At 44.5% G+C, this 57,671-nt stretch carries 54 protein-coding genes (2 of these 54 running past the window's edge); 13 read left to right on the top strand and 41 right to left on the bottom strand.

Annotation, left to right across the window (positions count from 1 at the left end; translation table 11 throughout):
* A protein-coding gene (locus KXD37_RS09280; RefSeq protein ID WP_095712950.1) for a 2-hydroxyacid dehydrogenase crosses the window boundary here: on the top strand, positions 1-553 show its 3' portion. The gene continues 425 nt to the left of window position 1, outside the view; the window shows 553 of its 978 coding nt (coding positions 426-978); its start codon lies off the left edge, out of view; the stop codon is at positions 551-553.
* Between the two features lie 37 nt (positions 554-590).
* Here the strand turns inward: KXD37_RS09280 and KXD37_RS09275 are convergent, their stop codons facing one another.
* The 4 genes from KXD37_RS09275 to KXD37_RS09260 form a co-directional block, all read right to left on the bottom strand.
* A complete protein-coding gene (locus KXD37_RS09275) occupies positions 591-2,531 on the bottom strand; it encodes an ABC transporter permease (RefSeq protein ID WP_106019612.1) in 1,941 nt (646 codons plus the stop codon).
* Entirely contained in the window at positions 2,506-3,285 is a 780-nt protein-coding gene (gene psdA, locus KXD37_RS09270) for a lantibiotic ABC transporter ATP-binding protein PsdA (RefSeq protein ID WP_024122961.1), read from the bottom strand. Before psdA ends, KXD37_RS09275 begins: the two co-directional genes overlap by 26 nt.
* Positions 3,286-3,369: 84 nt before the next feature.
* Positions 3,370-4,440 carry a HAMP domain-containing histidine kinase gene (locus tag KXD37_RS09265; RefSeq protein WP_188323329.1) on the bottom strand — a complete coding sequence of 357 codons (1,071 nt, stop codon included), beginning with the start codon at positions 4,438-4,440 and terminating at the stop codon, positions 3,370-3,372.
* The gene (locus KXD37_RS09260; protein ID WP_106019614.1) at positions 4,434-5,147 is read right to left on the bottom strand and encodes a response regulator transcription factor; all 714 of its coding nucleotides are present in this window, start codon (positions 5,145-5,147) and stop codon (positions 4,434-4,436) included. Before KXD37_RS09260 ends, KXD37_RS09265 begins: the two co-directional genes overlap by 7 nt.
* A 148-nt stretch (positions 5,148-5,295) precedes the next feature.
* Here KXD37_RS09260 and KXD37_RS09255 point away from each other — a divergent pair, with 148 nt between their 5' ends.
* The gene (locus KXD37_RS09255; protein WP_010331995.1) at positions 5,296-5,505 is read left to right on the top strand and encodes a hypothetical protein; all 210 of its coding nucleotides are present in this window, start codon (positions 5,296-5,298) and stop codon (positions 5,503-5,505) included.
* A gap of 35 nt (positions 5,506-5,540) precedes the next feature.
* Here KXD37_RS09255 and KXD37_RS09250 read toward each other — a convergent pair whose 3' ends face one another.
* From KXD37_RS09250 to KXD37_RS09150, 21 genes are all read right to left on the bottom strand, one after another.
* Positions 5,541-6,296 carry an arylamine N-acetyltransferase family protein gene (locus KXD37_RS09250; protein WP_106019615.1) on the bottom strand — a complete coding sequence of 252 codons (756 nt, stop codon included), beginning with the start codon at positions 6,294-6,296 and terminating at the stop codon, positions 5,541-5,543.
* Positions 6,297-6,306: 10 nt separating this feature from the next.
* Positions 6,307-6,564 carry an HPr family phosphocarrier protein gene (locus KXD37_RS09245; RefSeq protein ID WP_024122965.1) on the bottom strand — a complete coding sequence of 86 codons (258 nt, stop codon included), beginning with the start codon at positions 6,562-6,564 and terminating at the stop codon, positions 6,307-6,309.
* A 23-nt stretch (positions 6,565-6,587) separates the two neighbouring features.
* A complete protein-coding gene (gene whiA / locus KXD37_RS09240) occupies positions 6,588-7,538 on the bottom strand; it encodes a DNA-binding protein WhiA (RefSeq protein WP_024122966.1) in 951 nt (316 codons plus the stop codon).
* A 22-nt stretch (positions 7,539-7,560) separates the two neighbouring features.
* Positions 7,561-8,514: a gluconeogenesis morphogenetic factor gene (mgfK, locus tag KXD37_RS09235; protein WP_024122967.1), complete on the bottom strand. Its 954-nt coding sequence runs from the start codon at positions 8,512-8,514 to the stop codon at positions 7,561-7,563.
* A 1-nt stretch (position 8,515) separates the two neighbouring features.
* Positions 8,516-9,403 (bottom strand): RNase adapter RapZ, encoded by an 888-nt coding sequence (rapZ, locus tag KXD37_RS09230; protein WP_059334990.1) that lies wholly within the window; start codon positions 9,401-9,403, stop codon positions 8,516-8,518.
* A 24-nt stretch (positions 9,404-9,427) separates the two neighbouring features.
* Positions 9,428-9,904: an 8-oxo-dGTP diphosphatase gene (locus KXD37_RS09225; protein ID WP_263463491.1), complete on the bottom strand. Its 477-nt coding sequence runs from the start codon at positions 9,902-9,904 to the stop codon at positions 9,428-9,430.
* A gap of 318 nt (positions 9,905-10,222) precedes the next feature.
* Positions 10,223-11,173 carry a thioredoxin-disulfide reductase gene (gene trxB / locus KXD37_RS09220; RefSeq protein ID WP_024122970.1) on the bottom strand — a complete coding sequence of 317 codons (951 nt, stop codon included), beginning with the start codon at positions 11,171-11,173 and terminating at the stop codon, positions 10,223-10,225.
* Between the two features lie 218 nt (positions 11,174-11,391).
* Positions 11,392-12,804 (bottom strand): peptidoglycan DL-endopeptidase CwlO, encoded by a 1,413-nt coding sequence (gene cwlO / locus KXD37_RS09215; protein WP_101859896.1) that lies wholly within the window; start codon positions 12,802-12,804, stop codon positions 11,392-11,394.
* Between the two features lie 380 nt (positions 12,805-13,184).
* On the bottom strand, positions 13,185-14,639 hold the full coding sequence (locus tag KXD37_RS09210) for a tetratricopeptide repeat protein (protein WP_106019616.1): 1,455 nt from the start codon (positions 14,637-14,639) through the stop codon (positions 13,185-13,187).
* A 127-nt stretch (positions 14,640-14,766) separates the two neighbouring features.
* Complete coding sequence (locus KXD37_RS09205) at positions 14,767-16,530, bottom strand: ABC transporter ATP-binding protein (protein WP_188323330.1); 1,764 nt, start codon at positions 16,528-16,530, stop codon at positions 14,767-14,769.
* A gap of 178 nt (positions 16,531-16,708) precedes the next feature.
* Positions 16,709-17,068, bottom strand: coding sequence for a hypothetical protein (locus KXD37_RS09200; protein ID WP_106019618.1), 360 nt, complete (start codon positions 17,066-17,068; stop codon positions 16,709-16,711).
* 14 nt (positions 17,069-17,082) lie between these two features.
* Positions 17,083-18,993 carry a DUF6792 domain-containing protein gene (locus KXD37_RS09195; RefSeq protein ID WP_106019619.1) on the bottom strand — a complete coding sequence of 637 codons (1,911 nt, stop codon included), beginning with the start codon at positions 18,991-18,993 and terminating at the stop codon, positions 17,083-17,085.
* A gap of 1 nt (position 18,994) precedes the next feature.
* Complete coding sequence (locus KXD37_RS09190; protein WP_106019620.1) at positions 18,995-19,723, bottom strand: lipoprotein YvcA; 729 nt, start codon at positions 19,721-19,723, stop codon at positions 18,995-18,997.
* A 250-nt stretch (positions 19,724-19,973) separates the two neighbouring features.
* A complete protein-coding gene (hisIE, locus tag KXD37_RS09185) occupies positions 19,974-20,594 on the bottom strand; it encodes a bifunctional phosphoribosyl-AMP cyclohydrolase/phosphoribosyl-ATP diphosphatase HisIE (protein ID WP_106019621.1) in 621 nt (206 codons plus the stop codon).
* On the bottom strand, positions 20,591-21,349 hold the full coding sequence (gene hisF / locus KXD37_RS09180; protein WP_188323332.1) for an imidazole glycerol phosphate synthase subunit HisF: 759 nt from the start codon (positions 21,347-21,349) through the stop codon (positions 20,591-20,593). The genes hisIE and hisF overlap by 4 nt, the downstream gene beginning before the upstream one ends.
* Positions 21,346-22,083, bottom strand: a complete 738-nt coding sequence (gene hisA, locus KXD37_RS09175; protein WP_263463490.1) for a 1-(5-phosphoribosyl)-5-[(5-phosphoribosylamino)methylideneamino]imidazole-4-carboxamide isomerase — start codon at positions 22,081-22,083, stop codon at positions 21,346-21,348. Before hisA ends, hisF begins: the two co-directional genes overlap by 4 nt.
* Entirely contained in the window at positions 22,080-22,718 is a 639-nt protein-coding gene (hisH, locus tag KXD37_RS09170; protein WP_127696445.1) for an imidazole glycerol phosphate synthase subunit HisH, read from the bottom strand. The genes hisA and hisH overlap by 4 nt, the downstream gene beginning before the upstream one ends.
* Positions 22,719-23,303, bottom strand: coding sequence for an imidazoleglycerol-phosphate dehydratase HisB (gene hisB, locus KXD37_RS09165; protein ID WP_106019624.1), 585 nt, complete (start codon positions 23,301-23,303; stop codon positions 22,719-22,721).
* Positions 23,300-24,583 (bottom strand): histidinol dehydrogenase, encoded by a 1,284-nt coding sequence (gene hisD / locus KXD37_RS09160; protein WP_255002048.1) that lies wholly within the window; start codon positions 24,581-24,583, stop codon positions 23,300-23,302. Before hisD ends, hisB begins: the two co-directional genes overlap by 4 nt.
* Positions 24,580-25,221, bottom strand: a complete 642-nt coding sequence (gene hisG / locus KXD37_RS09155; RefSeq protein ID WP_024122983.1) for an ATP phosphoribosyltransferase — start codon at positions 25,219-25,221, stop codon at positions 24,580-24,582. The genes hisD and hisG overlap by 4 nt, the downstream gene beginning before the upstream one ends.
* Positions 25,214-26,389, bottom strand: coding sequence for an ATP phosphoribosyltransferase regulatory subunit (locus tag KXD37_RS09150; protein ID WP_024122984.1), 1,176 nt, complete (start codon positions 26,387-26,389; stop codon positions 25,214-25,216). Before KXD37_RS09150 ends, hisG begins: the two co-directional genes overlap by 8 nt.
* A 247-nt stretch (positions 26,390-26,636) precedes the next feature.
* Between KXD37_RS09150 and KXD37_RS09145 the strand changes: the two genes are divergently transcribed.
* Both KXD37_RS09145 and pelC read left to right on the top strand, forming a co-directional pair.
* Entirely contained in the window at positions 26,637-27,383 is a 747-nt protein-coding gene (locus tag KXD37_RS09145; RefSeq protein ID WP_010332017.1) for a C39 family peptidase, read from the top strand.
* A gap of 249 nt (positions 27,384-27,632) precedes the next feature.
* Positions 27,633-28,298 (top strand): pectate/pectin lyase PelC, encoded by a 666-nt coding sequence (gene pelC / locus KXD37_RS09140; protein ID WP_010332018.1) that lies wholly within the window; start codon positions 27,633-27,635, stop codon positions 28,296-28,298.
* Between the two features lie 20 nt (positions 28,299-28,318).
* Here the strand turns inward: pelC and hprF are convergent, their stop codons facing one another.
* The 5 genes from hprF to hprK are packed head-to-tail and all read right to left on the bottom strand — an operon-like array spanning position 28,319 to position 32,208.
* Positions 28,319-28,840, bottom strand: coding sequence for a heptaprenylglyceryl phosphate O-acetyltransferase (gene hprF, locus KXD37_RS09135; RefSeq protein WP_095712936.1), 522 nt, complete (start codon positions 28,838-28,840; stop codon positions 28,319-28,321).
* 3 nt (positions 28,841-28,843) lie between these two features.
* Positions 28,844-29,494, bottom strand: a complete 651-nt coding sequence (gene ppaX, locus KXD37_RS09130; protein ID WP_024122986.1) for a pyrophosphatase PpaX — start codon at positions 29,492-29,494, stop codon at positions 28,844-28,846.
* The gene (locus tag KXD37_RS09125) at positions 29,491-30,429 is read right to left on the bottom strand and encodes a nucleoside recognition domain-containing protein (RefSeq protein WP_095712934.1); all 939 of its coding nucleotides are present in this window, start codon (positions 30,427-30,429) and stop codon (positions 29,491-29,493) included. The genes ppaX and KXD37_RS09125 overlap by 4 nt, the downstream gene beginning before the upstream one ends.
* A 23-nt stretch (positions 30,430-30,452) precedes the next feature.
* Complete coding sequence (lgt, locus tag KXD37_RS09120) at positions 30,453-31,262, bottom strand: prolipoprotein diacylglyceryl transferase (protein WP_044159380.1); 810 nt, start codon at positions 31,260-31,262, stop codon at positions 30,453-30,455.
* 13 nt (positions 31,263-31,275) lie between these two features.
* Positions 31,276-32,208, bottom strand: coding sequence for an HPr(Ser) kinase/phosphatase (hprK, locus tag KXD37_RS09115; RefSeq protein ID WP_010332023.1), 933 nt, complete (start codon positions 32,206-32,208; stop codon positions 31,276-31,278).
* 182 nt (positions 32,209-32,390) lie between these two features.
* Between hprK and nagA the strand changes: the two genes are divergently transcribed.
* Genes nagA through KXD37_RS09100 form a run of 3 tightly spaced genes read left to right on the top strand, consistent with a single transcriptional unit; the run spans position 32,391 to position 35,051 of the window.
* Positions 32,391-33,581 (top strand): N-acetylglucosamine-6-phosphate deacetylase, encoded by a 1,191-nt coding sequence (nagA, locus tag KXD37_RS09110; protein ID WP_255002050.1) that lies wholly within the window; start codon positions 32,391-32,393, stop codon positions 33,579-33,581.
* Complete coding sequence (nagB, locus tag KXD37_RS09105; protein WP_103671272.1) at positions 33,578-34,306, top strand: glucosamine-6-phosphate deaminase; 729 nt, start codon at positions 33,578-33,580, stop codon at positions 34,304-34,306. Before nagA ends, nagB begins: the two co-directional genes overlap by 4 nt.
* 13 nt (positions 34,307-34,319) lie before the next feature.
* Positions 34,320-35,051 carry a GntR family transcriptional regulator gene (locus KXD37_RS09100; protein ID WP_101859884.1) on the top strand — a complete coding sequence of 244 codons (732 nt, stop codon included), beginning with the start codon at positions 34,320-34,322 and terminating at the stop codon, positions 35,049-35,051.
* 19 nt (positions 35,052-35,070) lie between these two features.
* Here the strand turns inward: KXD37_RS09100 and KXD37_RS09095 are convergent, their stop codons facing one another.
* Positions 35,071-38,946, bottom strand: coding sequence for a metallophosphoesterase (locus KXD37_RS09095; RefSeq protein WP_263463489.1), 3,876 nt, complete (start codon positions 38,944-38,946; stop codon positions 35,071-35,073).
* Positions 38,947-39,520: 574 nt separating this feature from the next.
* Between KXD37_RS09095 and KXD37_RS09085 the strand changes: the two genes are divergently transcribed.
* The gene (locus KXD37_RS09085; protein ID WP_188323337.1) at positions 39,521-40,030 is read left to right on the top strand and encodes a MarR family transcriptional regulator; all 510 of its coding nucleotides are present in this window, start codon (positions 39,521-39,523) and stop codon (positions 40,028-40,030) included.
* A 16-nt stretch (positions 40,031-40,046) separates the two neighbouring features.
* Positions 40,047-41,261: an MFS transporter gene (locus KXD37_RS09080; protein WP_106019628.1), complete on the top strand. Its 1,215-nt coding sequence runs from the start codon at positions 40,047-40,049 to the stop codon at positions 41,259-41,261.
* Between the two features lie 26 nt (positions 41,262-41,287).
* Here the strand turns inward: KXD37_RS09080 and KXD37_RS09075 are convergent, their stop codons facing one another.
* Genes KXD37_RS09075 through KXD37_RS09060 form a run of 4 tightly spaced genes read right to left on the bottom strand, consistent with a single transcriptional unit; the run spans position 41,288 to position 43,298 of the window.
* The gene (locus KXD37_RS09075; protein WP_010332033.1) at positions 41,288-41,647 is read right to left on the bottom strand and encodes a phage holin family protein; all 360 of its coding nucleotides are present in this window, start codon (positions 41,645-41,647) and stop codon (positions 41,288-41,290) included.
* 1 nt (position 41,648) lies between these two features.
* A complete protein-coding gene (locus KXD37_RS09070; protein ID WP_024122997.1) occupies positions 41,649-41,846 on the bottom strand; it encodes a PspC domain-containing protein in 198 nt (65 codons plus the stop codon).
* A gap of 4 nt (positions 41,847-41,850) precedes the next feature.
* The gene (locus tag KXD37_RS09065; protein WP_263463488.1) at positions 41,851-42,948 is read right to left on the bottom strand and encodes a DUF4097 family beta strand repeat-containing protein; all 1,098 of its coding nucleotides are present in this window, start codon (positions 42,946-42,948) and stop codon (positions 41,851-41,853) included.
* Between the two features lie 23 nt (positions 42,949-42,971).
* Positions 42,972-43,298: a hypothetical protein gene (locus KXD37_RS09060; protein ID WP_188323338.1), complete on the bottom strand. Its 327-nt coding sequence runs from the start codon at positions 43,296-43,298 to the stop codon at positions 42,972-42,974.
* A gap of 218 nt (positions 43,299-43,516) precedes the next feature.
* Between KXD37_RS09060 and KXD37_RS09055 the strand changes: the two genes are divergently transcribed.
* Complete coding sequence (locus tag KXD37_RS09055; protein WP_024123000.1) at positions 43,517-43,747, top strand: hypothetical protein; 231 nt, start codon at positions 43,517-43,519, stop codon at positions 43,745-43,747.
* Between the two features lie 43 nt (positions 43,748-43,790).
* Here KXD37_RS09055 and uvrA read toward each other — a convergent pair whose 3' ends face one another.
* The 3 genes from uvrA to KXD37_RS09040 form a co-directional block, all read right to left on the bottom strand.
* Positions 43,791-46,664, bottom strand: a complete 2,874-nt coding sequence (gene uvrA / locus KXD37_RS09050; protein ID WP_151174547.1) for an excinuclease ABC subunit UvrA — start codon at positions 46,662-46,664, stop codon at positions 43,791-43,793.
* 7 nt (positions 46,665-46,671) lie between these two features.
* Positions 46,672-48,657, bottom strand: a complete 1,986-nt coding sequence (uvrB, locus tag KXD37_RS09045) for an excinuclease ABC subunit UvrB (protein WP_010332039.1) — start codon at positions 48,655-48,657, stop codon at positions 46,672-46,674.
* Positions 48,658-48,839: 182 nt separating this feature from the next.
* Positions 48,840-49,070 carry a CsbA family protein gene (locus tag KXD37_RS09040; RefSeq protein WP_003228053.1) on the bottom strand — a complete coding sequence of 77 codons (231 nt, stop codon included), beginning with the start codon at positions 49,068-49,070 and terminating at the stop codon, positions 48,840-48,842.
* Between the two features lie 626 nt (positions 49,071-49,696).
* On the opposite strand from KXD37_RS09040, the gene KXD37_RS09035 reads away from it, so the two are divergent.
* The 3 genes from KXD37_RS09035 to KXD37_RS09025 all read left to right on the top strand — a co-directional run bounded on the left by KXD37_RS09035 (position 49,697) and on the right by KXD37_RS09025 (position 54,202).
* Complete coding sequence (locus KXD37_RS09035; protein ID WP_127696439.1) at positions 49,697-52,192, top strand: PEP/pyruvate-binding domain-containing protein; 2,496 nt, start codon at positions 49,697-49,699, stop codon at positions 52,190-52,192.
* 76 nt (positions 52,193-52,268) lie between these two features.
* Positions 52,269-52,838 carry a TetR/AcrR family transcriptional regulator gene (locus tag KXD37_RS09030; RefSeq protein ID WP_127696438.1) on the top strand — a complete coding sequence of 190 codons (570 nt, stop codon included), beginning with the start codon at positions 52,269-52,271 and terminating at the stop codon, positions 52,836-52,838.
* A 29-nt stretch (positions 52,839-52,867) separates the two neighbouring features.
* A complete protein-coding gene (locus tag KXD37_RS09025; RefSeq protein WP_106019631.1) occupies positions 52,868-54,202 on the top strand; it encodes an MFS transporter in 1,335 nt (444 codons plus the stop codon).
* Positions 54,203-54,250: 48 nt separating this feature from the next.
* Here KXD37_RS09025 and KXD37_RS09020 read toward each other — a convergent pair whose 3' ends face one another.
* From KXD37_RS09020 to KXD37_RS09010, 3 genes are all read right to left on the bottom strand, one after another.
* Positions 54,251-55,447, bottom strand: coding sequence for a S1C family serine protease (locus KXD37_RS09020; RefSeq protein WP_101859875.1), 1,197 nt, complete (start codon positions 55,445-55,447; stop codon positions 54,251-54,253).
* A gap of 78 nt (positions 55,448-55,525) precedes the next feature.
* Positions 55,526-55,834 (bottom strand): swarming motility protein SwrAA, encoded by a 309-nt coding sequence (locus KXD37_RS09015; protein WP_038954294.1) that lies wholly within the window; start codon positions 55,832-55,834, stop codon positions 55,526-55,528.
* Between the two features lie 428 nt (positions 55,835-56,262).
* Positions 56,263-57,671 carry the 3' portion of a S41 family peptidase gene (locus KXD37_RS09010; protein WP_101864698.1) on the bottom strand. Its footprint extends 34 nt past the window's final position, so 1,409 of the gene's 1,443 nt are visible here — the last part of the coding sequence; its start codon lies beyond the right edge, outside the window — the gene reads right to left on this strand; its stop codon occupies positions 56,263-56,265.

Raw genomic sequence — 57,671 nt, 5'->3', positions numbered from 1 at the left:
CGGCATTGACGTCCATCATCAAACATTAGGCATTATCGGCATGGGCAGAATCGGCGAGCAAGCGGCCAGACGCGCCAAATTCGGTTTCGATATGGACGTGCTTTATCATAACCGCCATCGCAAACAAGAAACTGAAGAAAGCATCGGCGTCAAATACGCTGAGCTTGACACACTGCTGGAGCAATCAGATTTTGTTCTGCTGATTACTCCGCTGACTGACGAAACGTATCACATGATCGGGGAACGTGAATTTAAACTGATGAAGGATTCCGCAATTTTCGTCAATATTTCCCGGGGAAAGACGGTTGATGAAAAAGCCCTCATCCGCGCTCTTCAAGAAGGCTGGATTCGCGGTGCCGGTTTAGACGTGTACGAAGAAGAACCTGTTGCAAAAGACAACCCGCTCTTGCAGCTCGATAATGTCACCCTACTGCCGCATATTGGCTCAGCAACAGCTAAAGTGCGTTTCAATATGTGTAAACAGGCCGCTGAAAACATGATCGCAGCTATCAAAGGGGAAACACCGAAAAATCTGACAAGAGAATTTCAGTAAATCTAAAAATCCGGTCTGATGAAGACCGGATTTCATATTACATATGCTGGAGAACAGCACGCTTATAAATATGACGAGTGACGATATAATAAACAGCCTGAAACACAAAATAAATGAAGATGACAATCACGGCCTCAAGAAATAAGTTAGCATTCAGCATGTTGCTTAACGCCACATACGCAAAACCGGCGTGAATCGTGCCCGCGATAAACGGGATGAAGAACAAAAATCCAATTTGTCTTCCAAGGATGGAGTGAATCTCTTTGTCCGTAATCCCCATTCTCTTTAATGCTAACACTTGCACTCTCGTATCTTCTATTTCAGTAAACATCCGCAAATACAGCATGCTTCCTTGAACGATAAAAAACAGCACGCTGACAAACAGACCGATAAACAGCATTAATGCGACTCCCTGCTTCACAACTTGAAAACTCGGAGCACGCGTTTGAAAATCAGATGTATGTTCTTTCGGCACCATGTTTTCAAGCTTCTCAGAGACGTCCACCGTCTCCTGCCAATGCTCAAGCTCGTAGCCTACCACTCTCGTCTGATCCTTCAGCGGCACCTCCTGTGTCAGGCTGTCAAAGCTTTTTTCGCTGACAACCAATAAACGGCTGACTCCTCCGACTGACATCAATATCCCTTTGTTTTGCTGCTTTTTCATGACATAGGAAAGTGATTTTCCTGACTTCATATGAAACGCTGCTTTTTCCCCTTCCCCGAACGTATCTTTCACCATCATTTGAAACGGAACATTGATAAACGCTTCATTTTCTTGTAAATGAATAACGGGAAAACCTTTTTCCTTTGCGACTTGATTATAGATTTTCTCTGAGATCAGCAAGGCCTCTGCTTCCGCTTTCCTGTTTCCATACGGCAAGTCTGATTGAAATGTAACAGGAATACCTGTGGCATTCACCTTATATTTAATCTCAGCATCTGCTCTTTTCAATGTATTCTCAGCCGTCTCAGGCTTCATAACCTGAAAACGGGAAGCGTCTTTTTCCACCCAGGCAACAGATTGAGGAATGCTTTGCTCCTCCTGCCTTTCTAAATCAGCATAAAACATATAGATCACACCTGTAGCGGTTAAAATGACTGCTGTAATCACAGAGGTTAAAAACAGCATGCGTGCGTGATCTTTCAGCCTGAATATCATGTTGGAACGCACAATGATATTGGTTCCTTTGTAAAAGCTGTGTTTCTTTCTGTACAGCATGCGGAAAAACGCAACACTGCTTTGTGTAAAAAAGAAATACGTGCCGATTAACACTAAAATCAAAATCGGAAAGACACGAAACATCATGTCGATCGCATTGGCTGTGGCAGACAGATAATAACCGCCAGCCAGACAAAGCAAAGACAGCACAGTGAGCCATTTTGAATAGGCCGGTAAATTTTTAGGTTTTTGAGCTGATTTAATCAAATCTATGATTTCGAGCTTGCGAATCTGCCCCAGCGATAAAATAAGCAGGACTTGAAACAATATGAGAAAACCGACCGCCGTCAGCACAAATGCTTTCGGTACAATCGCAAACGAGATCGGCACCTTCACACTGAGCATCCACGTCATGACCATAAAAAACAGTTTTGAAAATAACAGCCCCGTGCCGATACCGGCCGCAATCGCCGCAAGAGAAATCAGCGACTGCTCATAATAAATCATCTTTCGGAGCTGCTGCTTTGATGTCCCGAACAGCGAAAACAAGCCAAACTCTTTCTTTCTCGCTTGTAAAAATGCTGAATTTGAATAAGAAATAAAGAATATACAAAACACGATAATGACGATAAGAGCCGCGCTCAAACACGTTTTCACAAGGCTTCCGCCATACACATTGTCTTCCGTCACATCCGGGTGAAAAATAAAAGATGTGAAGACGAAAAAGACCGAGACGGCAAACACACAGCTTAAAAAGTAAGCAACATATCTTTGCAGATTCCCAATAATGTTCTTACGGGCGATGGTTCTCAAATTCATGAAAATCGCCTCCCAACACACTCAGGGTATCCAGGATACTTTGATAAAACACCTGCTGATTCGTTCCCCTGCGGATCTCTGAAAAAAATCTTCCGTCTTTAATAAAGACGATCCGTTTACAGAAGCTTGCCGCTGTGGCATCATGCGTAACCAATAGTATCGTTGCTTCCTTTTCTTCATTTAGCTGAGCCAGCGTGTTCATGACCTGTTTTGCAGATTTTGAATCAAGGTTGCCTGTCGGTTCATCTGCCAATATCAGAGCCGGATTATGAATAATGGCTCTTGCACAGGCCGCACGCTGCTGCTGGCCTCCGGACACTTCGTATGTACGGTGGTCCAGAATATGTTTGATTTGCAATGTATCTGCCAGTTCATCTAAGCGGTTTTCCATTTCACTCAGCTTTACCTTGTCCAACGCGAGCGGAAGCAGGATGTTTTCCCGAATCGTCAGCGTATCAAGCAGATTAAAGTCTTGGAAGACAAAGCCCAGCTCTCTTCTGCGAAACAGAGCCATCTCTTGATCCTTTAACGTTTTCGGCTGAATGCCGTTGATCATCATCTCGCCCTGGGTCGGCTTATCAATGGTGGCCAGCAAATTCAGGAGCGTGGTTTTTCCGCTTCCTGACGGCCCCATGATGCCGACAAATTCTCCTTTATTTACACTGAGGTCAAAATCGCTAAGTGCCTGATATGACATCGTTCCTTTATTTGAATAATATGTTTTTGACAGCTTCGTTGTTTGCAGCACGTTCATGCCTCTGATCCTCCTTTTTTCTTTATTATAAAAAGGAAGTCAGCAGCCTCCCATCGAACTTTCTTTCAATCTCGCTTTCGAACCTTACAATGCTGTCACATTCGCCAGGGTGTCACTTGAAAAGACGATTGTCATCACGGTGCCCGCTCCCTCTTTTGATTGCGCGTACAGTTTATGGCCCAGCTGGCTGCACACCTCTTTCGCCAAATATAGGCCCATTCCTGTCGCCTGCGTCATGCTTCGCCCGTTTTCACCAGTAAAAAACGGATCAAAAATCCGGGGAAGATCCTGCGCCGGAATGCCGATACCGTCATCTGCAACTGATAAACGCGTTTCATGGCCTTGCGTTTCAATCCGGATGGTAATATGGTCCCCAACGCCTTGCTTTGAATATTTCAGGGCATTAAAAAGGATTTGCTCCACAACAAAGGAAAGCCACTTTTGGTCACTGGAAACCTGAACGGCGTTTGGCGGCACATGTAATTTCGGAAAAAGCCGCCGTTTAATAAACTGCCGTTTTTCCTGATTGATCAATGAGCGGACAAGCTCTGTCAAATCAAAGGTTTCTGGTTTAACATCAAAAGCGAACTCCTCCAGCCGGGCTGTTTGCAGCATCATATCCAGCCCGTGGCGAAACCGTTCATTTTCGTCTTCCAGTTCCTCTAAAAATGTCTGAAAGGAAGAAGCGGTCCCGTTCTTTCCTTCCTGAATCATTAAGGAGATGACGGATACGGGTGTTTTCATATGGTGAATCCATTGATTCGTAAATGTATAATGCTGTTTTTGTTTATTGATATATTGTGAGAGCTTTCCGGCATATTGATCACCAAGCGCGTTAATCATTTTTGTCCAGAGGGCTTGCTCTCTTGTTCTTGGCTTGCGGGCTTCAAGTGACCGCCCTATGTCACTTGAAGCGGGTGCCTGGTCGGCCAGTTTTTTCAAAAATGCCAGAAAGGACACTTGCCGGATGTAATCGGCAGTAAAACCAGCCGCCAAAAGGACACCAGGCAGAACCCATATGTACATCATATTTTCTGCAGAAGGCTCGGCACCGCTCTCTATAATGCTTAAATAGGCAATAAACATAGCGGCACCTATGCTTAATAAGGAAAAAAGAATAATGGCTAATCGGTCGATGATATAAGTCTTTAACACTCCCGCTCATCCTTCCGATTGACTTCAAATACATAGCCCTGTCCCCTGATGGTTGCAATGGCATCTTTCAATCCGGCATTCTCCAGCTTTCTCCGCAGCCGATTGACATTGACCGTTAATGTATTATCATCAACAAAATCAACGTCGTCCCATAATGCCTCCAGCAATTCATCACGCGAGACAATTTTTTTGTGCTCTCTTATGAAAATCGAAAGCAGCTGAAATTCTTTTTGTGAAAACGAGATGCGGCTGTTCTTCCACTCCGCTTCATATTGGTCTGGATATATCGTTAGACCGCCAAGCTCCACCAGTCTTGATTCCTGGGACAAAGAAGGAGAATACTCACCATAGGTCCTGCGCAGCACGCTTTTGATTTTGGCCATGACGACTTCTAAGTGAAACGGCTTTGTGATATAGTCATCGCCCCCGTTCTCAATCGCCATCACCTGATTCAGTTCATCAGTCCGCGCCGAGATAAAAATAATCGGAGCATTTGAAACCGTTCGGATTTGCCTGCACCAATAAAACCCGTCAAAAAAAGGAAGATTAATATCGAGCAGCACAAGATCCGGTTTCATTTCCGCAAATTCTTCCTTTATGTTATTCAGCTTTTCAGCTATTTTTATATGATATCCGTATTTCTGAAGATGGCCGCCCAGCAATGAAGCAATCCGTTCATCATCTTCCACGAGTAAGATCCGATACACGTTTATCCCCCTTATATGTCTAGCGCGTTGATTTTTCTAGAAGATTCCAAAATTCATTATAGCATGTGGGGGATAGTAAATCGGTCTTTTTCTATTCGTTATGGTAGAATGAAAAAAGGGGAAAATTTCTTAATAAGTAGGTGTCATTATGAAGATAATCATGCTACTTGTAACCATTACGTCAACTCTTTCAGCATGCCAGCCGAACTATACCGGGGAATACATAGAAATTGGAGATTCACTGACTGAATACGAAAAAGAGTGCTTTAAAGAGAATCACATTCCTTATCAATATGAAAAAGGGAAACTGTATATCCCGGAAGATGCATTTGATGTAGTAATCAATACTTGTTCATAAGAAAAAGCTTGCAGTATGTCTGCAAGCTTTTCACATTACAAAAAATAAGTGTTTAATTTCTCTTCAAACTCTGAAGGGGCGATGTCACTTTTTTGGCCTTCTCCGCCGTTTTCATGAATCGTAAAATGGCGGTCTGACATGACCATCCGCCCGTTCGGTGTCAACTTTGAGGCGAGCAGTGATTTGTTAAAAGGAGATTTTTCATGAGAATGAATCAGGTCCTTCATGTCATCTAAATCACCGGGATCCCTCTCTTCAAGGGTAAAGGCATAACCGATTTTCCAGCCTTCTCCTTTGTCCATCAACAGAAGATGGGTGCCCATTTCCGTCGCTTTTTCCTTGATTCGGAATGCTCCCACAGGAGATTGTACCGTTTCTCCGGAAAGCGGTATCGGCTCCAGCGCCAGGTTGATGCCAAAACCAATATCAACGATGTAATCTCCCTTTTCTGCCGACAGCCATACAGCAGCATGGGTTCCTTCTAATGCCCACTCTTCTTGCTTTCCTGCATAAACTGTTCCGCGAATGAGCTTCACATGAAAACCGGCATCGCGTAAGACATAGTAAAGAAAACCATTCAGGTCGTAGCATAGTCCCCCATGCTGCTCTTTGATCAGACGGCGCCAAAGCTCCTCTTTGGTTACCTTATAATTCTCTTTTGCAAGAACTGCCCGGTTTTCAAAAGGGTATCGGTACGCCATCGCTTTTAGAAAAAGGGGAAGATCGTCGAAGCTGACATGATCCTTCTTCCAGCCGATTTTCTTAAAACAGTCTTTCAGAAAATCATTCATTTTGTATCACCTAAACTTCCTCTTGAACATACGCCGAAAGCTTTTCCAGCGCCTCTTGTTCATCTTCTCCCTCGGCAATCAATGTGACTTCTGTGCCTGTGCTTACTGCAAGGCTCATCAGTCCCATGATGCTTTTCGCATTTACTTTTTTCCCATCCTTCTCAAGAAACACATCTGACGTAAACCGGTTTGCTTCTTGTACAAACAAAGCAGCAGGACGCGCCTGCAGTCCTGTCTTTAATCGAACTTCCACTTTCTGCTGAACCATAAGATCTCCCCTTTTCTTTACGGTTATTTTAAAGTGACGGTTTGCCCTGTCCGCAGCTGTTCTGCGATTTCGTCAAGTTTTCTCAGCCTGTGATTGATCCCTGATTTGCTGATTTTTCCGCTCGCTACCATTTCCCCCAGCTCTTTCAGCGTCACTTCCTGGTAATCAATCCGCAGCTGCGCGATTTCCCGAAGTTTTTCAGGAAGCGCCTCCAAGCCGATTCTTTCATCGATGTATTTAATATTTTCTACCTGTCTGAGCGAAGCCCCGATGGTTTTGTTTAAGTTGGCTGTTTCACAATTGACAAGGCGATTAACCGAATTTCTCATGTCTCTGACGATTCTGACATCCTCAAAACGCAGCAGCGAATTATGTGCGCCGATTACGTTCAGAAATTCAGTAATCTTTTCTGCCTCTTTTAAGTAAGTGATATAGCCTTTTTTCCGTTCGAGCGTTTTGCTGTTTAAATGAAACTCATTTAACAGGTCGCATAATGAATCGTTATGCTCTTTATAGAGAGAAAAAATTTCTAAATGATACGAGGAGGTTTCCGGATTATTGACTGAACCTCCCGCCAAAAATGCCCCTCTCATGTAAGAACGCTTGCAGCATCTCTTTTTGACAAGCTCTTTTGAAATATTTCGCTCAAACACAAAATTCTCGCCGAGTATTTTTAAATCCTCTAAGATGAACTTTGCATTCTCTGAAAAACGCACAATATAGACGTTATTCTTTTTCAGCCGCATTTTCTTTCTGACCAGCAGCTCAACCGACACATCATATTGTCTTTTCAGCAATGTATAGATGCGGCGGGCAATCGCTGCATTTTCAGTTTGAACATCAAGTACGAGATGGCGGTTAGCAAATGATAAAGATCCATTCATTCGGATAAGTGCAGACAGCTCTGCCTTAATGCAGCAGTCCTTCACTTCCAGGTTCGTTAATTCTTTTTTTGTTTCCGATGCAAATGACATATAGCCACCTCATTTCAAGGCTTCATTCTTTCAGTAAATCGACAAGAAGAGAAGCCACTTTATGTGTATCGTGACGAATTACGTCATTTTTATGTGTTACGATTTGATCTCTGATAACTTCAAGCCCCATCGCTTTCAGCTCTTCGATATCAAAATCAACAGGACGCGCCGATTCTACTGCGTACTTACGTTTTATTTCGTCAGGAATGTCTTCACTGTTAACCAGTATGGTATCGATAAAGCCGCAGCCCATATGCTGATTGAGCGCTTTCACATGATCGGCAGCGGTATAATGCAGCGTTTCTCCGGGCTGTGTCATCACGTTGCAGATATACACTTTTTTCGCCGGCGCCTTGATCACTTCTTCTCCAATTTTTGGGACGAGCAAATTAGGAAGAATACTGGTATAAAGGCTTCCCGGTCCGATAATAATCAGATCCGCTTCTCTGATTACTTCTATCGTTTCCGGCAGCGGATCAATGTTTTCAGGCGTCAGAAAAACGCGCTTAATACGCTGGCCGTACTCCGGAATAGTGGACTCGCCTGAGACAACGCGGCCGTCCTCCATTTCGGCATGCAGAACAACACTGGCATTGGCTGCCGGCAACACCTTTCCTCTTACATTCAGCACCTTGCTCATTTCTGTGACAGCGTGAAAAAAATCACCGGTTATATTCGTCATCGCTGCCAAAATTAAATTTCCGAGTGAATGACCCGTTAAGTCGTTCCCTTTATTAAAACGGTGCTGAAAGAGATCTTCAACTAGCGGCTCCACATCGGATAAAGCGGCAAGTACATTTCTGATGTCTCCTGGTGGCGGGATTTGCAGTTCGTTCCGCAGCCGCCCCGAGCTACCTCCGTCATCAGCAACTGTGACAATCGCCGTAATATCAACGGGTTTATGCTTTAAGCCCCGAAGCAATACAGAAAGGCCTGTGCCGCCGCCAAAGATTGCGATTTTCGGTTTTTGTCCCATCTTATTTCCGGCTTCTCTTTTCAATGTCCCGGTGAGTAACATGAGTATAGTAATCCTTTTTGAAATAGTCAGCTAAATACTCGGCAAGTGTCACAGAGCGGTGCTGGCCCCCTGTGCAGCCGATCGCAATGACGAGCTGGCTCTTTCCTTCTCTTTTGTAGGACGGCAGCATGAAGCTGAGTAAATCGATTAATTTTTCATTGAACTTTTGTGTTTCATTCCACTTCATGACGTAAGAGGATACCTCTTCATCTTTTCCGGTCAGCGGCCTCATGCTTTCGATATAATATGGATTCGGCAAAAATCTGACATCAAAGACGAGATCGGCATCAATCGGAATACCGTATTTAAAACCAAATGACATGACATTTACCGTAAATGTCTCTCCTTGGTTTGTCGCAAAATGCTTTACAATTTTCTCGCGCAGATCGCGCGGCTTCATGTCTGATGTATCATAAATCATTTGAGAGCGGCCTTTTAATTCCTCAAGCAGCTCACGTTCCAGCGCGATGCCTTCGAGCGGAAGACCAGTCACTGCCAGCGGATGCGAACGTCTCGTTTCTTTATATCTTGTCACGAGAATCGAATCCTTCGCGTCTAAAAATAAAATTCGCGGTGTAATCCACGGATTTTCCGCCATTTCATCCAGCGCCTCAATCAGCCGGTCAAAAAATTCACGGCCGCGCAAATCCATAACAAGCGCGACCTTGCTCATTTTCGAATTTGATTCCTTCATCAGCTCTAAAAATTTCGGAAGCAATGAAGGCGGCAGATTATCGACGCAGAAATAGCCGAGATCCTCAAAGCTTTGAATCGCAACGGTTTTTCCCGCGCCCGACATGCCGGTTATAATGACAAGCTGAATATCATGTGATTCACTAACACTCATCTTTCTCCCCCCTGACTTGTCTTTCTATTTGATGTGCTGCGGATCTAAACGATAACTGAGCAGCTCAAACTCCGGTGTATACGTAAATGTGCCGTGCAGCAGCCCTTGTCCCTTCATCATAAAGTCGAGGATATGGCCGTCTCCCGGGGCCATAGGCAGGTTTTGAATATCCTTCACATTGTGCCACTGCAAAATGCCTTCCTCTGATTCAGACACGTTCTCTCCCGTATAGGAATCAGCGACAAACGTAAACATCATCCACTCGGACACAATGTGGTCACCGGCCTTAATAATAAAGGTAAAAACGCCTTTTAGCTGGGGATTTATGATATAGATACCAGTCTCTTCTCTGAATTCTCTGATGACGGAATCCCTGACTGATTCTCCGCTCTCCATCTTGCCTCCCGGCGCAACCCACCAGCCGCGTCTTGGCTTTTGAAGAAGAAGAACTTTGTCATCCGCCTTGAGAACACAATTTGTCACTCTTTGCAAGTACGTCACCTAACCTTCTCGTCCTGTCATCGTCTCTTTATTATACCGTTTCAAGATGCCTCTCACAATGAAGAGACATTGACAATCTTTTCTTCTATTTTACAGCATATTCTTTCCCGCGTTCAGATGATTTTATTGTGAAAGGAAATTGTCTTTTATTTTTGGACAAAAAAAGGACACGGATAACTGGAGAATCCGTGCCAAAAGTGTATTCATTATAAAAAGGGGGTCAATTACTTTATTAATCATAACCGATAAGTTTTACACAACTGTTACAGCGGAATTAAAACCCAGTAACGTTATGTGAAACTCGTATGACAGCCCTTTTTATTTTAAGGTTTTCAGCGTTTCCTGGAGCTCTTCGACATAATGCTGGACGCTTTGTGCCGCAATACTTCCGTCACCTGTAGCCGTTACGATTTGGCGCAATGATTTTTCGCGAATGTCTCCGGCTGCGAAAATCCCTTCAACCTTTGTTTCCATTCGGTCGTTGGTTTCGATGTAGCCTTCTTCATTTGTGATGCCAAGGTTTTCAAACGGTTTAGACAGAGGAAGCATACCGATATAAATGAATACGCCGTCTGTTGTGAATTCACTTTCTTCACCAGTTACCGTATCTACAAGCGTCACTTTGCCGACTTTGCCGTTTTCCTCATGAATTTCCTTCACGGTTTTATTCCATAAGAAATCTACTTTTTCATTATCAAACGCTCTCGCTTGGAGAATGCTTTGCGCACGGAGTTTGTCACGTCTGTGTACAATCGTTACTTTTGAAGCGAAACGTGTTAAGTACACGCCTTCTTCAACCGCTGAGTCTCCTCCGCCGATAACAACCAGCTCTTTGCCTTTAAAGAAAGCGCCGTCACATACTGCACAATACGAAACACCGCGGCCGCCCAATTCTTTTTCGCCAGGCACGCCGATTTTTTTATACTCTGCACCTGCGGCGATGATAACAGCACGTGCTTTATATTCTTTTGAACCGGCTTTCACAACTTTGTACTCTTTGCCGTCCACAATTTCTTTAATATCGCCATAAGCGTATTCCGCGCCGAATTTCTTCGCGTGTTCAAACATTTTGTTGGAAAGCTCAGGTCCGAGGATGCTTTCGAAACCAGGATAGTTCTCCACATCTTCCGTGTTTGCCATTTGGCCGCCCGGAATTCCTCTTTCAATCATTAATGTCGATAAGTTTGCTCTAGATGTGTATACAGCGGCCGTCATCCCAGCGGGACCCGCGCCGATAATAATCACGTCATATATTTTTTCTTCTGACACACTCATTCACTCCTTAAAACGTCTTTTCGAGTTGGGCTCTTCCTTATATGATAAGAATCCCCATCAAACGTATTCCTTACCCATATCCTATAAAATCTCATGGTGATACGCCATTTTTTTGCTCATTTTTTTCGAAACGCGATTAAATGTATTTCAAAAGGGTATGTATATTAATAAAGAAAGAGCCTTCTGTCCATAGAAGGCCCTTGTCTTATTTATTATTGAACAACACGTCTTACAACGCCTTTAAATGCTTTTTTCCAGTACACGTTGTTCATAGAGTCAACAGATACACCATGAGATGTATTGTCGTTAAGGAACGTACCGTTTCCTAAGTAGATTCCAACGTGACCATTTGTTTTGTATGTGTCAAAGAAAACTAAGTCTCCGCGTTTCATGTCTGACGCGCTTACAGCTTGTCCTCTTCCAACTAAAGTATCAGTCGTTGTTCCGCCGACAGGTCCAAGGTTGACACCTGCAGAAGCGTAAGCCCAGCGAACGAATGATGAGCAGTCAAAAATACGGTTGTTGATATCAGACTGAGAGCGTCCGCCGCCAAACTTGTACGGGGATTGTCCGACAATGCTTGAACCAACGCTGATCGCGCCTTCAATTCCGCCTGAGTTGCTGATGACAGTGCCGCCTGAGTTATTGCTTGAGCTGCTGCTCTTCTTAGAAGATGAGCCGTTAGACGAACTGTTAGATGAACCTTTAGAAGAGTTGTCTGAAGAATCATCATCAGATGAGCTTGCTTTTGCTGTTTCAGTTGTAGCCGTTTGGCTGTCATCTGTTTGTGTTTCATCAGATGCTTTTTGTGCTTCTTCCTGCTTTTTGATCAGGGCAGCCGCAGCTTCTTGTTGTTTTTTGATACGCGCTTGTTCTTCTTCAGTATCTGCTTTTTGGTTTGCAAGGTCAGCTGCTTCTGATTTTAATTCGGAAATCGCGTCAGCTGTTTTCTTCTGGCTGTCCTTTGCTTCGTCGAAAAGCTTGTCTTTTTCATCAAGCTGTTTATCAAGATCTTTTTGCATTGTTTCTAATTTAGCCAGTGCAGCTTGTACTTCTTTCAGCTTATCATTCAGATCTGCTTCAGAGTCTTCAAGCTTCGCTTTATCCTGCTCTTGCTGTTTGATTAAATCTTTGTCTGCATCCACAATAGATGAAACCGCAGTTGCACGTGAGATAAAATCACCAAAGCTCGTTGATCCTAAAAGTACATCTATGTATCCTTGAGATCCGCCGCTTTCCTGTAAAGAACGAACGCGTTTTTTCAGGATTTCGTTGCGTTTTTCGATGCGTGCTTCTGTTTCTTTAATCTCTTTTTTCAGTTTTTTGATTTCTTCTTTTGTTTTATCGTTTTCTTCTTTTTTATCATCGATTTTGTTGCTTGTATCGAGCGCCTTAGCGTTAATGTCTTTCAGTTCTTTTTCAATCTTTGATTGGTTTTCCTGAAGCTCAGTTAATTCTTTTTCCTTCGCTTCAATGCTGGAAGCAACCTCAGATTGCTTGCTTTCAATTTTTTGTTTCTTTTCATCTAATGTTTCCGCCGATGCAGTTTTACTTGTAAATGGGATCAAAAAACTGCTTGTCCCGATGACGGAAGCCAAACCAAGTGTCAATAAACTCTTTCTCACTTTTTATATCCTCCCTTTTACTGTGAACCTGTTCTCATTTGGAATTGTATTTTGAACATCAAGTTTCGTTCCTCATACTCTACGAGGAATGATGATTGTTTATGGTTAATTATTCTGTGCATCTCTTAATCTGGGTGTATAGCGTTTATTTCACATCATATGTAAAAAACACTAATTCCTTATGTACGAGAATCATTATACCATCAAGTTTCGACAAATTAGCGATAAATTTTATTACATTTGTGTTTCAAACAGATGTCAGGTTGCACATCATTTGTCATTTTTCTTAAATTGATAAAAACCTGTCGATATTACTTTCTTAATATACTTCTTAGAATAAAAAGAGAGTTGATTCTGCGAATCAACTCTCAATCAATATACTATTCTAAAATATCATCAATATATTTCATATATTTCGTCAAAGTAGCCGGAGAGATGCCAAATTGGGCTGCTGTTTCTTTTTTGGTGTCATGTTTGCCATGGGCTTCTTTCCAAATATAGTAGATAGCCGCAGCCCATCCGCTCACATTTTTCAGCGGCCCCGCTGCGCGGATTTGCTGTATCACATGGAATACCCAGCAGCTCATGACTTCTGTTTTCATCTCATCTTGTTCTGCTTCTTCCAGCAATTTAACCGTTTGATAAGCGAAAAGCGCATCCTCTGACACATCTGCTGCTGCGGAATCTCCGTTCAAGAGCAGCTTAACAAAATGGTTTTCAAAAGGAGCGGTGATGCGCTTCGAGCGTATCACGGCTTCAAGATGCTCCGTTTCACCCTTGGTGCTGCTGATATAATAGGCCGCCAATCGCTGTTCTACTGACGAAGGAAGTACTTCCCGCCGCTCAATCCACGGAGCCGGACGGTCTGCTCCTGGATATTGCGACTCGACTTTTCTCCATACCGTTTCGGCAAATTCTTTATGGCCCGTAAAGTAAGCAGAGCACGAGAGCCAGTAGTAGAATGTGTCGTCTCCTTCAAAACCGCTTTTATATAGTGATCTGAGCCATTTGTACCCAATATCATACCGGCCGACAAGCGACAGAGTGGCACCCAGTTTATAGCGCTGTTCAAATAACATCGGATATACATTTGAAAGCTGATCACTCAGCTCTGCCACCTTTTCATCTTCTCTTTCATAATAGTAGAAAACGAGAAGATTACATAATGCGTGAAGATTTCCTTCATTATGATTCAGCACTTGATAAGCCGTTTGTTTCGCTTTCACAACATTGCCGGAATAAAAGTGGGCAAGGGCGAGATTATTATAAGCGGACCAAAGCTCAGGATATTCGTGTGTGATTTCCTCAAGGGCCGCAACAGCTTCAGCAAGCTGACCGCTTTCAAGCAAGGACTTCGCCCGGTCCTGTTTGATGAGCAATTCATCCTGATCATATAAAGAATCCTCAGGCCCGCCGTCTCCTAAATCAAGCAGTTCAAGCAGACTATCATTCTCTTCGGAAAATTCACCGTCCGGATCAGCGTCTGAATAAGCAGCAGCTTCTTTATAAGCTTCCTGAAAGAGTCCCAGATGGGCAAAGTTATTTGCTTTAAAATAATGACATTCCGGCATTTCCGTCTCCAGATTCGCCAAAATATAATCAAGCAGATCGTTTGATTCCTGGTATTGCCCCATCTCTGAATAAATGACCGCAAGCTGCGAAAGCATCTCTGAATCCTTCGGCTCCAAATGAACCGCGCGCTGGATCAGTTTGCTTGCCCGCTTCAGATTGCGTTCTTTATACGCTTTCAAACCTTTATGAAAAAAATAATGTCCATCTTGAAGCAGCTGGACAATTTGTGCGTGATTTTTATGTTCAGAAGTGTGTTTTCCCACAACTACCCTCCGTTTTATACAATATTACCGTCAGTAGTATACCATAAATCGTAAGCCCCTCAATAGTTCAAAAGGAAGGATTGGGAAAATCCCTCCTCTTTTTTTTACTGGCTGAATCGACCAGAATTTACCCGGCTTTGTTTTCTAAATCCGCATTCATTTTAAGCTGCTGTTCAGCAAAATCTCTGTAAAGGTCATGGGAAGCCATTAATTCATGGTGCGTGCCGCGTCCCGTAATTTCCCCTTTTTCAACAAATAATAGCTGATCAGCATCTACAACAGTCGATAAGCGGTGAGCGATAACAATAGTTGTCCGGCCTTCCATCAGCACCTCAAGTGCCTGCTGCACTGATTTTTCAGATTGGCTGTCGAGGCTGGAAGTGGCTTCATCAAGCATCAGGATGCTCGGATCACGGAGAAGCGCCCTGGCAATCGCAATTCTTTGTCTCTGTCCGCCCGACAGCATAATGCCGCGTTCACCCACTTCAGTATCAAGCTGATTCGGCAGCTCCTGTATAAAATTAAGAGCGTATGCCATCTCCGCTGCTTTTTCGATTTCGGCATCCGTTACCTCACGTTCCAGCCCATAACAAATATTGTCTCTGATCGTTCCCGACATTAACGGACTTTCCTGTGACACGTAGCCGATATGCTGACGCCACGATTCGAGCGAATACGTATCCACCGGCTCGTCTCCCAGCCGAATGGTCCCTTCAGTCGGAGAATAGAAACGCTCAAGCAGCTTAAACAGCGTGGTTTTCCCGCCGCCGCTCGGCCCAACAATTGCTGTTACTTTTCCCGCTTCAATCACGGCGCTGATATCCTTCAAGATCAGCTGCTCAGGCTTATAGCCAAAGGACACTTGATCAAGCCGGATAGGCAGATGCGCGTTGTCAATTTGGTTTCCTGTGACGGTATCTTCCTCTTCCTCTGCCAATATCTCAATCATCCGTTCCGTTGCACCGATTGATTTTTGCAGCTGTGTGAAGAACGTTGTAATCTGGCCCATCGGCATTATGATTTGAAACAAATATAAAATAAAAGCCACGAGTGCTCCGGCAGTCAATTCGCCTGATGACACCTGCATACCGCCGTATCCAATAACAGCCACGAGTGCGGCCATTAATACGAGAGAAATAAGCGGCCCAACAAGCGATTGCACCTTCGCTTCACGAACCCCCAGCTGGAATAATGAAGAAATCCCCAGCTTTCCGCGTTTGTATTCGACTTCCTCTGCATTTGAAGCCTTCACAAGCCTGATTTCCGGAAGTATTTGATTGAGCAACCCTGTAAAACGTGCGGTTTCATCTTGAGTTTCCCGAGAAATGGAGAACATCTTCTGGCCGATTGGCACTAAAATCAGCGCCGCTAATGGGACAACTACTAAAACAAGCAGCGTCAGCTTCCAGTTCATAATGAATAAGATGGTGAGTGATCCAATGACCGAAATGATGCCTGTTATAAATCCGCTGATATGGCTGGTGATCAGCTCTTTTACCACCATCGTATCATTCGTGACCCGGCTGACAGTCTCACCGGAAGCGTTAGTATCGAAATAAGATACAGGAAGCTTAATTAATTTCTTCCATAATAAATCCCTTAACCCAGAGATGATTTTTTGCCCGCTATAGTTTAGCGCGTATGTAGCGTAGGCGCTTAAAGCGGCCTGAATAAGAAAAACGAGCGCGATCAGCCCGATTTGCGTGCCGGACAGCGCTGACATGGAAAAACCGTCGACAAGCTGCTTCGTTAATAAAGGAATCAGCAGGCTGACCAGTGTTGTCACAATACTGAGAATCAGCGCAAAAGCGAGCTTTCCATAGGATGGGTTTGTCTGTTTCACTAATGCAAAAAAGGCTTTGAATTTTCTTTTAGGTAGCTGTGTTGACATAGTATTTTTCCTCCTGTTTCAATCCCTTTACGCGGTCAGCAAGGTTGAACGGAATATAATAGGATTATTTTTACTCTTTCTAAATCATAACAATGGAGAGAGACTTTTTCAGTATATTTTTCTTGTACACTGAAAATAAAAATCCCCTATTCATGACTCGAATAGGAGACGTTTCATATTATAGATCCTTTTCAGGCTTCTTTTTTCGATACGTTAAGGTAACCTCTTGCTGTCTCAGGTCTTCAATGATCATCTTGAACCGGTCAACCTTTGCAGTATGCTCTTCTTTTATCGTTTGAAGTGCAGTTTTCTGCTTTTCGCTTTTCGATTCAAGCTCTTCTTTTATTTTTTTGACAATCATTCCTTTTTGCCCTTTGATTTCTTCTTTTAATGCAGACTCAAATTTTTTAGTCAGGCTGAGAATGTCGTTGATGGGTTTATTGAGACTGCTTGCTTTCCCCTTCATTTCGTCATGGGTTAGAAACATATAGGTGGTTGATACAACTTCTGTTTCACTTTCTGAAAATAAGGAAGTCACTCTGTCTATTCCTCCTAAGGCTGAAAATCGAATAGCTGTGAGATCATTTCTTCTTTTTCAAATAGCTTTTCGATGCTCTCGCGGATATTTTTGATAAAATTCTTTTTTTCCGATGTCTGTTTTTTTAGTTCTGCAACAATTCCGTCATTAGCAGGGAGAGCACCTGTATGGAACGATTCATGAACTGATATTTTCTCTAATTTATCGAATGTGTGACTGAAACCGGCCGCAAGCCGGAATTGAAGATCGAAGGCATAATGCGAAGGGTTTTCTTCCATATGTTGAATCGACGTGATGATTGCCTGTTTTTTGTCTATAAACTCATCATCGATTTCCTGACGGAATACCTTTTGGTACGCGGAAATCGCATCTTCCATATCTTCAACTATCTTCATGCCGTTTTGATAGATTCTGACAGCGGAAGAGATATTGACTTTAATCGTTTCTCCCGAGCCGCCCTTCCCTGTAAAGTAAATATCAGAACCCTTATAGCTAAATCCTTTTTCCTTTGATAATGCGTTCAGCATTTGAACGATGCTGTGGCCGTCGACGATGAGTTTTAATGCGTCTTTTGTTTCTGTGTCGAGTGTTTCAAAAGAAGAAATCATTGATTTTACATACTCCACAATTTTACCAACATCATTTAGAGCTTGCGTGAATTGGCCATGCTTTAGATGATCAATGAAATCATCGTATTGTAATTCTATACCTTTCATACTCGCATTAAGATTAGATAACTCTTTTTTTATGACTTTTTTCTGTGTATCATCAATATAACCATTTTCAGCAAGCTGATCTACAATAGGCCCGCTGTTTCCCAACAGGGTGTGAAGAAAACCTAAAAAGGCTGGCAGCTGCTCTTTAATTCGGCCATACATTTGCTTAACATCATCAAAATTTTCATAAACAACACTTGCTTTCGCTAAAACGCCGTCTGTATGCTTTACTTTTTCTATCAATTCTATGTCTATTCCGCTGGCTGCCTTTACAAAACCGTTTAAGCCGTCTTTTTCATAGTCGTCCTTATATTTTTGAAGGTATTCCTGCATCGACCTTACGTCTTCATCAGGAATCCCATCCATAATGTTTCTGATGCCTTTCACACTTGTGTTCGTATCCGCCATCTTCACATCGCCGAATGTAATGAAATCCGCCTTGCCGCTGACTCCGTACAGCGGGTCATCTTTTGAGATGCGTTGGGTGATGTTTGCTGTGACGCCTTTGTCTTCATAATATTTTTGGATTTCTATTTTTAGCTTTTCTGATGGGATAGAATCAATATCTTCGTATTTATAACTAAATTTCCTAATAACATATCTATATAAACTTTCATCCGTTTCAAGTAATTGATCGATACTGACTTGAGCCCCATTTACACCATAAACCTCATCATAGTCTCCATTAATCAATTGCACCATTACTTGGTTATTATTAGCAAGGGAATGTCCTAAGGCGAATGTTTTTAAATCCTCCGAGTCACCTGCTGCTTTCTTTGCTTTTTTAGTAAACTCCTTTGTAGCCTCATACTGACTATGATCGATTCCTAAAAAAAGACCAAAAAAGTTATACGACCAATCCTTATTATCAGCACTGCCTTCTGAAATAATATGAAGCTGATCGATATGTTTTTTCTTATCTATTATATGGATTGCCGTCCCATCGTAACCTGATTCTCTGGTCGAACTTTCTATACTTGTATTCTGGTTTACAAGTTCACTGGAGGTATATATTTCAATTTTTGTATTCTCCGGAAGATCGTGGCGGGTTTCCTCTTTATAAATTCTCCGTACATCTGCTTCGAAATCCGCTTTGGCTTCCTTAACTTCACTTGCATTGATTGAGGCAAACTTTTGTTTATAGTCATATTCTAAATCAATTAGCCGTAACTTTACGTTCTCATTCTCAAATACATTTTTATTTTCCATCTTATTTCTCCTTTTTATCTATTAAAAAGGTGATAGAATTAATTAATTTCTCTACTTTATTTTTAGCCTTTTCTTCATCTAAGGAGCATGGTTGATTTTCATTTTTGCATCCGAAAGTAAAGGCGTATTCTAATCCTAAGTTATCTTCTTCTGTAGATTTCACATACCCGAAGTAACTGTATGAATAATTATATTTTCTATCAATATCGTCAAAGATGTCTTTTTTCTTAGCAAAGTAGATATCCGTTTTCTTTTTGCTACTTTTTTTGTATTCACCTTTATAATCATTTTTTCCACTAACAATATCTAGCATTGTCTCAGGTTCATTCACAAAACTTTCTTCTTTGTAATATGTTACATGGCCATCAAACATTACATTGGTGTCTTTATCATAACTATTAAATCCAATACTTTCTTTGTTTTTCCCAGTTAAAGATGACCTTCTTGATAGATACTCCCCATCCTCCGGAAACAACATTCTAAATCCTTTCAACTTAGACTCCAGCAAATAGTACCCAGGCTCCTCTTCCTTCGTTGACACCATGTACTCTCTCGTTTTCTCGTCCTGAAACGCGGGAACTTGCGGCAGGTCTTTTGGATCCATGTCTTTTGGTTTTACGGCTTCTGTTTTATTTTCATTGTTTTTGCTGTTTTTTTCGTTGTCGTTCATACTGCATCCTCCTGTCAGGGCAAGTAATAAGCTGAAGCAAATAAAGATAATCTTTTTCATTACGAACCTCCAAGGGTTTTGTGGGATCATTCTATTTTTCAAAAGTAATACTATTGACCCGGTTGCAGGGTGATTATATTATCCTTTTCCATGTTACATCATGGCGGAATTTGGATAAATAGGAAATCAGACTTGGTTTTGACCTTCTTTTATCCATTCGGAATGTGAAACACCTATTGCATTACTAAATACCCATTACATTTTTCTTACAATAAAAAAAGAGCCGTTATCCATAGGCTCTTTCCATTTACTATTCAGAATGGCGTTTTCTCAGCACTTCCAGCACATCATCCAGCGGTAATGCTTGTTCTCTGAGCAGGACAAGGAGATGATACAGCAGGTCTGCCGCTTCCCATTTCAGTTCCTCGTGATCACGGTTTTTGGCGGCGATGATGACTTCTGATGCTTCTTCACCGACTTTTTTCAAAATCTTATCGACGCCTTCATCGAAAAGGTAAGTGGTGTAAGCTCCTTCAGGCATTTCCGCTTGGCGTTCTGCGATGACGTGCTCCAGCTCGCTTAAGATGTCAAATCGGCCGGAAGTTTGTTCTTCTGTCTGTTCCTTTGTAAAACAGCTGTAGCTGCCTGTGTGGCATGCCGGACCGGACGGCTCTACAAGCACGACCAGTGCATCTTGGTCGCAGTCATATCGAATGCCCTTGACGGCTTGCGTATTCCCCGATGTTTCTCCCTTGTGCCATAGCTCTTGCCGCGAGCGGCTGTAAAACCACGTTTCTTTCGTTTCAAGTGTTTTTTCGTACGATTCCCTGTTCATATATGCAAGTGTCAGTACTTCTTTGCTTGCCGCGTCCTGGACGATGGCAGGGATTAATCCGTCTTCGTTAAAACGTAGTTCATCTGCCTGTTTCATCTCACATTCACCCCGTGCTCTTTCAAATATGATTTCACTTCTTTAATTGATGTTTCTTTATAATGAAAAATGGAGGCAGCCAGCGCGGCGTCCGCTTCCCCTTTTGTAAAAGCCTCGAGCATATGCTGCGCGTTTCCTGCTCCCCCTGAGGCGATGACAGGAACCGGAACAGCTTCTGACACGAGCTTTGTCAGCCTGTGGTCAAAACCCTTTTTCTCCCCATCTGAGTCCATGCTGGTCAGGAGGATTTCTCCGGCTCCGCGTTTGACAGCTTCCTTCGCCCATGCTGTAACTTCCCAATCCGTTTTCTTTCTGCCGCCATGCGTGTAAACTTTATACGTGTCAGACTCTTCGTGGTACTTGGCGTCTATGGCGAGTACGATACATTGAGAGCCGAAAAACTCCGCGCCTTCGGTAATCAGCTCGGGACGGAGAACAGCTGCCGTGTTTACAGAAACTTTGTCCGCGCCGGCACGCAGAATCGTTTTCATATCGCTAAGCTGATTGATGCCGCCTCCGACTGTAAACGGAATCGCAAGCTTTGCAGCAACCTGCTCTACGACGTCAACCATCGTTTTGCGGCCTTCATGCGAGGCAGAAATATCAAGAAACACCAGTTCATCCGCGCCTTCCTGATCGTATACTTCCGCCAGCTCGACAGGGTCGCCGGCATCCTTCAGCTCAAGAAATTGAATCCCTTTGACAACGCGCCCTTCTTTCACATCAAGACATGGGATAATCCGTTTTGTTATCATTTCCCCTTCATCCTTTCAAGCGCCTCGCCAAGTGTAAACTGGTTGATATACAGTGCTTTTCCGATAATCGCTCCAGAAACCCCATTCGCATGATAACGGGCAAGAGCTTCAAGGTCCGCAACGGAGCTGACTCCGCCAGAGGCGATGACAGATTTTCCGGTTTCTTTTGCGAGTTCCACTGTGCTTTCGAGATTGGGGCCTGACAGCATCCCGTCTGTCGCGATATCAGTAAAAATAAAAACTTCTGCGCCTTCGTTGGCGAGCTCTTTGCCGAGTTCAGCCGCCTTAAGACTTGATGTTTCCAGCCACCCTTCTGTTGAAACAAAGCCGTTTCTTGCGTCCAGCCCGATGGCTATCCTTTCGCCATACTCTTTCAGCATTTTTTTTACAAACGGCGGATCAGAAACAGCGGAGCTTCCCAGGATCACGCGATCGACTCCTGCCGATAAGTAATCGTAGACGTCGCTTTCCGAACGAATGCCGCCGCCGATTTCGACTTTCAGATTGAGCTTTTGTACAATTTCGATGACATGACGGTCATTTACTTTTTTTCCTTCCTTCGCGCCGTCAAGATCAACAAGATGAATCCATTCAGCACCCTCACTCGCAAATAAAGAGGCCATGTCGAACGGTGAATCACCGTATACAGTTTCCTTGCTGTAATCACCTTGAACGAGGCGTACACATTTGCCGTTTCTCATATCAATGGCCGGGTATAATGTAAAAACACTCATTTTTTCACCTTCTGTTCTGCTGCCATTTTTGTGAATTGGATTAAGATAGACATTCCGACCGTGCTGCTTTTTTCCGGGTGAAACTGGGCGCCAAAGACATTCTCTTTTCCGACAACCGCAGGCACCCGCACACCGTACTCGGCGCTTGCCAAAAGCGCGCCGTCATCCATTCCGTCTATATAATAGGAATGGACAAAATAAGCGTAGCCTTCCTCCACTCCTGCCAGCAGCGGAGATTCGTTATGAAAGGAAAGGCGGTTCCATCCCATATGCGGAACCTTTAGCTTGTTTCCCTCCTGATCTTCCGGCTTCAGCCTGACTGCTTTTCCCTTTAACAAACCGAGGCCTGCAGCGGTTCCATGCTCTTCGCTCTCATCAAACAATAGCTGCATGCCAAGGCAGATCCCAAGAAGCAGTCTCCCCTCTGATACCATATCGTGAATGAATTGATCGAGTTTGGCGTTGCGCAAATTGTCCATCGCATCCCCAAATGACCCGACTCCCGGCAAAATGAAAGCATCTGCTTTCCTCAGCTCCTCTGGCATGCCAGAAACAAAGTACGGCACGCCGACACGCTCCAGCGCCTTTGAGACGCTGTATAAATTGCCCATTCCGTAATCTATCACACCGATCATTTACAGCATCCCTTTCGTTGACGGAATCCCTTTGACACGCGGGTCAATCGTTGTCGCTTCATCAAGCGCGCGTCCTAATGCTTTAAAAACAGCTTCTATCATATGGTGCGTATTTGTGCCGTAATGAACGATCACGTGCAAGTTCATCCGTGCTTCAAGCGCCAGCTTCCATAAAAATTCATGTACAAGCTCAGTATCGAAAGTTCCGACTTTCGCTGCCGGAAAGTCAGCACGCATTTCTAAGTGCGGCCGATTGCTTAAATCAATCACCACCTGAGCAAGCGCCTCATCCATCGGCACAAACGCCGAGCCGTAGCGTTTAATTCCTTTTTTATCGCCTAGTGCTTCAAGCAAAGCCTGCCCTAAGCAAATGCCGATATCTTCAGTCGTGTGGTGATCATCTATATCAACATCGCCTTTCGCGTTAATGGAAAGATCAAATTGTCCGTGTTTCGTGAATAAATCCAGCATGTGTGTCATAAATGGCACGTCTGTTTTGATATCCGCTTGTCCCTCGCCGTCTATTGCGAATGCCAGCTCAATATCTGTTTCGTTTGTTTTTCTGGCGCGCTCCGCTTTTCTCATTTTGAATTCCTCCGTTCTCTCGCTTCGATTGATCTCGCATGCGCTTCTAATCCTTCCAGTCTGGCAAAAGCCGCAATGCTATCCGCATGTTCTTCAAAGGCTGATTGGCTGTATGAAATAATGCTCGATTTCTTTTGAAAATCCGTGACGTTTAATGGGCTTGAAAATCTGGCCGTTCCATTTGTCGGGAGCACATGGTTCGGTCCGGCAAAATAATCTCCGACCGGTTCAGGGCTGTATCGGCCTAAGAAAATCGCACCTGCGTGCTTGATATTGCCAAGCAAAGCTTCGGGAGACTGTGTGATGATTTCTAAATGCTCCGGGGCGAGCGTATTGACTGTATTGACCGCTTCATCTATCGTTTCAGCCACATAAATAGATCCATAATCTCTCACTGAAGCTTCCGCAATATCTCTGCGCGGCAAGGTTTTAAGCTGCTCGTTCACCTCGGCTGAAACGGCCTCAGCCAGCGGCATGGAATCTGTGACAAGCACACATGAGCTGAGCATGTCGTGTTCCGCCTGTGACAGCAGGTCAGCGGCAATTTCCCGCGGGATAGCTGTTTCATCAGCCAGCACGACGATTTCACTCGGTCCGGCAATCATATCAATATCGACATCACCGAACACCTCTCGTTTGGCAAGCGCGACATAAATATTTCCCGGGCCTGTGATTTTATCCACCGGCTCAATGGTTTCTGTTCCGTACGCCAGCGCCGCAATTGCCTGAGCCCCTCCCATTTTGTATATATCTTTAATGCCCAGCTCGGCAGCGGCAGCTAAGACTCCCGGAGACAGCCGTCCGTCTTTTCCCGGAGGTGTGACAAGAACAATTCTTTCCACGCCCGCTGTAAGCGCCGGAATGACATTCATCAAAACAGATGACGGATATGCGGCAGTTCCGCCCGGCACATAAACGCCGGCAGAGTCAAGTGCAGTCACTTTCTGTCCCAGCATTGTGCCATCCTTTCTGTGATAAAACCAGGAAGACTGAAGCTGCCTTTCGTGATATTCAGTAATGTTTTTGATCGCTTGCCTGATCACCTGCAGCAGCTGGGGATCCAGCAAGCTGTATGCTTCTTCAATTTCTTCTGTTGTGACCAATGCGCTGTCAAGCTTGATGCCGTCAAACTTGGCCGTGTAGCCACGAACGGCCTGATCACCGTTTGCTTTTACATGTTCAATAATGGATCGGACCGCTTTTCTTTGTTCTTCCGTTCCGGCATCAATTGACCGCTTGAGCGAAAGCCGGTCCGCGCCGCTGATCGTTTTGATTTTCATTTTGCCGTTTCTCCTTCCACAACAAGAGATAAACGGGATGCCATTTCGTCGATGACATCGTCCTTCATGCGATAGCTTACTGGGTTGACGATAAAGCGGGAGGTGATATCACAAATATGCTCTGTTTCAACGAGTCCGTTTTCTTTGAGCGTCTGTCCCGTAGATACGATGTCGACTATTCTGTCCGCAAGCCCGATAAGAGGTGCCAACTCGATAGAGCCGTTCAGTTTAATAATCTCGACTTGCTCTCCCTGCTCCCTAAAATAACTGGAAGCCACATTCGGATACTTTGTGGCGATTCTCGGCGCGACGCCGCTCCAGTCTGTATCTGGAAGTCCGGCAACCGCCAGATGGCATTTGCTGATTTTCAAATCCAGTACCTCATATACATCGCGTTCTTCCTCCAGCATGACATCCTTCCCCGCAATTCCGACGTCTGCCACGCCGTGCTCCACATATGTGGTGACATCCATCGGCTTTGCTAAAATGAAGCGGAGATTTTCCTCCGGCACGTCGATGATCAGCTTTCTGGAATCCTCAAACTCTTCCGGCAGCTTGTATCCCGCCTGCCGCAGCAGCCCTGCTGCTTCTTCAAATATTCGCCCCTTCGGCATTGCCATTGTGAGTAACTTACCCATTTTGCTCTTCCTTTCTGGCACCGATAAAATAGGTGACATTCGCAAATGATTTTGTCATCTGATCAATATTTTCAATCCCCAGTAAATCCTGAAGAACAACTTTTTTACCTTTCAAACGCTCTTCATTTGCAAAAGCGATGGCCTGCACCCGCTGTTCTTTGCTGAAAATGACAGCATCCATTTCACAAGGTTCGTCTTTCATATGGAGCGCTTCAATCATCCGGTCAATCCGAAGCCCAAAACCCGTCGCCGGCGCCGGTGAATTAAAATGTCCCAGAAGCTTGTTATAACGGCCGCCGCTGCCAATCACAAAGCCGACATTATTCGCGTACACTTCAAATAAAATCCCAGTGTAGTAGCTCATATGGCTGACCATATTCAGATCAAGACGGACATTTTCCGTACATCCGTAGTCCTCAAGAATCTCCCACAGCGCCTTCAGTTCATCAACCACACTTTTACCTTGCGCTGAATCGACGATTTCTTCAGCACGTCTGCATACTTCTATGCTCCCTCGCAATTCGAGAAGCTCAAGCAATCTGTTTTTATCAATGGAGGAAAGCGGAAGAGATTTGACGTGCTCTCTGTAGCCGACATAATTCTTTTCATATAAAAACCTCCGCAGTACGTCCGCTCGTTCAACATTCCCGAGCACCTCGACAAACAGGGCATCTGCAATGCCCGCGTGGCCGATTGCAATTTTAAATGAAGTCAAGCCGGCATTTTTTAACGCACCGACTACTAAGGCAATGACCTCTGCGTCCGCACTTGTCGTGCCATCACCGATCAATTCCACTCCAACCTGCTCAAACTCGGCAGGACGTCCGCCCTCGCGTTCCTGGGCTCTGAACACATTTGCCGCATAGCCGACTCTGAGGGGATGATCATGTTTCAGCAGCTTTGATGCCGCCACCCTTGCGATCGGCCCTGTCATATCCGGGCGAAGCACCAGTGTCTTTCCATCCTGATCCAGAAGCTTAAACAGTTGCTGCTCTTCAATTGCTGACTGCACACCAACCGTATCGTAAAACTCCAGCGTCGGTGTTTCCATAAATTGATAGCCCCATTTATCTATCATATCGGTTAACGATTGCCTCACCTTTTTTTTCGTTTCATATAAACCGGGCAGTGTATCTCTCATGCCGTGCGGTTTTTCAAACATAAACATCAACCCGAGCACCTCCGTAATTGTTTGAAGGAAAATTCCGAATCCTTTAGTTCGCTAATATGATAATATGTTAGCAGATGAAAGAATGGAAATCAATGCTTAACTTTCGCACGAATCTTTTTCGTTCAGAAATCCTCCTCCTAAATATGAAAAAGTCATGAATAAATGATGAAAGGTAGGTCATATCTCAAATTCTTGATGTTTGGCATGCTATAATACAAATCAAATAGAGAACAAGGAGTTAAAGATGAAAACACTGCGAACGTTATGTGTACTGATCATACTTTCTGCTGTCATTTTCTTCGGCATCAAAATATATGCAAAAGATATAGATATTTCGTTTTTCAAAATTGATTTAGGTGCAACGAAGAATGAATCTGAAGCAGCAAACAAAGAGAAGAAACTGAAAGGAAGCGCTGAGCCGATGGACGTCACGCTTTTCAATCAGATGGATGCCCCAAAGCTCTATAATGGCTGTGAGGTGACGAGCCTTGCGATGGTGCTGCACTATGCGGGATACAACGTGACAAAGAATACACTGGCAAACCAGATCGCAACAGTGCCTTTGACATACAGCAGCGGATTAAAAGGTGATCCGAATGACGGATTTGTCGGTGATATGGCGAACGGCCCGGGGCTAGGTGTCTATCACGGCCCGATCTATCAGCTCGCTAAAACCTATGCGGGGGACAGCGTTTCTGATCTGACAGGAAAAAGCATCTCTGCTGTTTATGAGCAGCTTGAGAAAGGCAACCCGGTTTGGGTTATCACGACAGCCAACTTTACGCCGGTTGACAACATGCAGACATGGAAAACGCCAAACGGAACGATCGATATCACGTACAGCGAACACAGTGTCGCCGTCACGGGTTATGATGAAAATTACGTGTATGTGAATGACCCTTATGGCTATAAAAACAGAAAAACAGACCGGACCAGCTTCGAAAAAGCGTGGGTGCAAATGGGCAGCCAAGCCATCGTCGTTCAAAAGTAAAGCTGCCCGCTTTCACAAGCTTTTCTTATGCTCTCTCCTGAGCAAATACGCCAATACTCATGCTTGATGTTTAAATCAGGTAACAATGACGCATTTTCCATTTTCCATCCAAATTTGTCTTTACTTTCAGGCTGGCTATTTTTATGATTAAAACAGATTCAGCCTTGCCCCGATCTATGTGAGAGAAGCCGGTGCAAGATGCTGACGCTTCTCTTACAAAACTAAAGATACCCGGGGAGGATTTTATCATTGAAAAAAATCGTGTCTATCCTATTTATGTTCAGTTTGGTTATGGGCTTCAGCCAGTTTCAGACATCAACTGCTTTTGCAGCTGACAAAGTGGTTCATGAAACAATTATCGTGCCAAAAAATACAACATATGACGGGAAGGGACAGCGGTTTGTAGCAGGAAAAGAATTGGGTGACGGAAGCCAATCCGAAAACCAAAAGCCTGTTTTTCGTGTGGAAGACGGAGCAACTCTGAAAAATGTAGTGCTCGGAGCTCCTGCTGCTGATGGCGTGCACACTTATGGAAACGTTAACATTCAGAATGTGACGTGGGAAGATGTCGGTGAGGACGCGTTAACTGTGAAGAAGGAAGGAAAAGTAACCATTGACGGCGGTTCTGCTCAAAAAGCTTCTGATAAAATCTTTCAAATCAATAAAGCCAGCACGTTTACAGTGAAAAACTTCACTGCGGATAACGGCGGAAAGTTTATTAGACAGCTGGGCGGGTCGACCTTCCATACCGATGTCATTATCGACAGATGCACCATCACAAACATGAAGGAAGCGATTTTCCGTACGGACAGTAAAACGAGCACTGTCACCATGACGAACACAAGATACTCCAACGTCGGCAAGAAATGGATCGGCGTCCAGCACGTAACGGAAAAAAACAATACCCAATTTTAATATACAAAAAAAAGCCCGCGCTATTTATTCAGCGGGCTTTTTATTCTTTCCTGCATTTCTTCCCTTGTGTATATGATTTTCATCGGATTTCCGCCGACAAATGCTCCGGCTGGCACATCCTTATGGACAAGCGTTCCGGCGGACACGACTGCGCCATCCCCTATTTCTACGCCTGGCAGAATGGTCGTGTTGGCTCCGATCATCACTTCGTCTCCGATCAGGACTTTACCGGTTCGATACTCCTGAATTAAATACTCATGGGCCAAAATGGTCGTATTGTATCCGATGATTGAATTCGTTCCGACTGAGATCTTTTCCGGAAACATAATATCGGGCATCACCATGAGGGCAAAGGATGTCTGCTTTCCGACCTTCATCCGCAAAAATGTACGGTACAGCCAGTTTTTCATCCCTATAAACGGTGTGTATCTCGCGATTTGAATGATCATGAAATTCTTCACTACCTTCAAAAAAGGCACCGTTTGATAGACATGCCACAGTGAGTTAGCACCTGATACCGGATGCCGGTCTGTTTTTCTCACAGATTACTTCACTCCAACGATTTGTAATAGATCACTCATTTTCTCAAGCATATAGTCAGGCTCATGTTTCGCCAGCGCTTCCGGGCCTTTAATCGTCCAAGCGACCCCGGCTGTTTTTGTGCCGGCGTTTTTACCCGCCAGAATATCATGATAGTTGTCGCCGACCATGATGGCTTCCGCAGGCTCGCTTCCCAGCTGTTTCAGCGCCAGCAGAACAGGCTCGGGATCAGGTTTTGCCATCGTGACGTCATCAAGTGTAACAACGGTTTCGAAAAATTCGCCGATTCCCGTCAGCTTAAGGCCCATATTGACAGTATCTCTTAATTTTGTTGTCACAATTCCTAATGTAAAGCCTGCTTTTTTTAGTTCATCCAGCGTTTCATAAACCGTTTCATATTCAGTGACAAGTGTGTCATGCATCTGGTGATTGTATGTTCTGTACATGCTGATCATATCTTCAGTTTTCTCAGCATCCATTGAAGAAAACGTTTCAAAAAGAGACGGGCCGATAAACGCAAGCACATCTTCACGTTTATAGCGGCTCGGGTAATAATGCTCCAGCGTATGCAAAAATGACGCGATAATTAATTCATTCGTATTAATAAGGGTTCCGTCTAAATCAAACAGAATTGTCGTAACTTGTTTATCAGTCATACTGCTTCCTTTCCAACCGCTGAGGGTTTCCATTTTTTCCACGTATACGATATAGCCATCGTCAGCAGCACAGCCGTAGTGACCCGGATCAGCAGAAGCGGCCAAACTGGAATGCCAAGCGGAATAAAGACAAGTGTGTCTTCAACGACGGCATGGCAGGCAACGAGAAAAATAAAGGCCAGTGTCATGTCGCGCCTGCCAACGCCGTCATCTTCGACTGCTTTAATCATGACACCCGCTCCGTAGGCCAGACCGATTGTCAAGCCGGCCACCATTGTCATCGAGGTATTTTTATTCATGCCGAGCATCTGCGTAAACGGAGACAGCCACTTCGAAAACGTGTGCAGCCAGCCTAAGTCTCGCATAAATTGAATGATGATCATCAGCGGGATCACAATTGCCGCCAGCTGCAAAACGCCAAGACCGGCTTTCATTAAAGCCTCGGCCAGCATCGCCAGCCAGCCGTCAGGCGCATCACCCCTTGCAGCGATAAAACCGTACTGCGCTGTTTCCTGCCCGCCATGCCAGATGAGATTGATGACGATTGCAGAAACAGCTGCCAAACCAATGCGCACTGCCAATATGATGCCAATCCTGATCCCGACCTTTGCTGCGACTGTCGATTCGATAATCAAGTTATGACAGAATGAAAGCATCACCGCTAAGATAAAAACTTCCTTCACGGATAAATCCAGTGTCAATATCCCGGCAATCCCCGCGTACAGATTCAGCATATTCCCAAGAACAAGCGGGATCGCCGCTTCACCGGAAAGCCCGAACAGGCCCATCACCGGTGTAATCAGCCGTACCAGCCAATCCATGACAGGCGTATGCTGAAGCAAAGTGACCACCAGCGTTACCGGAAAAATGACTTTGCCGAGTGTCCATGTTGTTTGAAGACCTGCCGCAAGACCGGCCAGAAAAATCTTCTTCATCCCTCATCCCCCTTTGTTACCGTCTACTCTGCGTAACGCTTCGCCGAGTACCCCTTGACGCGTCTGAAGATGATGGCTGCTACAGCCAAAACAATCAATACGATTGAGATCACCTGAGCGATGCGAAGCGAACTCGTCAGCATTAAGCTGTCAGTCCGCATTCCTTCAATAAAGAGCCTTCCGATTGAATACCAAATGATATAGGTTAAAAACAGCTCGCCTCTCCGCAAATTCGCTCTGCGCAAAAGAAGCAGTATAATAACGCCGACAAAGCTCCATAGTGATTCATATAAAAAAGTAGGATGATAATATTGGCCGTTGATGTACATTTGATTGATGATAAACTCAGGCAGGTGCAGGTTTTCTAAAAAGGCTCTGCTGACCGCCTCCCCGTGTGCCTCTTGATTGACAAAGTTTCCCCAGCGGCCGATCGCCTGACCGAGCAAAATGCTTGGCGCCGCGATATCCGCAAGCTTCCAGAAAGAAATGTTTTTCACTCTCGAAAAGACATAGCCTGTCAAAATGGCACCGATTAAGCCGCCGTGAATCGCGATGCCGCCCTTCCAGATTTTTATGATTTCCCCCGGATGTTCGGCATAATAATCCCATTCAAATGCAACGTAATAAATCCGTGCGCAAATAATCGCGATTGGGATCGCAAAAAGGACGAGATCGATAAAAATATCTTTCTGCAGTCCTCGTTTCTCACTTTCTCTCATGGCAATCCAAAGCCCCAGCAAAGCACCGAGGCCGATAATGATTCCGTACCAATGGACGGCTAACGGCCCCAGCTGAAACGCTATCGGATTGAGTGGTTCTATCGCTTCATTCATTTATTGCCAACTCCTATTCGTCTTGTTCACCGTCTTCAATGACATCCGCCAGCTTGTTGGTAAATTGCTCAGCGGCGTTTAAGCCCATCCGCTTCAATCTGAAGTTCATAGCAGCCACTTCAATAATGACCGCGAGATTTCGTCCCGGACGGACAGGGATCGTGAGTTTTGTAATTTCTGTATCAATGATTTTCATTGTTTCTTCTTCGAGTCCAAGACGGTCGTATTGCTTGCCCTGCTCCCAGAGTTCAAGATTCATCACAATTGTAATTCGTTTATTGCTTCTGACCGCACCGGCACCAAACAGCGTCATGACGTTAATAATGCCAAGCCCTCTAATTTCAAGCAGATGCTCAATGAGCTCAGGGGCGTTTCCGACAAGGGTATCCTGATCCTCCTGCCGAATTTCAACACAATCATCAGCAACAAGGCGGTGGCCTCTTTTCACAAGCTCCAACGCGGTTTCACTTTTTCCGACGCCGCTTTTCCCTGTGATCAGCACCCCTACTCCATATATATCGACAAGCACACCGTGAATGGCTGTGGTTGGCGCAAGTCTGCTTTCTAGGAAGTTGGTCAATCGGCTTGACAGTCTTGTCGTTTTCAAAGGCGATCTGAGGACAGGCACGCCGTTTTTCTCGGAAGCGTCAATGAGCTCCTGCGGGATAGGCATATCTCTAGACAGAATAATAGCTGGTGTTACATCCGTGCATAGAGAGTCCATTCGCTGCTTTTTATCCTCTTCCGGCAGCTGTTCAAAGAAAGAGAGCTCTGTTTTCCCCAGAAGCTGTACGCGCTCCCTGGGGTAATATGTAAAATATCCGGCAATTTCAATGCCTGGTCTTGATAAATCGCTCATCGTAATCGGGCGGTTAATACCTTCTTCACCGCTGATTAATTCCAAATGAAACTGTTCCATTACATCTTTTGTCCGAACCTTTGCCACGATATGTTCCTCCTGTTCCGGGATAACCCGAGCTTGCTCAACAATAATTTCATTTTATCACTTTCGGGCTTGAACCTAAAACAGATTTTATAAAAGACTGGCAAACGTGTCAGCTGGTCTAGATCACTAGTCTGAAAAAGAGTAAAATAAACGTATTCATATTCCAGAAAGGCGGATCATTTATGGCAGATAGTCTTCTTCTCAGCGGAATCAGTATCGTGACAGAAAATGAAGTGATCAAAAACGGCTATGTTGGAGTCAAGGACGGAAAAATCAGCGCTGTCTCAACAGAACGGCCAAAAGAGCAGTACTCAAAGGAAATTCAAGGCCCAAAGGATGCCGTATTGCTTCCGGGAATGATTGATATCCATATTCACGGCGGCTATGGCGCAGATACAATGGATGCGAGCTTCTCCGCGCTCGATGCCATGTCCTCAAGACTGCCTGAGGAAGGCACAACGAGTTTTTTAGCGACAACCATCACACAGGAGCACGGCCAAATTTCTCAAGCTCTCGAAAATGCGAGAGATTGGAAGTCTGCGGAGGAATCCTCTTCCTTAGGTGCGGAATTGATCGGAATTCATTTGGAGGGTCCCTTTGTTTCACCTAAAAGGGCCGGAGCGCAGCCAAAGGAATGGATCAGGCCCTCAGATCTTGCACTTTTCAAGAAGTGGCAGCAGGAGGCAGGCGGACTGATCAAAATCGTCACGCTTGCGCCGGAGGAGGACCAGCAATTTGAGCTGATCCGTTATTTAAAGGATGAGTCGATTATCGCGTCAATGGGACACACGGATGCAGACTCCGCATTACTTTTGGAAGCCTTTGAAGCAGGCGCCAGCCATATGACTCACTTATACAATGCGATGAGCCCGTTTCATCATCGTGAACCCGGAGTGATCGGAACAGCCCTTGCCCATGAGGGTTATGTCACAGAGCTTATTGCTGACGGTATCCACTCCCATCCGTTAGCGGCAAAGCTTGCTTTTTTAGCAAAAGGCAGCAGCAAGCTTATCTTGATCACCGATTCGATGCGGGCGAAAGGTCTGAAAGACGGAGTCTACGAGTTCGGCGGACAGAGTGTGACAGTAAAGGGAAAAACAGCTCTTCTTTCGGACGGGACGCTTGCCGGTTCGATTTTAAAAATGAATGAAAGCGCCCGGCATATGCGCGCGTTTACGAATTGCTCTTGGACGGATATAGCAAATATAACTTCAGCAAACGCGGCCAAACAGCTTGGCATCTTTGACCGAAAAGGCAGTATAACAGAGGGAAAAGATGCGGATCTTGTAATTGTCAGCAGTGAATGTGAGGTGCTTCTCACCGTTTGCCGCGGAAACATTGCATTTAAATCCAAGGAGGCTGATCATATATGAAAGTAATCGAATGTCAATCGTATGAGGCATTAAGCCAAAAAGCTGCCGGCATTGTGGCTGAAACAGTCAGGGAAAAGCCTGATGCCGTTCTCGGTTTAGCAACAGGCGGGACACCGGAAGGCACGTACCGCGAGCTGATCCGCCTGCACCAAACAGAGAATCTTTCTTTTCAAAACATCACCACGATTAATTTAGATGAATACGCCGGGCTTTCCGGTGATGACCCAAACAGCTATCACTGCTATATGAATGACCGTTTCTTTCAGCATATCGACAGTCAACCGAGCCGGCATTTTATTCCTGATGGAAACGCAGGTGACCTGGAAGCCGAGTGCAAACGCTACGAACAATTGATTGAATCACTTGGCGGAGCGGACATTCAGCTTCTCGGCATCGGCCGGAACGGGCATATCGGCTTTAATGAACCAGGTACATCATTCCAGTCCCGCACACATGTCGTGGCATTAAATGAACAAACCCGTCAGGCCAATGCCAGATATTTTCCCTCCATTGACAGTGTGCCAAAAAAAGCCGTTACAATGGGGATTCAAACGATTCTCTCAAGCAAGCAGATTCTTCTGCTTATCTCCGGCACAAGCAAAGCCGAAGCTGCCAAACGGCTGCTGGACGGACAAGTCAACGAGGAATTCCCTGCGTCTGCTTTGCATCTGCATCCTAACGTTTCGGTTTTGATTGATCAAGAAGCCGCGGGATTCAGGCATTGAAAGGATTTTCGCTATGAATATCGATAAACAATCTCCTATCCCGATTTATTATCAGATTATGGAGCAATTAAAAGCCCAAATAAAGAGCGGAGAACTGAAGCCGGATATGCCGCTTCCTTCCGAGCGGGAATATGCCGAGCAATTCGGGATCAGCCGGATGACAGTGCGCCAAGCGCTTTCTAATTTGGTCAATGAAGGTTTTCTCTATCGCCAGAAAGGCCGGGGCACCTTTGTCAGCAAGTTAAAAATGGAGCAAGCGCTCCAAGGGCTTACAAGCTTTACCGAAGATATGAAAAGCCGCGGTATGAGGCCGAGCAGCAGGCTCATCGATTATCAGCTTATCGATTCGACTGAGGAGCTGGCCGCCATACTAGGGTGCGGGCACCCGTCCCGCATCCACAAAATCACACGGGTTCGGCTGGCGAATGATATTCCTATGGCGATCGAAGCCTCACACATCCCATTTGAGCTGGCAGGTGAATTAAATCAGTCTCATTTCAAGTCGTCGATTTACGAGCATATCGAAAGGTACAACAGCACGCCGATTTCCCGCGCCAAACAAGAGCTTGAACCGAGCGCCGCAACACAGGATGAAGCAAGCATGCTCGGCATCCAAGAGGGGGCGCCAGTCCTGTTGATTAAACGAACAACGTATTTGCAGAACGGGACTGCTTTTGAGCATGTAAAATCTGTATACAGGGGCGACCGTTATACTTTTGTTCACTACATGGATCGGCTGTCATAAAAAAATCTCCAACCCCTTTTTAAGGATTGGAGACACGGCGAAAATCAAACTGGTCTGGCGCTGGACGATAGGTTTCTTTTTTCGTCTTGAACTTCCAGATCGGTGATTTCGTTTTTCCGTTAAAGCTGTCTTCCACAATGGTGTACCAATAATAAACAGAACTCGGCTCTAGATTCTCCCAAAGGAATTCGGCGGTTTCCCCGCTTTTCACTTTCTCGCGTTTTCCGAGCTGTTCGTTTGTATAGACATTGCATTCAAAATAATCGGTTTCTACTCTTTTCATTCTTGGCTTCAGATCAAGCTCCAGCGTAAACTCATCCTTGTTGCCGTAACTATCTGTATCATAAAAGTTTTTATCATCCAAATACGGAGAGTATGTGGATACATGCACCACATTGTTTGCCTGGTCAAACTGCATCAAACGCAAATATCCCTGGCCGCCCTCGGGCCCGCCCTGATAATCAGCAAGCATTTGATGTACGAGACGATCCGGTTTTCCGTCTCCGTCATCATCCAGCTCATCTGTTTTTCTCATCGCGCTGTGATAATGTCCGCTTAACACCATCACGACATTCGGGTTCGGCTTGACAACTTTCTTGAAAATTTTCTCGCCGATCGGGCTTCTGTTTCCGCTTACGAGTAAATATTCATGAAAAGCTAAGACAGCTGTCCTGTCAGGGTGCTTCTTCAGCACTTGATTCATCCATGCGATGTCTTCGTCCGTGATGCCCCAGCCCATGTACAGCATGATATAATCATTGCCGCTGCTTGATATGAAGTCATAATGCCCGCGGTTATTTTTGTACGATTCGCCATAATACAGTCTCTTATCGAAACGGTGGCTGCCAAAGTATTTGCCAAATGCCCTGTAGGAGCCGTCCTTATGACCGACATCGTGGTTTCCGGCCAGCACGCCGTAAGGAATTCCGCTGTTGTCCAGGACACGCATTGATTGATCAGCGTTTCTCCACTGTCTGATATCCGCGGAATCATCTACAATATCCCCTGTATGAAACACGTATTTCGTATTCAGCTTCCTTTGGGTATTTTTGATCCATGCAGTCTGCTTATCAAAAATATGCGGATAGCTTTTTGCATAATATTGCGTGTCTGACATCCAGACAAAGGTATACATATCCTTCGCAGGAGGAATTTCGTCCTGAACAATGATATTCACCTTAGATTTCCGTACATAATCGGAAGCGATGACAGACGCCTTTAGCGTGAACTGTTTGTCATCTTTGGCAACGAAGCTGTCAATCGGCTGCCACTGGCTTGTCCGGTAATTCCAAGCGTACATTGTCACTTTTCTCCCTGGCAGAGAGCTTCCTCTCCAAACGGCTTCAGCTAAATCATTCTCATCAATGGACGGGTCAACCGTCACTTCAAAACGGTGATAAGGAAAAAGCTCCTTCTCTTCAGTTGATACTGTTTTTCCGTCAGCTCCTGACACCCGATTCATTTCTTCATTGGTAAACGGCGTCTCGCTTTCCGGGACAAAGCTCTTCGGAGGTTCAGTCAGTGACGCATGCTTAAAAATTTTCACATTATTTCTGTTTTGCGCGGTATATTGAAAGCCTCTGTAAAAAGACACATCCATCGCATCATTCGTCGGATCCTTCACCCGCACCGAAAGCTTGGCTTTGTGCGTATCGGCATCGCTATTTACGATTTCCGGCTGGTCCGGATGCTCCCGCTCTGTCTTAAATGTCCGCTCAATAACCGTTTTATTGCCAGCCAAATCTGTTGCTGAGACTTTCAGCGTGTGTTTGCCCGGAGACAGCTCAGAAGTTGACGTATGATATGGGAGCGTAATGCTGTCACCATCTAAAAATGCCTCTGTTTCCTCTATTTTGCTCCATTTATCAAACATATCTGCCTGCAGAACCAGATTTCCTTTATACGTCTGTCCGTCCGTCACATTCGGTTCGATGTGCGGCCCTGAATTATCAACCCGCACTACAAAACTCAGGTTTTCATTCCCGTCGCTTACTGCAATATGATGGGCTCCTTCAGTCAGCTTCTCTGTATCCCACTTCAGCAGCTGTGACGTAAACAGTCCGTCAGGCAAATGAAATTGAAACGGCCAGCTTTTATTTGAGCGCTGATTATCCCCAATAAAAAGCTCCTTCTCGGGAGAAATACGCTCATCCCTGATCACCGTTCCATCCGATAATACCAATCGGGCATTTTTGACTAAAAAGTCATCACGGTTTTCAGCCGTATCAAACGGAGATACCTTTGAACCCGATCGTATCGTGATACGCTGCAGCTGATTCCCTTTTTGAAGCAGCGTCTCCGGCAGAGGGACAGAGTAGGTGCGGTATTTATTTGTCGTATCATCGAAGACTTTTAGCACCTTGCCGTCCATCGTTACAGCATTTTTAAAGTAAAGGTTCGTTTTTCGGGTATCGAACGCAAAATATACTTCTTTTTCCATGGCGGGCTCTGTCAGTTGTTTTTTTCCGTCAATCCACAACTTAATGCTGTCAGTCCGCCCATCCGTAGTCGCTTTGAGAAACTGTGTCCCCGAAAGTGTATCTCTGTTTTCTATATTCATCCGCAAACCGTGCGACTTGCTTGTTTGCTTAATATCAATCATTTTGACAGGCGTCTTCGCTTCATTAATCCCGTCACCGGCTACGACGTAATACTCAAGCTGATCCTTCCCGATCAGCTCAGGTGAGTAGACAATATAATGGTACAAATGATCGTTGCGGTCTTTTTCAGCGAAAATGCGTTTGAACGGTTTGTTTTCATCTGTCCGATAATAAAAGGCGGCCGTTTTCACTAAACTGCGGTCACGTATGTCAGCCCGCAGTTCAATGCTTTCAGCCGGACGGACAGGCTTGCGGTCTGTTAAATCTTCTATAACCGGCTTTTCTTTATCAAGCATCATTTTTCGTTTTTGCTCTGGAACCTGCGCCTGTAAAACCGAGCCTGGCGACGGATTTTTTTCTGCTATTGAAATGTTGAGCAGTTCCGCTGTTCCATCGAGAGGATATTTATAAAGCACAGACGACAGGCGGCGCAGCGCATGCTTTCTGTAGTGCGCAACTGAAATATCCTTCCCTGTATTCGTCGATATCGCAACCGCACGCGGCCGGGTATTCGCCATGCCCTCTGTTCCTTCCAGCACCAACAGATTTTCCCCTTCTCTCAAATGTGTCTGATAGTGCCGGTTAAAATCATCCGCTGTCAACTCAGGATGTCCGGCAGGCTTGAGCCAAAATACACAGGTTTCGCCAGAAGGAATGACGACCCGCTGATCAGGTCTCCAAATCAAATCGGAGTCCGGCCCTTCCTTCGGATAGCGATATCGGATGTGATAATCTTTAAAATCAATTGTTCTGTCGGTTGTATTATATACCTCAATAAATTCATAACCGTCTGTACGCCCGGTATTTTTTGTATCAACCGCAAGCTCGGTGATCAGCAGCTCCGGGATATGGGCGAGATCAGCCTGAAATCCATCCAGCTTCAGTGTCTTCGTTTCTGACTCCACCTGCTGCTTTCCATTCGAGAACACAATGTAATACTCGAGCTCGCTATTCCAGATTGACCTCTTCGGAATTTGCGCCAAAAACTGGCGGATAGCTCCAGGGGTTGGGTCCATCGGCACCATTTTATAGCCCAGTTCATTGCTTTGTTTATAAAACAAAAAGGCAGAAAACGATTGATACTCACTGTCACTCACGTGCGCCTGAATGATCAGGTTGCCCTTCATTTCAGCCTTCACTTCAATTTGAGGAGGGTTTTCAAGCAAGGGTATGTAATGAGGCGTTTGGAACGGTTCCTGCTTTATGACGGGCAAAGCCCTCGCTTCATGATAGCCGCCAGACTGAACAAACAGAAAAGACAATAATAAAGAAGCTATGACTGTGTATTTTCTCATCACGACACCTCCCTTTTCACGTATTTTGCGTCTGAACAGGGAAGCTTATGAGTTAATTTTTGTGCAAAAAGAACAAAAAGACATCGGCCTCTTGAAGTTAAACCGGTTAACGATAAAATCAGAGAGGCAGATTGATGGATAACAGCCTTCATAATGAATGATTTCAAGCGATACAAGAGTTCGCATTAAAAAGAGATAAGCACGGTACAGCTTCCATCTCATTCACCTCTTAAAATGAGATGGATTATTGATAGACAGCACTTAAAGCTTCAACGGATCATTTTCAGAAATAACCTTTTTTCATTTCATAGACGATTACCACAATTAATGTTTATCAGTAAACATCGGTCATTCCATCCCTTATTCTGCCATGTGTCAATATCATCAGCCCTAAAAAATTGAAAATAAGTGTAAATGCCATGGTTTTCACACTATTTTTACTGGTCATTTTTAAGCTTCCTTAAGCACCAGCAATTGACAACAAAAACAAGTACAGATAAAATCAAATCGTTCACCGGTAAACAATTTTTATTATTTCCTGGTAAACCATTCATTCAAAGAAAGAAGGTAGCCTATGTCCGGTCTGACAAAACAGCTGATATACGACATATACGTTCGGCTCCTGCATCTTAATGAACAAAAAGCGAATACTTCACTTCAGCAGTTCTTTAAGGAGGCCGCAGAAGAAGATGTGATTGATGTTCCCAAAAACATCACTAGCATCCATGTCGTTGACTGTATTGGCCAACATGAACCGATTAATAATACGGGAATTGCCAAAAAAATGAACTTATCAAAAGCGAACGTAACGAAAATCAGCACAAAACTGATCAAAGAAGAATTTATCAATCGCTATCAGCTGACTGATAACAAAAAAGAAGTCTATTTCAAATTAACCCGTAAAGGCAGACAGATTTTTGATTTGCATGAAAAACTGCACAAAAAAAAGGAGCTGGCATTTTACCAATTCCTTGATTCATTCTCACAAGATGAACAGAATGCTGTATTGAAATTTTTAGAACAGCTTACCTCCAGACTTGAAGCTGAGCAAACAGATGATACTTCAGAGAAACCTGTAAAGTAAAAAAGGGGGTTGTTTTATGGCTCAAACGAAATCAAAAGCAATGCTGATCTTGTATATTGTTTGTTTCAGCGCATTTTTTGCTTCTTTAAGCCAAAATATGTATTCACCCATCATCCCGATTATTAAAGAATCTTTCCATGTCTCTGTAACCCTCGTAAACCTGACAATTTCAGTTTTTATGATTGTGACAGCCATTATGCAAATTATTTTGGGCGCCATCATCGATTTTAAAGGCGCGCGTTATGTCTTGCTTGCCGGAATACTGGCAACGGCGGCAGCCAGTTTCGTGTGTGCCGTCACCACTGATTTTACTTTGTTTCTTATTTTTAGAATCGTACAGGCAGCCGGTTCCGCAGCACTCCCTCTCATTGCAGCCACCACAATCGGCCAGCTATTTACAGGCAATGATCGCGGAAATGCCATGGGTACGTATCAAATGCAGCTTTCGGCCGCCCCGGCTATTGCTCCTGTCCTCGGGGGATTTCTCGGCGGGGCTTACGGACACGAAGGGATCTTTTGGATGCTGACGGTGATCTCTGTTATTTTATTAGCAACAAACAGCATTTTCTTCCCTAAGGATTCTCATAGCGGATCAAAGCAAGATGCAAAATCAAGCAGTTTGCTTACTCATTATAAATCCATTTTCACAAACAGAGCTGGAAATGTCATTCTGACCTTAAGCTTTTTTCTCTTTTTCATTTATTTTGCGGTTATTGTCTATCTTCCGATATTGCTGACGGAACATTATCATATGGATGTACAGATAGCGGGACTGTTATATTTGCCTCTGGCGTTAAGCACAATCGCTGGTACCTTTCTGTTTAAAAACATACAGGCAAAAGTTCCTTTAAGTACATTGTTTGTCTACAGCAATTCAATTGCAGCGGTCAGCATCATTTTATTTGCTTTTACCCATTCCGTCTCGATCATTCTTATGGCTCTCACATTGGCGCTGTTCGGTGTCTCGATGGGGGTTATTCCTCCCCTGTATTCCACGATGATCACCAATGAGTTTGAACACAACAGGGGGAGCGCGATCGGAATCTTTAACTTTGTCAGATATACAGGTATGGCGGCCGGCCCGATGATATCAGCTTATCTGTTGACACGGATGCCGTCTGTCATGTCCTTTGGCCTTTTGGGTATCGCATTTGCCATATTGAGCTTTTGCCTTCTGCCGTATATGCATCAGGCGAAACATGACATCAAACAAGAAAAACATCTTATGTAAAAAAGCTGCCATTTGTATGGCAGCTTTTATTTTTTTCGAAGCGGTTCTAAAATGCCTTTTTGAATCAGCAAATGGAACACCGACAGGACAACAGATGCCAAGATGGCTGATCCGAAGCCGTCAATTTGAAAACTGTCACCCATAATGGACGCTGTCATCATCAAGGTGATGGCATTAATCACAAACAAAAAGAGACCCAGCGTCACAACTGTGACAGGCAGCGTAAAGATAATCAAGAGCGGTTTAATCAGCACGTTTAAGATTGATAAAATGAGGCTGGCAATAATCGCTGCCCCGATGCTGCTGATATGAATGGAATCAATGTAACCGTCAATGACGATTAATAATAAAGCATTTACTAAAATGCTGACTGCCCATTTGACCATGTTACTTCATATCCCTTTCTGACGGAACAATAAAAATCCAAATGATATATATGAGCAGAACAGGAATAACGCTTGTCATAACGGCTAAAATGACGGTTATCACTCTGAGGAGTGACGCATCCCAGTTGAAATACTCCGCCAGGCCGCCGATGACGCCGGCCATTTTCCTGTTTTTTTCTGAACGATATAATCTATTCATTCGATCACCTCTGTGTATACTTTAATTTGATGGCGCCAGTTAATGATTCGGAGAAAACGGCGATGTTTTGATCATGTGCTTGATTAGAAGTGAACATCATTTCTTTTTGAATGGTATCATTTTTTTCTTTCAGCATGTCAACATCTATTAATTCGTGGGACAGCGAGCCGAGATTGCTTTTCAGTTCAGCCTTCACCGCAAGATCATCCGGAATCGACAGCTCCACATTTCCAGTCGTCGTTTTTGTGTAAATCGAGCGGCAGTCTGATTCTGTTACAGTAATCGCGATATTTCCGTTAAAGCTTTGAACATCAATGGATTCGCTTTTTCCGCGCAGATCAATCAGCCCGTTAATGGTTTCCGCTTCTATCGTGCCGCAATTGTGATTGGCTAGCTTAATTTGGCCGTTCGCCGTTTCTGCCGAAGCTTTTTCAGCCGTCAAATTCGAGAACGACAGCACGCCATTTGTCGTTTTCGCCGAGAACTCTTTTACATGTAAATGTTCCCCTCTGATCGGTCCGTTAAACAGCTTCACCCGAATCTTATCATACTCCTTCTGAGGAATATACAATGTGACATTGGTTTTCATCGTTTTCTTTTCTGTACGGATAAAAAACTTATTTCCTTTGATTTCACATTCAATATGCTGAAGAAAAGCGTCTCTTGCTGCTTCTTGGCTGTCAGTGCGATATACCTTCGCCTGGCATTCCGCTCTGATATCCTCGTCTTCCCACGGAACAATATTTACGCTGCCGTTTGCGATCTGGAGCTCCACACTGGAAAAATCAGTATCCTTAAATTGAAAAATATGCTGTACGTCAAACGAATGCCCGAAGTTTAAATCAAGATCAACTTCTTTGACCTTTTTCACAGCAGAATCAATCCAATCGAACAGCTTCGCCCCTAAAGACGGCTTGTTGCCCTCTTTTTTGGCCGCTGTGAATGGCTCATCCTCTTCATGAACGTTAACTGACAGAGCCGTGATTTTTTCTTCTTTTTCCTTATAGTCGCCGTCGAGCTTTTCAATCAGCGTCAGTGCTTCCTGTGCCGTCAGCTTTCCTTCCTCCACAAGCTTGAGGATTCGTTCCTTTTCCTGCTTCATTCGATCTCCTCCCTATGATCTACTTATGCTGCACGCAGCACCTTAATGCCCTGAATGACGTTCCAAATCATAATGCCAATCACAACTAAGAAATATACGATTGCACCGCCAATCATCACAAATACAGGCATCACACTGTCCCCATCTATGGCAATAGCCCCGCCAAGAAAAGCGATAAATAAAACCAGCCAGCCGGCAAAAGGAACAATGTGAGAAAGCAGAGAACGTATCGCGTGATGTTTTGTCTCTTTCTCATCAACAACAAAATAAGCGACAATCGGCACAATGACCGGCGCGATAAAGACGCTGAAATAACAAAGTGATGCAATTATGGCTTGGTTACGGTTCAATTTATTCCACTCCCATCGTTAATCATCCGTGACAATAAGTCAGGACGTTTTACTTAGATAGATATACGTATAAAACCTCCAGAGGTTTCAAAATCATCCTTTAGACATGCTTCCATTTACGGAAATTGGATTTTAAAAAGTTTTAGAAGTAGAATCTTTCAGCCGTACCGATTACAATATGTAAAAAGCTTACGGCAATCAAGGAGGCTGGACAAGCAATGGAGAAAGATCCCAGTGACTATACAGTAACACAAGAATCCGTTTTAAAACTGATTCATGAACAAAAAAGAATGAACCGTGAAATGTTAGCCGAGCTTGAACAGATTCACGGACCTCTTCCCATCTCTCATGACATTCAATATATAAAAGTTCTCCTGGACAGCAGCAGCACTCATATTGTTCAAGATTTAATGAATGTGAGCCGGCAGCTGTATAAGAAGACGTTTTAATAAATACTGCAAAGAAAAGTGAAAACCCTCTGAAAAGAGGGTTTTAAGATGTTGCAGTTTCTTTCGCTTCCAAGAGTGACTTCATGCGCTTCTTGTCACGATCCATAACAGGCTTCAAATAACGCCCTGTATACGACTCTTCCACTTCAGTGATTTCCTCCGGTGTTCCCGACGCGACAATGGTGCCGCCTCCGGCTCCGCCTTCGGGCCCCAGATCAACAATATAATCAGACGTCTTGATGATATCAAGATTATGCTCAATGACAAGCACTGTATCCCCATTATCAACCAAACGCTGAAGCACGACAAGAAGTCTGGCGATATCGTCGACATGCAAACCTGTTGTCGGTTCATCTAAAATGTACAGCGTGCGGCCGGTTGAGCGTTTATGCAGTTCAGATGCAAGTTTCACCCGCTGCGCTTCACCGCCTGACAAGGTAGTCGCCGGCTGGCCGAGCGTAATATAACCAAGACCAACATCGTACAGGGTTTGGAGCTTGCGCTTAATTTTCGGGATATTTTCAAAAAAAGAAAGAGCATCTTCGACCGTCATATCAAGCACATCAGAAATGCTTTTTCCTTTGTATGTCACTTCAAGTGTTTCCCGGTTGTAGCGTTTGCCGTGGCACACTTCACATGGCACGTATACGTCAGGAAGGAAATGCATTTCAATTTTTATAATCCCGTCTCCGCGGCAGGCTTCACATCGTCCGCCCTTCACATTAAAACTGAAACGGCCTTTTTTATAGCCGCGGACTTTCGCTTCATTTGTCTGTGCGAATACATCGCGAATATCATCAAAAACACCGGTGTATGTCGCAGGATTTGACCGCGGCGTTCTTCCGATCGGCGCCTGATCAATATCAATGACTTTGTCTAAATGTTCGAGGCCTTTGATTTCTTTATGGCTGCCTGGCTTCGCTTTTGCTTTATGAAGCTTTTGCGCTAATGCCTTGTGAAGTATTTCATTGACGAGGGTGCTTTTTCCCGATCCTGATACACCCGTAACCGCTGTAAACGTCCCTAGCGGAAACTTGGCATTTGCCTTTTTCAGATTGTTTTCTGAAGCGCCTTTAATCTCAATATAGCGGCCGTCCGGTTTTCTTCTTTCGGGAGGCAGCGGGATAAATTTCTTCCCTGATAAGTAACTGCCTGTTAACGAATCTTGATCTGCCATGACTTCTTCCGGAGTTCCCGCGGAAATAACTTGTCCTCCGTGGATGCCGGCACCCGGGCCGATATCAATTAAATAATCGGCTGCCATCATCGTATCCTCATCATGTTCTACGACGATCAGTGTGTTCCCCAGGTCTCTCATGTTTTTCAGCGCGCTGATTAAACGGTCGTTATCACGCTGGTGCAGACCAATTGATGGCTCATCTAAAATATAAAGCACACCGGATAACCGCGAACCGATTTGAGTTGCCAGCCTGATCCGCTGCGCCTCTCCCCCGGACAATGTTCCCGCTGCCCGGCTCAGTGTCAGATAATCAAGTCCGACTTTGTCCAGAAAGCTTAAACGCTCCACAATTTCCCGCAAAATCAGATCGGCAATCTTCATATCCTTTTCAGAAAGCGTAAGGTCTTTGAAGAAATCAAGGGCATTTCCGACAGACAGCTCGGTAATTTTTCCGATGTGACGTCCGTCGACCAGTACCGCAAGCGCCTCTTTCTTTAGCCGATAACCTTTACAAGTCGGACAAGCCTTTTGGGACATATATTGCTCCATCTGCTCACGGATGAAATCCGAGCCTGTCTCCTTGTAACGTCTTTCAATGTTGCGCAATACGCCTTCAAATTGGATTTCACCTTCGCGTATTTGCCCGAAATCATTTTCGTAACGGAAATAAATCAGGTCATCTCCGCTTCCATAAAGGACTTTATCCAGCTGATGCTTCGGCAGATCCTTTACCGGTACATCCATATCAATGCCGTAATGGGTGCAGACCGCTTCAAGAAGCTGCGGATAATATTGTGAGCTGATCGGCGTCCAAGGGGCAATTGCATTCTCTTTCAACGACAAATCTTGATTGGGAATGACAAGATCTGCATCAACTTCGAGCTTCATACCTAGACCGTCACACGTTGGACACGCTCCGAATGGGCTGTTGAATGAAAAAAGCCGCGGCTCAAGTTCACCGATTGAAAATCCGCAATGCGGACAGGCATGATGCTCACTGAACATCAGCTCTTCCTCACCGATCACATCAATCATGACACGCCCTTCACCTAATCGAAGCGCTGTCTCCAATGAATCCGACAGACGGGCTGCTACGCCTTCTTTTACCACAATCCGGTCAATGACAACCTCGATTGAATGTTTTTTATTCTTTTCTAATTCGATCTCATCAGAGAGCTCGGCCATCTCGCCGTCAATTCTGACTCTGACATAGCCTTGTTTTCTGATCTGCTCAAGCGCTTTTACATGAGCGCCTTTTCTGCCGGACACAATCGGCGCCAGCACCTGAAGCTTCGTCCGCTCCGGATATTCCAAAATCCTGTCCACCATCTGCTCAATGGTCTGTGACGTGATTTCGATTCCGTGCTCCGGGCAATGCGGCTTTCCTACTCTCGCATACAAAAGACGCAGATAATCATAAATTTCCGTTACCGTACCGACAGTAGATCTCGGGTTTCGACTCGTTGTTTTCTGGTCAATGCTGATGGCAGGAGAAAGCCCTTCAATCGCATCGACATCAGGCTTATCCATTTGCCCTAAAAACTGGCGGGCATAGGCGGATAACGACTCAACATATCGTCTCTGCCCTTCTGCATATATGGTATCAAAGGCAAGGGAGGATTTCCCTGAACCAGACAGGCCCGTGACAACGACAAGCTGATCTCTCGGAATGGTCACATCAATATTTTTCAGGTTGTGCGCCCTTGCTCCCTTCACCTCAATCCGATCCATAGCCATTCTTTCATCATCCTTCCGCTTTTAACTCTAAAAGTAAATCGCGAAGCTCCGCGGCTCTTTCAAAATCAAGCGCCTTGGCGGCTTCCTTCATTTCGTGCTCCATTTGTTCGACGACTTTCTGACGCTCTTTCTTCGTCATTTTCGACAGCTTCGGCGCAGCTTTTGTTTTATACTCCGCTTTGTCCTCAGCAGCCACAGTCGCACGAATCACGTCACGAATTTCTTTATTAATCGTTTGCGGCGTAATGCCGTGTTCTTCGTTAAACCGCTCCTGCTGCTCGCGCCGGCGTTTCGTTTCATTAATTGCAATTTCCATAGACTTCGTCATTTTATCGGCGTACATGATGACACGGCCTTCCGCGTTCCTCGCCGCCCGTCCGATCGTCTGAATAAGCGAACGCTCCGAACGCAGGAAGCCTTCCTTATCCGCATCTAAAATCGCAACCAGGGATACTTCCGGAATATCAAGCCCCTCTCTCAGGAGGTTGATGCCAATGAGCACATCATGCTTGCCGAGACGCAAATCACGAATAATTTCGATCCGTTCAAGCGTCTTAATTTCTGAATGCAGATAATTAACCTTGATGCCGATTTCTTTTAAATAATCGGTTAGGTCCTCTGACATCTTCTTCGTCAAAGTCGTTACAAGCACCCGTTCATTCCGTTCAACTCTCGCGTGAATTTCACCGATTAAATCATCAATCTGGCCTTCAATCGGCCGCACGTCAATAAGCGGGTCAAGAAGCCCTGTCGGACGGATGATCTGCTCTATCATTTCATCTGTATGTTCAATTTCATACGGCCCTGGTGTGGCTGACACATAGACGATATTGTGCATATGCTTTTCAAATTCTTCAAACCGGAGCGGGCGGTTATCAAGCGCTGACGGAAGACGGAATCCGTGATCCACCAGCACCTGCTTTCTCGCCTGGTCTCCGTTAAACATGCCGCGCACCTGAGGAATCGTCACGTGCGACTCATCCACCACAATCATAAAATCGTCAGGAAAATAATCGAGAAGCGTATACGGCGTTGAACCCGGCGGGCGAAGCGTCAAATGTCTTGAATAATTCTCAATGCCGGAGCAGAATCCCATTTCCCGCATCATTTCAAGATCATATCTCGTCCGCTGCTCTAAGCGCTGCGCTTCCAGAAGCTTGCCGTTTTCATGCATGACCTTCAGCTGCTCCTCAAGCTCCTTCTCGATATTTTGAATCGCTTTTTCCATTTTTTCGGCCCGCGTAACGAAGTGGGATGCCGGGAAAATCGCGATATGTTCACGGTCGCCTAAAATTTCTCCGGTCAGGGCGTCCACTTCCCTAATCCGTTCAATTTCATCTCCGAAAAACTCGACTCTTACACAGTGTTCATCACGGGATGCCGGGAAAATTTCCACTACATCTCCGCGCACACGAAACGTACCGCGCTGAAAATCAATGTCGTTGCGGGCATATTGAATGTCAACAAGCTTTCTAAGCAGCTCGTTGCGCTCAATTTCCATTTCAGGACGCAATGACACAACCATTTCACGGTATTCTTCAGGCGAACCGAGACCGTAAATACAAGACACACTCGCAATGATAATCACATCTCTCCGTTCAAACAGAGACGATGTAGCGGAGTGTCTGAGTTTATCAATTTCATCATTAATGCTGGCATCTTTCTCTATAAATGTATCCGTTTGAGGCACATACGCCTCCGGCTGATAATAATCATAGTAGCTGACAAAATACTCGACAGCATTGTTCGGAAAAAATTCCTTAAACTCGCTGTAAAGCTGTCCGGCAAGGGTTTTGTTATGGGCAATGACGAGTGTCGGCTTATTGACTTCTTTAATCAAATTGGACACCGTAAATGTTTTGCCCGTTCCTGTTGCACCCAGCAGAGTCTGATGCTTCTTGCCCTCCTGAATGCCTTTGACAAGCTTTTCAATGGCTTTCGGCTGATCTCCCTGGGGCTGGTATTTTGAGACTAACTCAAAGCGATCTTTCACAAATAAGCCTCCGTTTCTTTAACGAAATCTTCCTATAGATATAGTAACACAATGGAAAGCAAAATCACCAAAAATACGAACTAAAGTTCGGTGGTTTTTTATTTCCAGATATTTTCATGTATAAAAAACCTGCTTTTAAAACGTAAAAGCAGGAATTCATCTTTATATTCATTATGTCCGGTTTATTCTTCTTTTTTCTCAGCAGCTTTTTTGGCCATGTAAAGTCCGCCGGCCACAAGGGAGACAACATCTAATCCCACAATAAAATACGTTTCTGTATAGCCTTTTAAATAAGAAGCAAACAGCAGTGCAGCTGTAAGAGCGATCGCCACGTAATGGTTAAAGGTCACTCTCGTAAATAGGACGACAAGCATAAAAGGGAAAAATAATGCAAAAACGGCTTTTGTAATCACAAAAACCCTCCTCAGGGATTCTTCATCTGATTTGATTATAGTAAAAAATGAAGAATCGGACAATCGTGCAATGGTTCCCTCTTTCTACACCATACCCTTTTTCAGTTCAATTCATCGTGCCCTGCCGCAAAACTCTCTTCTTATAGATAGACAGATGCCTCATCCGATTTTTTGGCAAGACCCAAATCCAGCTATTCAACCCGGACAGAAGAAATGTTCATAATAAAATAATAGATTACCGGCAGGCAAAATAGACGGTATCAAATATAAAGAAAAATTGACTTTAGTGCGGCTGAATGAGAGCTGAAACTGTACTGATTGTCAAATCAACAGGAAGGTAGGTATTAAGTCTCGTTTAAGTGAAGGAAGCTTGACCAACAGCGATCTGAAAGCTCAGTGAAACGATTTGCGAATACGAAAAAATAAGCAAACAGACCCGCTCAGTTTTATTTTTCATGATCATCTAACTAACTTAAATATTCATTTGATTTAGGGCTTTTTGCGTTTGACAACATTTTCCTATAAATCTACAATTGAGTGATAGTGTTCACTATCATTTTTTTGAACATTGGCTCCCAAAAATAAAAGATAGAGAGAAAAATACTAAGGAAAGAGGGGTTTTAAACATGTACTCTGTGTTATTTCGCCAAGCTGAAGAATCCAGTCAGCTGGCTGGAGCAAAAGGCATGAATCTGATTAAACTGACCAAACACGGACTTCCTGTTCCAGATGGGTTTATCATTCAAACGAACGCTCTCGCCCGTTTTATGGAGGATAATCAGCTTCATGATTCAAGCGAAAATATCGAAAATGCCATTATTGCCGGAGCATTTTCAGATGAGCTAAAGAACGAGCTGACGAGCTCCTTTTACGAGCTGAGAGAATCATATCGTTCCGTGGCCGTCCGCTCATCATCAGCCTCAGAAGATTTAGAGGGCGCTTCATTCGCCGGTCAATATGAAACCTATTTAAATATAAAAACAGAAGAAGAATTTCTGGCTAAGGTGAAAGAATGCTGGGCCTCCTTTTTCTCAGGCAGGGTCAGCCGCTATAAGAAGAAAATGAACAATCAAATCGCAGAGCCGTTAATGGGTGTTGTGGTGCAGGGCCTGATTAATTCAGAAATATCGGGTGTGATTTTCAGCCAAAATCCCGTTACCCATGATGATAGAGAGTTATTAATCAGCGCCAGCTACGGCCTGGGAGAAGCGGTCGTATCAGGAAGCGTCACTCCTGACACGTATATCGTTCATAAAGCTTCATTTGAGATTCAGAAAGAAATGGGTTTAAAAGAGATCTACATGGAGTCCGCAGCAGAAGGCATTGCCGAAAAAGAAACGAGCGAAGACATGCGCAGCCGTTTTTGCCTTACAGATGAACAGGTAATTGAGCTGGCTGAAATCACCAAAAAAACCGAAGCCCTATACGGATATCCTGTTGATTTAGAATTCGGCATCGCCAATCATAAACTGTACCTTCTGCAGGCACGGCCAATTACCACCATTGAACAGGATAAAAAAGCGGCTGAGGAAGAACGGAACTTCATGATCACCGGCGAGGATATGGATGATTTTTGGCTCAATATGGAGTCCAACATCGAAGGCCCGGTCAGTCCGCTATTTTCATCTTTTATTGTGCCCGCACTTGAATACGGCTTAAAGAAAAGTATGCAGCAGTTCCCGATCGGTGTCATCGTCGATGAAGTAAAAGTTTACCGGGGACATATTTATTCAAAAAATCAAGGCGGACAACAACAGCCTCCTGAGGACAGTGCCGAAGAGCTTTTTCCGATATTGGCCGAGCGCATGTACGACATCATTCATAACACGTACCTTCCGTTTTACCGGACATTGGACCAACTCACACAAACGGAACACACTCCGGAAAGTGCGCTGGAGGCCTTTAAAAAACTGAAGGCCTTTTATCTCACGGCCTATGAGGAACACTTCAATATCGTTTTCCCGCAAATTCTGTTGACGAACAAACTGCAAGCAATGTATCAAAACATTCAGGGTGAAGCTGAAAACTCACATTTTTATGAAATGCTGACAGGAGTCATGAACAAATCGCTGGAAACAGACCGCGGCCTATGGCAATTCTCCGTTGAAGTACGAGAAAATCCGAGTCTGACAGCCATTTTTGAGCATACCGAGCCGCAACAGCTGCAGAAGAAATTAGAACAAATCGACGAGGGCAGACGTTTCCTGCAAAAAATCAATGAATTTTTACAGGAATACGGATGGAGATCTGTAAAAAGCCACGATCTGATTGAACAGACTTGGGCAGAGAATCCATATTACGCATTGACTCATATTCAAAACTACGTCCGCAATGGCTATCATTTTGACAACGAATTTAAGAAGACCATTGAAAAACGTGAGAAGTTGTACAATGAATTCTTGCAAAGCATTGAGGATTCCGCTTTGCAGAAAGAATTTGAACGTTATTATCAATGGACGCTGAATTCGTCCAATATTAAAGATGATCATCATTTTTACATTGATGCTATGCTGGATGCCAAGGCAAGAGTCTTTTTGCTGAAGGTAGGAGAATTGCTGGCAAAAAGCGGTGTGATCCGAGATCGAGAAGACCTTTGGTTCTTATATGATGACGAGGTGGAAAACGCGCTCCTTCATCCCGTATCCCTTCAAGAGAAGGCTGAAAAACGGAGACAAATCTTTCATGAGTATGAGCTGGCACAGGCGCCTGCTTATCTCGGTACACCGACAAAAGCGCAGCTGAAAGCGGCTGAAGAAATTGTCGGTGCTGTCATAGAAGATGAAAAAAACACGGAGAATGATATTTTCGGAATTGCAGCATCAAGCGGTATCGCAACAGGGCCGGTTAAATTGATTCGGGATGCCAGTGAGTTTTCTCGATTCGCGCCTGGAGACATCCTGGTTTGCAAAATGACGACACCGCTATGGACCAGCCTGTTTCAAGATGCCAAAGCCATTATTACAGACACCGGAGGAATCTTGTCTCACGCAGCGATTATCGCACGGGAATACGGCATTCCGGCTGTTCTCGGCACACGTGCAGCGACAGAAAGGCTTCGAGATGGAGACATCGTCACTGTAGACGGAAACAGCGGCAAAATCACAGTTGTCAGCCGGTCCTGATGCGCCCACCCTCTTTATTATACAAGCGGGGCAGGTGTATACTTGTCCTGCCAGTATATTCGTGAGGTGAAATGTATTGAGACCGACAAACCGCAGAATCCTTGACGCTGCCATGCAGCTGCTCGTCAAAAAAGGATATCGTGCAACGACTACAAAAGAAATTGCAGAAAAAGCAAACGTAAGTGAAGCGACGATTTTCAGGAATTTTAAAAACAAACAGGGGCTTGTCGAGGCTCTGCTTTCTCAGCATTCTGCAAATCGAAATCGCATCTTTGAGCAAACAGAGGGTGATTTGTATAAAGACCTGCTGCATATCGGAACCTGTCTGCTGGAAGAGCTTGAACAAAGAAAAGATATAATTAAAATCAGCTTTCGTGAACCGGCCATGTTTCAGGATGTCATCGACCATGTGACTGAATATCCCCAATCTATGAAACAGCTTTTAGTTGATTATCTCACAAGCATGGGTGAGAAAGGGGCTATCCAGACAGGAGATGAATCGGAACATGCCGATGTATTTATTTCGATGATTTTTGGTTACTTTGTACACCGTCTTCATTTAGGAGACAGAGTGATTACAATGCCCCAGGAAAAAATGCTGGAGCATAGTACAGCTGTATTCGTCAAAGGAATTACTGCCCGTTAGCTCCTTGGCAAAACAAAAGGAGGATCCCAATGAGCTCAAAAAAAGAATGGGCGCTGATCGTCTCACTTTTATTGGGGGCCATCCTGGTTCCCATTAACTCAACGATGATCGCAGTCGCGCTTTCATCTATATCACATACGTATAACGAATCCATCGCAAGCATCACTTGGGTGGTTACCGTTTATTTAATCGTCATGGCCGTCACACAGCCAATAGCTGGAAAACTCGGTGACATGTACGGCAATAAAACCATGTATTTATGGGGCGTCGGCCTGTTTCTGATTGCTTCATTAGGCTGCGCTCTATCGCCGAGCCTGTTTTTGTTAATTGTATTTCGGGCTTTGCAGGCTGTCGGCGGGGCACTGCTCACGCCAAACAGCATTGCCATTATCCGGCACGTTGTATCAGAGAAACGCCTTCCGAAAGTATTTGGCTATTTCGGGCTCGGCGCGGGTCTGGGCGCCGCTCTCGGGCCGTTTATCGGCTCTCTTTTGATTGACAGCTTCAGCTGGCATTCGATTTTTTGGGTCAACATCCCGTTTCTCGCCATTGCTTTATTTACAGCATTGACCATGTTTCCTCAATATAAAGAAAACAAATCAGAGGCGCCGCTGGATATTATCGGCTCTCTCTTGCTGGCAGGCAGCATCGTTTCGATTATCCTGCTGACGAAAAATGAGTCTTCATGGGGCTATGCATTATACAGCATATTGATACTGCTTTTTGTCCCGCTTTTTTTCAGACGGGAAAAACGCACACAGCATCCAATCATTGATTTTGCGCTGTTTAAAAGCTCAACCTTTACAAATGCCAATCTATCCGTCTTGTTAAGCAATCTAATGATGTATGCCGTCTTATTGATTATGCCGTTATTCATGACAAACCAGTTTGGGCTTAATACGTCTAACAGCGGCATGGCGCTTTCCGTCTTTTCGATATTTATGTCGGCGAGCAATTGGGCAGGCGCTCAGCTCCATCATAAATGGGGTGCGAAAAAAATCATATTTCTCTCATTTGCGATGATGGCCGGAGCCAATTTGTTATTTTTGCTCTTGAGCAGCTCCCATTCCGTTTTCTTCCTGATGATCTCTCTTATTCTCGGAGGGCTTGCATCCGGAGTCGGACTGACCAGCATGCAGGTGTCATCCCTTGCCACAGTAGAGCCCACGATGTCCGGAGTGGCTTCCGGTATTTTCTCGACCTTCCGTTATTTCGGAAGCATTATTTCGTCAGCCTTAATTGGCCTGATTTCTGGGTATCACACGTTATTTATTATTCTCTTCGCGGTATCCATCATTGGTGTTTTTGTTTCGTTAGGCATCAAATCTGACGAAACGGCACGCATGGAACAAAATTCAGCGTAAAACAAAACAGCCCGGCGCCACACAAAATATGTGGTGCCGGGCTGTTTTTTATGATCCAGGCAAAGCGGCTGCTTCATCTTCACGGTCATCCTTTACGAACAGAATGCCCAATTCATGATGTTCTCCCTCATAAGACGCACGCTGATCAAAGCGAATCTCCCCGTTCAGACCGATAATTTCAAGTTTCACATACGCACGGTTGCGCTGGAGCGCTTCATAAAAATCTGATACGTGCTTAACGGGCACGCCGTTGACTTTCGTAATAATTTCTCCGATTTTTAATTCCAAATCTTCAGCCGGTGTATTTGGTATAATACCAAGCACCATTAAGCCTTGATCACGCTTGGAGAAATAAAACGGTGCTGCATTGTCGTTTACCCTTTGCTTCACGGACAGAAAAATACGTCCTAATACAGCCGCACAGACAGCTGCACCCGCAAGCGGCGTCCACAGCAAACTCGCTGCACCGAGAGCGGAGACAATAAGCCCGAGTATACAGACTCGCTTCGCTGTGATTCTTATACTGGTTTCAGGAAGGGAACCCTGCACCCTTTGGCCGAATCCGACAAAGTAAGGTATCCACAGAAAATGGAATGACCCTCCGGGAACAGAAAACACAGGCCACCAGCTGAGGTGTGATTCTAATCCATTGCCAGGTACAAGAATAAACAGCGGTAAAAGCCATATACGGTTTGCAAGCTGCTGACCGATCGGCAAACCGCGGCTGCTGACGACCAATCCCGGTGATGTTTTCACATGGGCAGAACGATATGCAACCGCTCCTTCAGCGATAACCAATAAACCCAAAAACACCGCCAGGGCCGGCCACATGACCGCAAAGCCTTGCGGAAACCGATCCAGAAAAGGTTCAGCCTGATTCACTTGCAGTCCAAAACCTATCAGCATACTCACACTGACGATATATGCAGCAGACATCCAGTTTGCGCGAAGAGTGAGCGCTGCCGCTGCAGTCATAACGGCAATAATCGCAAGCATACCGAGAGGAATAGAAATTCCGAGTACCCCTAAAACAATAGACAAAAGGATACCGGGAATTAACCCTTTTGTATATGTAAATTTCAGTTCATCATAAATGTCTGCTATTCTTGTATGAAAGGTTTTTCGCTCACGTTTGATCCTCACATATCCGAAAGCCAGACTTACAATGACAAAAAACCAGAATAGCGGGTGCAAAAAGAACAGGCCCGCACTTTTTAACAGTTCAAATCCCCATTGAACAGACACTATCTTTCACCGCCTCAAGCCAAACATATTACTCATATTCTATCAAATATTAAATGGCTTGGATATCCTCAGGAGGGTTTATCTCTCTTGCGTCATCCACAGCGTGACATTCGATAGTGAAAAATCCTTTAAATAATGGTTTACATCAACGTCCAATAACCCGCTGATCAGGTGCATCGACCTCTTTATATCTGTCAGATTGATTCCTAATCGTTTATGGTTTTTCATTAAGTAATTAAAATAATGCTTGGCACATTCTTCATTAATGTCATTGACCGATTCAACATTTGTGTAATTCACTAGGTACCTGCTAAACAGCATAAGAAGACTTAGTGCTTTTGTAGCTGAAAATGTTACGTCTTGTGTTCTGTCTTTTAATTGTTCCACTAATTCATAATATTTTTTTCACGCACAATACTTGCCCTCTTCAATTGTGAACCCCCATTTTCTTTGTACAGATAAGCACGGGCCAGTATAAGCAGCAGTACTGGAGTGCTAACAAGCATTCTCGCTAACGTTTCTCTTTTAAATACCTGTAGTTCAGCTGCCATAAACCTGATTACTGTTCTTTTTAGAACCTTCTTATATTGTATGAAGTAAACAAAGACTAGGCAACTTGCAAAAGTTTCATTTTAAATGCATATTTTCTCGTTAGAAAGTCTCTCTCATATATTGATATCGGGTAATCTCGGTCCTTTATAAATGTTTATTTGTGAAAAATTTTTTAATATCTTGTCAAAAACTCAATTTTTATGTGACTTATGGATTATTTATTCATTAAGCACAAAGAAACAGGAGATGGAACACCATCTCCTTTAATTGACAAATAATGATTTAAGCGCCGTTTGAAGCTGCAAATCATTTTTTTCATCTGATTTTTTCATTTCAATTAAATGATTTATTTTCTCCGCGGTGCGATTGTCAATCACACCCGTTTTTGCGAGCTTGTTTTGATCCTGAAAGGCCAAAACCGCTTTTTTCATTTCTTTACTGAAATAGCCGTCTTCCCGACCCGGATCAAAACTGAGTCCTTTCAGCAAAACCTGTGCATGTTTCACATCTTCATTGTTCATATCAGCTTTAAGAGGCTCTTTTAGCTGCAATGGACCTGCGGAGAAATAATCAGGCTGCTTTATCGCAATGGTCGGCTTAACACCCTTCTTATGAATCCAATTCCCGTTTGGCGTCAGCCACTTGTAAAGCGTCAATTTAATATTGCTGCCGTCTCCCATCGGTACAGCTTGTTGAACAGTTCCCTTTCCGAACGACGTGTCACCTACAACATCATAATGCCCCGCTTCTTTTAATGCGCCTGCAAGAATTTCAGAAGCAGAGGCGCTCCCCTTATCTGTGATGACATTGACAGGGTATGTTTTTTTATGGGTCAATGTTGAAAAATAACGTTTTCTATCTCCATTGCGTTCAGCAATCTGAATGTACGGCTGATCCTTTGTAATGAAATGCTTAAGAATCTCTTCAACACTTTGAAGATATCCTCCCGGGTTTCCTCGAACATCCAGCACAAGGCCTTCAATTCCTTTTTTCTCAAGCTTGCCCAATGCTTTTGCAAAATCCTCCGCCGTATGCTCAGAAAAAGTAGAAATGGCGATATACCCGACAGAATGCCCCTGCACTTTTTTCTCTGAAGCAAACACCGTTTCAAGCGGAATTTCAGCTCTCTTAATGCGGAATGACAATTGCTTCTTCGTCCCGGGCCGCTGAATCTTTATTGACACGCTGGAACCTTTCTTTCCTCTTATTTTTAAGACAGCGTCATTTAAATCCTTGCCCGCCATCGATTCTCCATCAATACTGATGATTTCATCATTCGGCTTCAGCCCGGCTTTTTCCGCAGGAGATTGTTTAAATGGAGATACAATAATGATTTTGCCTTCTTCCACTCCAACCTCAGCCCCGATGCCTTCGAAAGAGGAATCAAGAGAATCAGAAAATTGCTTTGCCGTCTGCTTGTCCATATAGACGGAATAAGGATCGTTTAATGTAGACAGCATCCCTTGAATGGCTCCTTCAAGCAGCTTTTCTCTATCAACCTTTTCTACATATTCATTCGAAATCAATTCATATGCTTTTTCAATTTTATCCATAGCTGCAGCCCGATCAGAGTCAGCTTGAGCCGTTGCGGCAACAGCTGCGGCTTCGGGCTTTTCGGCTTCCAGCAGGTTCATTCCCGCATATACGCCGGCGCCTCCGAACAGCATGCTCC

This window comes from Bacillus sp. XT-2 (assembly GCF_025696525.1).
Taxonomy (GTDB): Bacteria; Bacillota; Bacilli; order Bacillales; family Bacillaceae; genus Bacillus; species Bacillus halotolerans.
This window is presented reverse-complemented; position numbering and strand designations above follow the sequence as displayed.

Bases quoted from the DNA above. Each gene is read 5' to 3' on its own strand.
- KXD37_RS09275 (WP_106019612.1), bottom strand. From the start codon at position 2,531: ATGAATTTGAGAACCATCGCCCGTAAGAACATTATTGGGAATCTGCAA.
- psdA (WP_024122961.1), bottom strand. From the start codon at position 3,285: ATGAACGTGCTGCAAACAACGAAGCTGTCAAAAACATATTATTCAAAT.
- KXD37_RS09255 (WP_010331995.1), top strand. From the start codon at position 5,296: ATGAAGATAATCATGCTACTTGTAACCATTACGTCAACTCTTTCAGCA.
- KXD37_RS09250 (WP_106019615.1), bottom strand. From the start codon at position 6,296: ATGAATGATTTTCTGAAAGACTGTTTTAAGAAAATCGGCTGGAAGAAG.
- KXD37_RS09245 (WP_024122965.1), bottom strand. From the start codon at position 6,564: ATGGTTCAGCAGAAAGTGGAAGTTCGATTAAAGACAGGACTGCAGGCG.
- whiA (WP_024122966.1), bottom strand. From the start codon at position 7,538: ATGTCATTTGCATCGGAAACAAAAAAAGAATTAACGAACCTGGAAGTG.
- mgfK (WP_024122967.1), bottom strand. From the start codon at position 8,514: ATGGGACAAAAACCGAAAATCGCAATCTTTGGCGGCGGCACAGGCCTT.
- rapZ (WP_059334990.1), bottom strand. From the start codon at position 9,403: ATGAGTGTTAGTGAATCACATGATATTCAGCTTGTCATTATAACCGGC.
- KXD37_RS09205 (WP_188323330.1), bottom strand. From the start codon at position 16,530: ATGTCAACACAGCTACCTAAAAGAAAATTCAAAGCCTTTTTTGCATTA.
- KXD37_RS09195 (WP_106019619.1), bottom strand. From the start codon at position 18,993: ATGGAAAATAAAAATGTATTTGAGAATGAGAACGTAAAGTTACGGCTA.
- KXD37_RS09190 (WP_106019620.1), bottom strand. From the start codon at position 19,723: ATGAAAAAGATTATCTTTATTTGCTTCAGCTTATTACTTGCCCTGACA.
- hisIE (WP_106019621.1), bottom strand. From the start codon at position 20,594: ATGAAACAGGCAGATGAACTACGTTTTAACGAAGACGGATTAATCCCT.
- hisF (WP_188323332.1), bottom strand. From the start codon at position 21,349: ATGATAACAAAACGGATTATCCCATGTCTTGATGTGAAAGAAGGGCGC.
- hisA (WP_263463490.1), bottom strand. From the start codon at position 22,083: ATGAGTGTTTTTACATTATACCCGGCCATTGATATGAGAAACGGCAAA.
- hisH (WP_127696445.1), bottom strand. From the start codon at position 22,718: ATGATCGGTGTGATAGATTACGGAATGGGCAATTTATACAGCGTCTCA.
- hisB (WP_106019624.1), bottom strand. From the start codon at position 23,303: ATGAGAAAAGCGGAGCGCGCCAGAAAAACAAACGAAACAGATATTGAG.
- hisD (WP_255002048.1), bottom strand. From the start codon at position 24,583: ATGAAAATCAAAACGATCAGCGGCGCGGACCGGCTTTCGCTCAAGCGG.
- hisG (WP_024122983.1), bottom strand. From the start codon at position 25,221: ATGGGTAAGTTACTCACAATGGCAATGCCGAAGGGGCGAATATTTGAA.
- KXD37_RS09150 (WP_024122984.1), bottom strand. From the start codon at position 26,389: ATGTTTATGTTTGAAAAACCGCACGGCATGAGAGATACACTGCCCGGT.
- KXD37_RS09145 (WP_010332017.1), top strand. From the start codon at position 26,637: ATGAAAACACTGCGAACGTTATGTGTACTGATCATACTTTCTGCTGTC.
- ppaX (WP_024122986.1), bottom strand. From the start codon at position 29,494: ATGACTGATAAACAAGTTACGACAATTCTGTTTGATTTAGACGGAACC.
- KXD37_RS09125 (WP_095712934.1), bottom strand. From the start codon at position 30,429: ATGAAGAAGATTTTTCTGGCCGGTCTTGCGGCAGGTCTTCAAACAACA.
- lgt (WP_044159380.1), bottom strand. From the start codon at position 31,262: ATGAATGAAGCGATAGAACCACTCAATCCGATAGCGTTTCAGCTGGGG.
- nagA (WP_255002050.1), top strand. From the start codon at position 32,391: ATGGCAGATAGTCTTCTTCTCAGCGGAATCAGTATCGTGACAGAAAAT.
- nagB (WP_103671272.1), top strand. From the start codon at position 33,578: ATGAAAGTAATCGAATGTCAATCGTATGAGGCATTAAGCCAAAAAGCT.
- KXD37_RS09100 (WP_101859884.1), top strand. From the start codon at position 34,320: ATGAATATCGATAAACAATCTCCTATCCCGATTTATTATCAGATTATG.
- KXD37_RS09095 (WP_263463489.1), bottom strand. From the start codon at position 38,946: ATGAGAAAATACACAGTCATAGCTTCTTTATTATTGTCTTTTCTGTTT.
- KXD37_RS09085 (WP_188323337.1), top strand. From the start codon at position 39,521: ATGTCCGGTCTGACAAAACAGCTGATATACGACATATACGTTCGGCTC.
- KXD37_RS09080 (WP_106019628.1), top strand. From the start codon at position 40,047: ATGGCTCAAACGAAATCAAAAGCAATGCTGATCTTGTATATTGTTTGT.
- KXD37_RS09075 (WP_010332033.1), bottom strand. From the start codon at position 41,647: ATGGTCAAATGGGCAGTCAGCATTTTAGTAAATGCTTTATTATTAATC.
- KXD37_RS09070 (WP_024122997.1), bottom strand. From the start codon at position 41,846: ATGAATAGATTATATCGTTCAGAAAAAAACAGGAAAATGGCCGGCGTC.
- KXD37_RS09065 (WP_263463488.1), bottom strand. From the start codon at position 42,948: ATGAAGCAGGAAAAGGAACGAATCCTCAAGCTTGTGGAGGAAGGAAAG.
- KXD37_RS09055 (WP_024123000.1), top strand. From the start codon at position 43,517: ATGGAGAAAGATCCCAGTGACTATACAGTAACACAAGAATCCGTTTTA.
- uvrA (WP_151174547.1), bottom strand. From the start codon at position 46,664: ATGGCTATGGATCGGATTGAGGTGAAGGGAGCAAGGGCGCACAACCTG.
- KXD37_RS09035 (WP_127696439.1), top strand. From the start codon at position 49,697: ATGTACTCTGTGTTATTTCGCCAAGCTGAAGAATCCAGTCAGCTGGCT.
- KXD37_RS09025 (WP_106019631.1), top strand. From the start codon at position 52,868: ATGAGCTCAAAAAAAGAATGGGCGCTGATCGTCTCACTTTTATTGGGG.